General features: G+C 71.4%; 53 protein-coding genes, 1 tRNA gene and 2 pseudogenes (2 of these 56 running past the window's edge). 23 read left to right on the top strand and 33 right to left on the bottom strand.

All coding sequences use genetic code 11. The features are described 5' to 3' along the window. Both ACFC51_RS15915 and ACFC51_RS15910 read right to left on the bottom strand, forming a co-directional pair. Positions 1–505 carry the 5' portion of a hypothetical protein gene (locus ACFC51_RS15915; RefSeq protein ID WP_376529152.1) on the bottom strand. Its footprint begins 191 nt before the window's first position, so the window shows 505 of its 696 coding nt (coding positions 1–505); its start codon is at positions 503–505; the stop codon falls past the left edge of the window. Positions 506–607: 102 nt separating this feature from the next. Then, a complete protein-coding gene (locus ACFC51_RS15910) occupies positions 608–1,234 on the bottom strand; it encodes a proteophosphoglycan 5 (RefSeq protein ID WP_376529149.1) in 627 nt (208 codons plus the stop codon). Between the two features lie 147 nt (positions 1,235–1,381). On the opposite strand from ACFC51_RS15910, the gene ACFC51_RS15905 reads away from it, so the two are divergent. The 3 genes from ACFC51_RS15905 (at position 1,382) to ACFC51_RS15895 (ending at position 3,003) form a co-directional block, all read left to right on the top strand. Then, positions 1,382–1,651 (top strand): hypothetical protein, encoded by a 270-nt coding sequence (locus ACFC51_RS15905; protein WP_376370114.1) that lies wholly within the window; start codon positions 1,382–1,384, stop codon positions 1,649–1,651. A 123-nt stretch (positions 1,652–1,774) separates the two neighbouring features. After that, a complete protein-coding gene (locus ACFC51_RS15900; RefSeq protein ID WP_376529147.1) occupies positions 1,775–2,683 on the top strand; it encodes a hypothetical protein in 909 nt (302 codons plus the stop codon). A gap of 92 nt (positions 2,684–2,775) precedes the next feature. After that, positions 2,776–3,003: a hypothetical protein gene (locus ACFC51_RS15895; protein ID WP_376370111.1), complete on the top strand. Its 228-nt coding sequence runs from the start codon at positions 2,776–2,778 to the stop codon at positions 3,001–3,003. Positions 3,004–3,196: 193 nt separating this feature from the next. Here ACFC51_RS15895 and ACFC51_RS15890 read toward each other — a convergent pair whose 3' ends face one another. Next, a complete protein-coding gene (locus ACFC51_RS15890) occupies positions 3,197–3,577 on the bottom strand; it encodes a hypothetical protein (RefSeq protein ID WP_376370109.1) in 381 nt (126 codons plus the stop codon). Between the two features lie 85 nt (positions 3,578–3,662). Here ACFC51_RS15890 and ACFC51_RS15885 point away from each other — a divergent pair, with 85 nt between their 5' ends. The 4 genes from ACFC51_RS15885 to ACFC51_RS15870 all read left to right on the top strand — a co-directional run bounded on the left by ACFC51_RS15885 (position 3,663) and on the right by ACFC51_RS15870 (position 5,429). Continuing rightward, a complete protein-coding gene (locus ACFC51_RS15885; RefSeq protein WP_376370107.1) occupies positions 3,663–4,103 on the top strand; it encodes a helix-turn-helix domain-containing protein in 441 nt (146 codons plus the stop codon). Between the two features lie 34 nt (positions 4,104–4,137). Further along, positions 4,138–4,548, top strand: coding sequence for a VOC family protein (locus ACFC51_RS15880; protein WP_376370106.1), 411 nt, complete (start codon positions 4,138–4,140; stop codon positions 4,546–4,548). A 174-nt stretch (positions 4,549–4,722) separates the two neighbouring features. Then, the gene (locus ACFC51_RS15875) at positions 4,723–5,208 is read left to right on the top strand and encodes a DUF2975 domain-containing protein (protein WP_376529144.1); all 486 of its coding nucleotides are present in this window, start codon (positions 4,723–4,725) and stop codon (positions 5,206–5,208) included. Next, positions 5,208–5,429, top strand: coding sequence for a helix-turn-helix domain-containing protein (locus tag ACFC51_RS15870; protein ID WP_376370102.1), 222 nt, complete (start codon positions 5,208–5,210; stop codon positions 5,427–5,429). The genes ACFC51_RS15875 and ACFC51_RS15870 overlap by 1 nt, the downstream gene beginning before the upstream one ends. A gap of 76 nt (positions 5,430–5,505) precedes the next feature. On the opposite strand, the gene asnB is transcribed toward ACFC51_RS15870, so the two are convergent. Then, positions 5,506–7,080, bottom strand: a complete 1,575-nt coding sequence (asnB, locus tag ACFC51_RS15865; protein ID WP_376529142.1) for an asparagine synthase (glutamine-hydrolyzing) — start codon at positions 7,078–7,080, stop codon at positions 5,506–5,508. 82 nt (positions 7,081–7,162) lie between these two features. On the opposite strand from asnB, the gene ACFC51_RS15860 reads away from it, so the two are divergent. Both ACFC51_RS15860 and ACFC51_RS15855 read left to right on the top strand, forming a co-directional pair. Further along, positions 7,163–7,924, top strand: coding sequence for an IclR family transcriptional regulator (locus ACFC51_RS15860; RefSeq protein WP_376529140.1), 762 nt, complete (start codon positions 7,163–7,165; stop codon positions 7,922–7,924). 183 nt (positions 7,925–8,107) lie between these two features. Then, positions 8,108–8,764, top strand: a complete 657-nt coding sequence (locus ACFC51_RS15855) for a YceI family protein (protein WP_376529137.1) — start codon at positions 8,108–8,110, stop codon at positions 8,762–8,764. A 7-nt stretch (positions 8,765–8,771) separates the two neighbouring features. Here ACFC51_RS15855 and ACFC51_RS15850 read toward each other — a convergent pair whose 3' ends face one another. Continuing rightward, positions 8,772–9,749: a GlxA family transcriptional regulator gene (locus tag ACFC51_RS15850; protein WP_376529134.1), complete on the bottom strand. Its 978-nt coding sequence runs from the start codon at positions 9,747–9,749 to the stop codon at positions 8,772–8,774. Between the two features lie 71 nt (positions 9,750–9,820). Between ACFC51_RS15850 and ACFC51_RS15845 the strand changes: the two genes are divergently transcribed. Next, positions 9,821–11,125, top strand: a complete 1,305-nt coding sequence (locus ACFC51_RS15845; protein ID WP_376529132.1) for an MFS transporter — start codon at positions 9,821–9,823, stop codon at positions 11,123–11,125. A 45-nt stretch (positions 11,126–11,170) separates the two neighbouring features. Here the strand turns inward: ACFC51_RS15845 and ACFC51_RS15840 are convergent, their stop codons facing one another. From ACFC51_RS15840 to ACFC51_RS15830, 3 genes are all read right to left on the bottom strand, one after another. Beyond that, a complete protein-coding gene (locus ACFC51_RS15840; protein ID WP_376529129.1) occupies positions 11,171–12,475 on the bottom strand; it encodes a hypothetical protein in 1,305 nt (434 codons plus the stop codon). 90 nt (positions 12,476–12,565) lie between these two features. Further along, a complete protein-coding gene (locus ACFC51_RS15835; protein ID WP_376370092.1) occupies positions 12,566–12,856 on the bottom strand; it encodes a cupin domain-containing protein in 291 nt (96 codons plus the stop codon). A gap of 317 nt (positions 12,857–13,173) precedes the next feature. Then, complete coding sequence (locus tag ACFC51_RS15830; protein WP_376529127.1) at positions 13,174–14,664, bottom strand: RICIN domain-containing protein; 1,491 nt, start codon at positions 14,662–14,664, stop codon at positions 13,174–13,176. An 892-nt stretch (positions 14,665–15,556) separates the two neighbouring features. Between ACFC51_RS15830 and ACFC51_RS15825 the strand changes: the two genes are divergently transcribed. Then, complete coding sequence (locus tag ACFC51_RS15825; RefSeq protein ID WP_376529243.1) at positions 15,557–16,078, top strand: hypothetical protein; 522 nt, start codon at positions 15,557–15,559, stop codon at positions 16,076–16,078. A gap of 183 nt (positions 16,079–16,261) precedes the next feature. Here the strand turns inward: ACFC51_RS15825 and ACFC51_RS15820 are convergent. Next, positions 16,262–16,508: pseudogene (locus ACFC51_RS15820) on the bottom strand (IS5/IS1182 family transposase); the annotation flags it as partial. Positions 16,509–16,960: 452 nt separating this feature from the next. Further along, positions 16,961–17,113 (bottom strand): hypothetical protein, encoded by a 153-nt coding sequence (locus tag ACFC51_RS15815; protein WP_376529124.1) that lies wholly within the window; start codon positions 17,111–17,113, stop codon positions 16,961–16,963. A 239-nt stretch (positions 17,114–17,352) separates the two neighbouring features. Between ACFC51_RS15815 and ACFC51_RS15810 the strand changes: the two genes are divergently transcribed. Together ACFC51_RS15810 and ACFC51_RS15805 are read left to right on the top strand one after the other, a co-directional pair. Then, complete coding sequence (locus ACFC51_RS15810; protein ID WP_376529118.1) at positions 17,353–17,937, top strand: S1 RNA-binding domain-containing protein; 585 nt, start codon at positions 17,353–17,355, stop codon at positions 17,935–17,937. Positions 17,938–17,968: 31 nt separating this feature from the next. After that, positions 17,969–18,900 (top strand): annotated as a pseudogene (locus tag ACFC51_RS15805) (IS5 family transposase). Between the two features lie 15 nt (positions 18,901–18,915). On the opposite strand, the gene ACFC51_RS15800 reads toward ACFC51_RS15805, so the two are convergent. Beyond that, positions 18,916–20,235, bottom strand: coding sequence for an aminotransferase class I/II-fold pyridoxal phosphate-dependent enzyme (locus ACFC51_RS15800; RefSeq protein ID WP_376529116.1), 1,320 nt, complete (start codon positions 20,233–20,235; stop codon positions 18,916–18,918). Positions 20,236–20,282: 47 nt separating this feature from the next. On the opposite strand from ACFC51_RS15800, the gene ACFC51_RS15795 reads away from it, so the two are divergent. Continuing rightward, entirely contained in the window at positions 20,283–21,626 is a 1,344-nt protein-coding gene (locus ACFC51_RS15795) for an MFS transporter (protein WP_376529113.1), read from the top strand. Between the two features lie 47 nt (positions 21,627–21,673). Here ACFC51_RS15795 and ACFC51_RS15790 read toward each other — a convergent pair whose 3' ends face one another. Next, positions 21,674–22,327 carry a hypothetical protein gene (locus tag ACFC51_RS15790; protein WP_376529110.1) on the bottom strand — a complete coding sequence of 218 codons (654 nt, stop codon included), beginning with the start codon at positions 22,325–22,327 and terminating at the stop codon, positions 21,674–21,676. Positions 22,328–22,630: 303 nt separating this feature from the next. Here ACFC51_RS15790 and ACFC51_RS15785 point away from each other — a divergent pair, with 303 nt between their 5' ends. Further along, positions 22,631–23,431, top strand: a complete 801-nt coding sequence (locus ACFC51_RS15785) for an SAM-dependent methyltransferase (protein ID WP_376370082.1) — start codon at positions 22,631–22,633, stop codon at positions 23,429–23,431. Positions 23,432–23,536: 105 nt separating this feature from the next. On the opposite strand, the gene ACFC51_RS15780 is transcribed toward ACFC51_RS15785, so the two are convergent. Next, positions 23,537–24,556, bottom strand: coding sequence for an alpha/beta fold hydrolase (locus ACFC51_RS15780; RefSeq protein ID WP_376370081.1), 1,020 nt, complete (start codon positions 24,554–24,556; stop codon positions 23,537–23,539). Between the two features lie 346 nt (positions 24,557–24,902). Between ACFC51_RS15780 and ACFC51_RS15775 the strand changes: the two genes are divergently transcribed. Together ACFC51_RS15775 and ACFC51_RS15770 are read left to right on the top strand one after the other, a co-directional pair. Continuing rightward, the gene (locus ACFC51_RS15775) at positions 24,903–25,379 is read left to right on the top strand and encodes a hemerythrin domain-containing protein (protein ID WP_376370079.1); all 477 of its coding nucleotides are present in this window, start codon (positions 24,903–24,905) and stop codon (positions 25,377–25,379) included. Positions 25,380–25,647: 268 nt separating this feature from the next. Beyond that, complete coding sequence (locus ACFC51_RS15770; RefSeq protein ID WP_376370078.1) at positions 25,648–26,127, top strand: hypothetical protein; 480 nt, start codon at positions 25,648–25,650, stop codon at positions 26,125–26,127. Positions 26,128–26,154: 27 nt separating this feature from the next. Here ACFC51_RS15770 and ACFC51_RS15765 read toward each other — a convergent pair whose 3' ends face one another. Continuing rightward, positions 26,155–26,667 carry a DUF1772 domain-containing protein gene (locus ACFC51_RS15765; protein WP_376529108.1) on the bottom strand — a complete coding sequence of 171 codons (513 nt, stop codon included), beginning with the start codon at positions 26,665–26,667 and terminating at the stop codon, positions 26,155–26,157. A 389-nt stretch (positions 26,668–27,056) separates the two neighbouring features. On the opposite strand from ACFC51_RS15765, the gene ACFC51_RS15760 reads away from it, so the two are divergent. Further along, on the top strand, positions 27,057–27,935 hold the full coding sequence (locus ACFC51_RS15760; protein WP_376370075.1) for a septum formation family protein: 879 nt from the start codon (positions 27,057–27,059) through the stop codon (positions 27,933–27,935). A 251-nt stretch (positions 27,936–28,186) separates the two neighbouring features. After that, positions 28,187–28,987, top strand: coding sequence for an N-formylglutamate amidohydrolase (locus ACFC51_RS15755; RefSeq protein ID WP_376529106.1), 801 nt, complete (start codon positions 28,187–28,189; stop codon positions 28,985–28,987). Positions 28,988–28,994: 7 nt separating this feature from the next. On the opposite strand, the gene ACFC51_RS15750 is transcribed toward ACFC51_RS15755, so the two are convergent. After that, positions 28,995–29,429: a VOC family protein gene (locus ACFC51_RS15750; RefSeq protein ID WP_376370185.1), complete on the bottom strand. Its 435-nt coding sequence runs from the start codon at positions 29,427–29,429 to the stop codon at positions 28,995–28,997. Between the two features lie 233 nt (positions 29,430–29,662). On the opposite strand from ACFC51_RS15750, the gene ACFC51_RS15745 reads away from it, so the two are divergent. Together ACFC51_RS15745 and ACFC51_RS15740 are read left to right on the top strand one after the other, a co-directional pair. After that, a complete protein-coding gene (locus tag ACFC51_RS15745; protein ID WP_376529104.1) occupies positions 29,663–29,839 on the top strand; it encodes a hypothetical protein in 177 nt (58 codons plus the stop codon). 15 nt (positions 29,840–29,854) lie between these two features. Continuing rightward, entirely contained in the window at positions 29,855–30,052 is a 198-nt protein-coding gene (locus ACFC51_RS15740; protein WP_376529101.1) for a hypothetical protein, read from the top strand. A gap of 73 nt (positions 30,053–30,125) precedes the next feature. Here the strand turns inward: ACFC51_RS15740 and rbsD are convergent, their stop codons facing one another. The 5 genes from rbsD to ACFC51_RS15715 are packed head-to-tail and all read right to left on the bottom strand — an operon-like array spanning position 30,126 to position 35,996. After that, positions 30,126–30,515, bottom strand: coding sequence for a D-ribose pyranase (gene rbsD / locus ACFC51_RS15735; RefSeq protein WP_376370069.1), 390 nt, complete (start codon positions 30,513–30,515; stop codon positions 30,126–30,128). Then, complete coding sequence (locus tag ACFC51_RS15730) at positions 30,512–31,450, bottom strand: ribokinase (protein WP_376370068.1); 939 nt, start codon at positions 31,448–31,450, stop codon at positions 30,512–30,514. Before ACFC51_RS15730 ends, rbsD begins: the two co-directional genes overlap by 4 nt. 20 nt (positions 31,451–31,470) lie before the next feature. Then, positions 31,471–33,435 carry a substrate-binding domain-containing protein gene (locus ACFC51_RS15725; protein ID WP_376370067.1) on the bottom strand — a complete coding sequence of 655 codons (1,965 nt, stop codon included), beginning with the start codon at positions 33,433–33,435 and terminating at the stop codon, positions 31,471–31,473. Continuing rightward, complete coding sequence (locus ACFC51_RS15720) at positions 33,425–34,984, bottom strand: sugar ABC transporter ATP-binding protein (protein ID WP_376529099.1); 1,560 nt, start codon at positions 34,982–34,984, stop codon at positions 33,425–33,427. The genes ACFC51_RS15725 and ACFC51_RS15720 overlap by 11 nt, the downstream gene beginning before the upstream one ends. Further along, positions 34,977–35,996 carry a LacI family DNA-binding transcriptional regulator gene (locus ACFC51_RS15715; protein WP_376529097.1) on the bottom strand — a complete coding sequence of 340 codons (1,020 nt, stop codon included), beginning with the start codon at positions 35,994–35,996 and terminating at the stop codon, positions 34,977–34,979. The genes ACFC51_RS15720 and ACFC51_RS15715 overlap by 8 nt, the downstream gene beginning before the upstream one ends. Positions 35,997–36,281: 285 nt before the next feature. Between ACFC51_RS15715 and ACFC51_RS15710 the strand changes: the two genes are divergently transcribed. Next, entirely contained in the window at positions 36,282–38,033 is a 1,752-nt protein-coding gene (locus tag ACFC51_RS15710; protein WP_376370062.1) for a hypothetical protein, read from the top strand. A gap of 130 nt (positions 38,034–38,163) precedes the next feature. Here ACFC51_RS15710 and ACFC51_RS15705 read toward each other — a convergent pair. Continuing rightward, positions 38,164–38,251 (bottom strand) — tRNA-Leu (locus tag ACFC51_RS15705). A 179-nt stretch (positions 38,252–38,430) separates the two neighbouring features. Here ACFC51_RS15705 and ACFC51_RS15700 point away from each other — a divergent pair. Beyond that, the gene (locus ACFC51_RS15700) at positions 38,431–39,735 is read left to right on the top strand and encodes a DUF2254 domain-containing protein (protein ID WP_376370061.1); all 1,305 of its coding nucleotides are present in this window, start codon (positions 38,431–38,433) and stop codon (positions 39,733–39,735) included. A 74-nt stretch (positions 39,736–39,809) separates the two neighbouring features. Here ACFC51_RS15700 and ACFC51_RS15695 read toward each other — a convergent pair whose 3' ends face one another. The 12 genes from ACFC51_RS15695 to ACFC51_RS15640 form a co-directional block, all read right to left on the bottom strand. Continuing rightward, entirely contained in the window at positions 39,810–40,880 is a 1,071-nt protein-coding gene (locus tag ACFC51_RS15695) for a sugar phosphate isomerase/epimerase family protein (RefSeq protein ID WP_376370059.1), read from the bottom strand. 43 nt (positions 40,881–40,923) lie between these two features. Further along, positions 40,924–42,327: a nucleotide pyrophosphatase/phosphodiesterase family protein gene (locus tag ACFC51_RS15690; RefSeq protein WP_376529094.1), complete on the bottom strand. Its 1,404-nt coding sequence runs from the start codon at positions 42,325–42,327 to the stop codon at positions 40,924–40,926. After that, positions 42,324–43,499 (bottom strand): metabolite traffic protein EboE, encoded by a 1,176-nt coding sequence (eboE, locus tag ACFC51_RS15685; protein ID WP_376370055.1) that lies wholly within the window; start codon positions 43,497–43,499, stop codon positions 42,324–42,326. Before eboE ends, ACFC51_RS15690 begins: the two co-directional genes overlap by 4 nt. A 3-nt stretch (positions 43,500–43,502) precedes the next feature. Further along, complete coding sequence (locus ACFC51_RS15680) at positions 43,503–44,351, bottom strand: TatD family hydrolase (protein ID WP_376370053.1); 849 nt, start codon at positions 44,349–44,351, stop codon at positions 43,503–43,505. Beyond that, complete coding sequence (locus ACFC51_RS15675) at positions 44,348–44,986, bottom strand: EboA domain-containing protein (RefSeq protein ID WP_376529091.1); 639 nt, start codon at positions 44,984–44,986, stop codon at positions 44,348–44,350. Before ACFC51_RS15675 ends, ACFC51_RS15680 begins: the two co-directional genes overlap by 4 nt. Then, entirely contained in the window at positions 44,980–45,843 is an 864-nt protein-coding gene (locus tag ACFC51_RS15670) for a sugar phosphate isomerase/epimerase family protein (RefSeq protein WP_376529089.1), read from the bottom strand. Before ACFC51_RS15670 ends, ACFC51_RS15675 begins: the two co-directional genes overlap by 7 nt. After that, positions 45,840–46,937, bottom strand: coding sequence for an SCO3242 family prenyltransferase (locus ACFC51_RS15665; protein WP_376529087.1), 1,098 nt, complete (start codon positions 46,935–46,937; stop codon positions 45,840–45,842). Before ACFC51_RS15665 ends, ACFC51_RS15670 begins: the two co-directional genes overlap by 4 nt. After that, positions 46,934–48,052, bottom strand: coding sequence for an inositol-3-phosphate synthase (locus ACFC51_RS15660; protein ID WP_376529084.1), 1,119 nt, complete (start codon positions 48,050–48,052; stop codon positions 46,934–46,936). The genes ACFC51_RS15665 and ACFC51_RS15660 overlap by 4 nt, the downstream gene beginning before the upstream one ends. Before the next feature lie 271 nt (positions 48,053–48,323). After that, entirely contained in the window at positions 48,324–52,031 is a 3,708-nt protein-coding gene (locus ACFC51_RS15655; RefSeq protein ID WP_376529081.1) for a ThuA domain-containing protein, read from the bottom strand. Positions 52,032–52,517: 486 nt separating this feature from the next. Next, the gene (locus tag ACFC51_RS15650; protein WP_376370192.1) at positions 52,518–53,522 is read right to left on the bottom strand and encodes a sugar phosphate isomerase/epimerase family protein; all 1,005 of its coding nucleotides are present in this window, start codon (positions 53,520–53,522) and stop codon (positions 52,518–52,520) included. Between the two features lie 12 nt (positions 53,523–53,534). Next, on the bottom strand, positions 53,535–54,686 hold the full coding sequence (locus ACFC51_RS15645; RefSeq protein ID WP_376529239.1) for a Gfo/Idh/MocA family protein: 1,152 nt from the start codon (positions 54,684–54,686) through the stop codon (positions 53,535–53,537). A 116-nt stretch (positions 54,687–54,802) separates the two neighbouring features. Continuing rightward, a protein-coding gene (locus ACFC51_RS15640; RefSeq protein WP_376370194.1) for a substrate-binding domain-containing protein crosses the window boundary here: on the bottom strand, positions 54,803–55,287 show its 3' end. It continues 550 nt past the right edge of the window; 485 of the gene's 1,035 nt are visible here — the last part of the coding sequence; the start codon falls outside the window, past its right edge; the stop codon is at positions 54,803–54,805.

The raw sequence follows: 55,287 nt of genomic DNA, 5'->3' as shown, positions 1-55,287 counted from the left end.
ACCCGGTGCACCGCCACAGCACGATCCCGGCAGCGAGGACCACCAGCCCGGTGATGACTGCGGGCAGCGGGCCCACCGGTGACGGCGCGTCGTTCACATAGCGCAGCGAGCCCGCCCAGCGCTCCGCACGCAGCGACAGACCGAGGATGTCGTGGAGCACGCCCGCAGCGACCAGAAGGACCGTGAGGCCGACGGCCGTCACCCGCACCGACGGCCGCGCCGCCCAGCGCAGCCCCGCCCGGTCCACGGCGGACAACGACCACAGCACCAGGAAGGGCGTCAGCAGCGCATGCGCGACGAAGCGCGGGACGCTCATCGACTCCAGCAGCGGCCCGACTCCCGCCAGGCTCCCCACGGCGATCACCGCGTTGTCCCAGACCAGCGCGGAGCAGACCAGGGTCGGCACGGCCGTCAGCAGACAGGGTGTCGCCCGCCAGTACCGTCCCGTGGACACCGCCAGCCACAGCTGCGCGGCCGCGAGTACGGCGAACGCCGACGAGATCACCCGGGACTCCCCTCGCACGACTCAATGTATTTCAATAATCAAGATACTTGATGATGGTGAGCGCCCGAGTCAGGGGTGCTGCCTGGGCTCCGCCCCAGCCGCTCACCCGCCGAGGAACGCGCGGGCCGCCGCCGCCCCGGCATGCGTGTCCCAGCCGGAGGGAACGACGGCGGCGACCAGGGCGGGATCGATCTGCGCATCAGCGGCGATCAGCGCCTCGACAACCCCCTCGGCCGGTCCGGACGCGCCGGTTCCGGCCGCGGTCGGGAGGGAGGCCAGCACAGCTTCACGGGTCCGCTCCTCGCTGAGAGCCGGGAGCCCCACACTCGCGAACCCGTCATCGAGCCGGTACTCCGCACGCTGCCAGATGCCGCCGTCGAAGCCGTACACGAAGCCGAGGAAGAGTTCCTCGTCCCTGGCCCGGCGGACGGGCTGCTCCCACCAGCCGGGCGCACCGTCCAACAGGTCGGTCTCCTTCTCCTCGAAGAAGTCGGCGGCTTCGGCGTAGTACGTCTCCGAGTCGTTCCTGTCCTGGCCGAGCAGGACGGCACGTCCCTCGTCGACACGGTGCAGATCGGCCCAGCTGCCGTGTCCGTCGTCGTAGTGCCAGAGCGGGCCGAGCGCCCGGCACCGCTCACCGCGCCCTGCGGCGGCCCGTACGGCGGCGAGTGCCGCCCAGCGTCCTCGCAGGGCCGTCGGGTCGGGCAGATCGAGCTGTACCAGGGCCACGGTCGGCTCCTCACGGTGGTCGGTCGGCGGGTTACCCCTTCCGGTGCCCGGAATACGGCCGTCGCCACGTGCAAGGGCGCATCCGCTCGCGGCAGTTGTCCGACGAGCCGATGTCTCATCACTCCCGTAGGGGGTACGAAGGTGAGTATGGCTCTCGTGAAGCGTTTCGCTCTTGCTCCTCGTGCGGTGCGGCAGCTGCGGCGCATCCGCTCGGTGTATCTGGCGGGCATGCTGCTGTCCGCCCTCGGCCTGCTCTCCCTCGACGACGGGGCGGGCGGGGCCGGCCGGCAGACGGTGATCGCGGGCGTCTTCGTCCTGGTGTTCGCCGCGCTCCTCACTCTGACCGCGGTGCAGTTGTGGCGGCACGGGCGGACCGAGCACTGCAGTACGGCGAAGAAGCTCTCTCCGCTCATCTGACATCCGCCCGTGGGGCGGACCGCGGCTTCGGGCCCGGCACGTCGAGGCAGGGGCGGGCGCCGCCCCCTCGGCCGGCCCTCGCTGTCCCGATGCTCGATCCGCAGCGGTATACGCTGCCCGATCATGCGCATAACACCACGCGGACCGGTGGCAGGCGCCGCCGCTCTCGCCACGGTCCTTCTGGCTGCGGTCACCGGCTGTTCGTCCGGCTCCGGGGACGACGACCGTACGTCCACGCTGCTCACCGGGCTCGGAACGCTCGCACGTGACAGCGGTACGAAGCAGGTGACCTTTCTCGACGCCGCCGCCGTACGGAAGCTGAGCAAGGGCGGATCGAGGCGGTTCTCCTCCATCGCGGAGCCGGCCAGCTCCCTGCTGGGTCCTGACGGATCCCGTCTGTTCGGGCAGAGCTTCGACGTGAGCCAGGTCGACAGGGCGATCGACACGAGCGAGGTCGGTCACTGGGAAGGCTCGTTCGACTCATCGGCGATCACCAAGTCACTCACGTCCAACGGCTACACGCAGAGCGAGAAGGACGGCCGTAAGGTCTGGACTCCCGGGGACACGGGGCCCTCGCTCCAGGTCTCCGACGCCGAGATCTCCTACTCCGGCCGGGACTCCGAGCCGATGTCGGCCGTCATGCCGGAGAAGGGTTCCTCCCTGGCCGACGACAAGCGGTTCCGACGTGCGGCCGAGTGCCTGGGGGACGTCTACCGCGCGGACTTCAACCCAGCCGGCTCCTCCGCTCCGGTGCCCCTTGCCGCGTTGGGCCAGCAGGCGTCCTCGGCGGCCGAGAACACCGAGGTGCTCTGTTTCGTGGCCAGGGACGACGCGACGGCCCAGGACCTGGAGCGCAAGCTGCGGGCGGCGGTCGACGCCGGTGCGCCGAAGTTCGACGGCACGAAGGTCACGGTGGAGAAGGGCGACCAGCCCGTGGTGCGCGCCGAGGTCCCGGACACGGCGGAGCAGCGTCCGGGACGACTGATCATCTCGGACGTGGAGCTGTGGATGACTGCGGCCAAGGACGGTTGAGCACGCCGGGCCCGGTGACGCCCGAAGGCGTGGCGGACGGAGTGATCACGAAGCCGGTCTCGGGGTACCCGCCATGCAAGGAGGTCCTCACCATGAGTGCAACAGCCAAGAAGAAGACCAGGTCCAGGGTGTACCTGTCGCTCGGCACCACCGCTTTCAGTGCACTGGGCGTCGTGAAGCAGGCCAAGGCGGCCCGCGAGGAGAACGACGCCCTGCGGCTGGTCGACGCCGTGGTCTCAGCCGCCAAGGTCGCCACCGGTCTGGCCATCCTCTATCGCGAGCTCAAGCGTCTCGGCGATGACGACGTCCTGCTGGGGTGAAGACCCTCGTGGACGCGAGGCGGCGTGGACGACCGGATCGACCGGCCGAGCACGGTCGTCGACCGCGACCGGCCGGTGACCGGACCGCCGGATGTCCGCGGTGCGTTCCCGTGTGTCCCCGCCTGACGAAGGCGGGGACACACGGCGCACGGGCCCGGATCCGGTGTGAGCCGGCAGCGTGCCGGTGCAGGCCTCAGAAGCCGTCAGGCCCGGCTGCCGGACCCGCGTCCCGCATGCCGGGGAAGACGTAACCGTCGGTGTCGTCCCACGGAACGTCGAGGTCGTCCAGGTGTACGTGCCACTCCGCTCCTGGCAGGGCGCGGCGCAACTCGCTCACGGAGCCCAGCACATGGTCGAGCACCGGTATGACGTGGTCGGGCTCGAACGGCATCTTGGTGGATCCGGCCAGTATCCCTGACGGCTCGCTGCCACCGTCGTCGTACAGGTACAGGCTCTCCTCGTCCTCGTACGGGAAGGACGCCGTGCGGTCGGCGACGATGCGCTCGACGGCGGCCGTCTCGGCATCCGTCGGCGGCGCCGTCCGGCGCGCACTGTAGTACAGGGAAACGCTCATGTCCCCGAGCGTACGGAGGGGGTGTGACAATGCCCCGCGCCTGAGCACTGCGCCCGCCGACGGGCGCCGTGGTGGGATGGACGTCGTGAGCCGCACCGTGGAGGACGACAACCGCCGTATGCTCCGGGCGCGGGACGCTATGGACCGTGCGTACGCCCAGCCCCTGGACGTCCCGGCCCTGGCCCGGATCGCCCATGTGTCCCCGGCGCACTTCGCGCGCACCTTCCGGGCCACCTTCGGCGAGACACCGCACCGCTATCTGCAGCGGCGCCGTGTCGAGCGGGCGATGTTCCTGCTGCGGGAGAGCGACCACAGCGTCACGGACATCTGCCACGAGGTCGGCTTCGGCAGCACCGGCACCTTCAGCCGCACGTTCCGCGACATCGTGGGCCGGTCGCCGCGGACCTACCGCAAGGAGGCGGCGGTCGCGGACGTCCCCACCTGCTTCACGAAAGCCTGGACGCGACCGGGTGACCGACCCGCGGGCACCCGCCACGCCGGTGGCCGACCGAGCAGTTCTGGATAAGTTTCCGCCGGGCCGTCCGTCTAGCGTGAGACACATGTTCAACGCCATCACGCACTCACAGATCTACGTCCTCGACCAGGACGAAGCACTCGACTTCTACGTCGGCAAGCTCGGCCTGGAGGTCAACGCCGATGTCGACATGGGTTTCATGCGCTGGCTCACCGTCAGCGTCCCCGGCCACCCCGACCGCCAGGTCCTGCTGGAGAAGCCCGGCCCTCCGGCCCTGTCGGAGGAGACGGCGGAGCAGGTCCGCTCGCTGGTGACGAAGGGCGCGATGGGCGCCGCACTGATCCTCACCACGGACGACTGCCGCAGGACCTACGAGACGCTGAAGGCCCTGGGCGTCGAGTTCACGGACGAGCCGACGGAGCGCCCGTACGGCATCGACTGCGGCCTGCGCGACCCCTTCGGAAACCATCTCCGGTTCACCCAGCTGAAGGGCTGAAGGCCGGGGACGGAGACACCTGAGGACGGCGGCGGCAGGACACCGGCGCATACTCCCCGCCCGGGCGGTCCGCCACCGCCGCCGCCCTCCTCTCCTCCTCCTTTCCTTCCCGCGCCTTGCCTGGTCTATCGAGTTTCGATAGATTCATATCGTAAATCGATGGAAGGGTGAGTCGTGGGGAAACTGGCAGTGGGCGCGCTGCGCGCCGTTCTCGTGGTGGTGCTGACCGGCACCGTGTTCGTCCAGGCATCGATGGTGTGGGCGCTGGCCACCGACCCCGAACAGGGGTCCCTCCCGCTGACCCCGCTGCGCCTGGTCACGATCCTGGGCATGGTGTCGGTCCAGGTCGCCCTGGCCTGCGTGTGGCGGCTGGTGACGATGGTGCGGCGCGGAACCGTGTTCTCCCACGCCGCCTTCCGGTACGTGGACACCGTGATCGGCGCGATCGTGGCGGCCTCCCTCGTGTGGTTCACGGTCACGGCCCTGAACGCTCCGGGGCAGCGGGAGGACCCGGGCGTCACCGTCATCATGGGCGGGGTGGGCCTGGCCATTCTGGGTGTCGCGCTGCTCGTGCTCGTCATGCGGACGCTGCTGGTCCAGGCCGTCGCCCGCGACGTCGAGGCGTCCAGGATGCGGGCCGAGCTGGACGAGGTGATCTGATGCCGATCGCCGTCGACATCGACGTGATGCTGGCCAGGCGGAAGATGTCCGTGGGCGAGCTGGCCGACCGCGTCGGGATCACACCCGCCAACCTGGCGGTGCTCAAGAACGGCCGCGCCAAGGCGGTGCGCTTCGCGACGCTCGCCGCACTCTGCGAGGTGCTCGAGTGCCAGCCGGGCGACCTGCTGCGCTGGGAGTCCGAGGACGCCGTGGTCGGATGACGCACCCCGGGGCGGACGGCCACCCCCGGGGCGGACGGCCGCCCACGGGGCGTCGGCCCTCTCCCCCGGGACGCTCTCACACCGTCGCGAATCGTGTGAGCACAGCCTCGGGACGGACGCCGGGAAGGGCCTGCCGGAACGTACGGTAGTAGCCGAGCTCCTCCTTGCTGCGCAGTTCAGGTGCCCCGTCACCGCCCACGGCCGCGGCGAACTCCTCGTCCGTGATGCGACTGCTCCACAGCGGGCTGAGCAGGCTCTCCGCGCCGCTGCCCGTGCCGAACTGTTCCTTGCGGCGCCACAGCAGGTGTTCCGGCAGCCGCCCCGTGAAGGCGCGGCGCAGGTGTCCCTTCTCCATGCCGTCGTCCTCCAGCGCCTTCATGTGCGCGGGCAGGGACATGGCATGGGCCATGACGTCGTGGTCCAGGAAGGGCACGCGGGCCTCCAGGCCGTGGGCCATGGTCACCCGGTCGCACCGCTGGAGGTTGAGGCCGTGCAGCGCCGCCACCGTACGCCGGAGCTCCGTGTCCAGGTCCTCGGGCGCGGTGTGCCGCTCGTGGTAGTAGCCGTAGCCGGCGAAGAGTTCGTCCGCGCCCTCGCCGGTCAGCACCACCTTGACGTGCCGCGAGGCCAGTGCGGACAGGAACCAGTTGGGCACGGCGCTGCGAATGAGGCTGGCGTCGAAGGACTCCACGCAGGTGACCACGTCGTCGAGCACCTCGCGCGCCGCCTCGGCGTCCAGGACCGCCTCGTGGTGATCGGTCCCCAGGAAGGCGGCGGTCTCGCGCGCGGCGAGCAGATCCGGCGAGTCCGCGGTGCCGACGGAGAACGTCTTCAGCGTGCGCCCCTGCCGGGCGTACTCCTCGGCGGCGACGGCGGCGACGACGCCCGAGTCGAGGCCGCCCGAGAGGAAGACGCCGACCTCGACGTCGGCCATCAGGTGCCGGCGCACGGAGTCCGCGACGGACTCGAATGTCGCCTTCTCGGCTGCTTCCCGGGGCGCGGCGCTCCGGTACGTCGCCTCCGCCCTCCGTGCGGGCGCCGGCACCGCCTGGGCGAAGCGGTGGAGGCCGTCCTGCGGGGACCACCAGTGGCCGGGCGGGAAGATCTCGGCGCGCGGCTGCACCTCGGGCGGGAAGGCACGCAGTTCCGAGGCGAAGTACGAGGCGGTGTCCGTGCGCGCCCAGTACAGCGGCTTGATGCCGACGGCGTCGCGGGCGGCGACGAAGCGTCCGCCGGGCGTGGCGGCACACAGGGCCCACATGCCGCGGAGCCGGTGCAGGCCCTGGGGGCCGTCGGTGCGCAGGACGGCGAGGGCGGCGGCGGAGTCCGAGGAGGAACCGAAGGCGCCGGCGGGCATCTCGGCGCGCAGGGCCCGATAGTTGTAGATCTCGCCGTTGCAGACGAGTGACCAGTCGTCGCCGGCGTCCGCACCGCCCAGGGGCTGGTGCCCGCCGTCGAGGTCGACGATGGAGAGGCGGCGGTGCCCGAGCCAGGTGTGGTCCCCCACCGTGCGCGTCCCGCTGTCGTCGGGACCGCGATGGGCCAGCCGGGCGAGCATGTCTTCCACCACGGCAGGCACGTCGGCCGATGTACCGGCACGCTCGGTGCCGAGGTCCTGGTGGGGGCTGTGTACTGCTGCGATTCCGCACATGCCGACGACGGTAGAACGGGACCGTGCATGGTGGACAATCGGAGTTGCTGCATACGCACGTCACCGTGGCATCGTGGGGGGCATGACGAGCGAGAGCCTGAGCAGTGTGCACCGTGCGCTGGACGTCCTGCGCACCCTCGGAGAGGGCCCCATGGGCGTCCAGGAGGTGGCCCGGGCGGTGGGCCGGGAGAAGTCGCAGGTGTCCCGGACCCTGAAGGTCCTGGCGCAGGAGGGGTTCCTCGAACGGGATCCGGACAGCCTGCGCTATCGCATCGGCTGGCAGCTGCTGGCTCTGGCCGCGTCGGCGGGCGAGGAGCGCCTGCAGCGCGAGGCCCCGCATGTCCTGCGCGAACTGGTGCACCAGGTGGGCGAGCCCGCGTACCTGACGGTGCTGTCCGGGCACAGCGCGGTGACGGTGCTGACCGAGCGGACCTCACGGACGCTCCAGGCCCAGGAGTGGATCGGCCGCACCTCACCGCTGAACTGCACCTCCGCCGGACGCGCCCTGCTCTTCGGACTCCCCGACGACCAGGTCAGGACACTGCTGCCCACAGAGGAAGGGGCACGCCTGCCGGGCACGGATGCCGCGCCGCGGGACGTGCCGGCCCTGCTCGAGCGACTGCGTACGGAGCGGGCCCGCGGCTACGCGGTGGCGGCCGAGGAAAGGGAGCCGGGCCTGATCGCGGTGGCCGCCCCGGTGCACGGCCACAGGGGCGACGTCGTCGCGGCGCTCAACGTGTCGGCACCGGTCTTCCGGCTGCCACCGGGGGCGGTGCCCGGGGTGGTGGACGCGGTGGTGACCGCGTCGCACCGCCTGTCGGCCCGGCTCAACGGGGCGGAATGACGAGCATGTCGCCCCGTGTGCCTGGTTCCGGGCGGACGGGGCGCCCCGGCAGCGGCGCACTCGTTGTCTGCGTCACTACCGCCGCACCGCGCCTGTCTCATCTTGTGAAAGTCTGATCATGAATGTTCGGGTTCCTTGATCAGCTCTTGCGAGCGCGACTTACCTCAGAGTAACTAACTGTTCATGAACCTCTTCAGCCGCAGCTCCCTGCTCCGCCGTCCGGAGTCCCGTCCGGAGGACTCGATCCCCGCCCCGGCGGCCGCAGGTACCGCGGTTCTGCCTGATCCGCGCCTGGCGGCTCTCACCGGGGAGTGGATGATCGACCCCGCGCACAGCAGGATCGGCTTCTCCGTGCGGCACGCCATGGTGACGACGGTGCGCGGCGCGTTCCTGGAGTACGAGAGCCGTCTCTACTTCGACGGGCGGGACCCGGCACGCTCCCGGGCCGAGATCTCGCTCGCCTCGGGGAGTGTCGACACCGGCGTCGAGCAGCGTGACGCGCACGTGGTCGGCCGCGACTTCCTCAATGCCGCGAAGCACCCGCGCATCAGCTTCGTGAGCTCCGCCGTGCAGCTCATCGGCAAGGACGTCTACCGTATGACCGGCGGCCTCACCATCAGGGGCATCACCAACCCCGTGGTCCTGGACCTCACCTACATCGGCTACGTCACCGACCCGTTCGGCTACGAGCGCGTCGGGTTCGACGGGACCACCACCATCAACCGCTCCGACTGGGGCCTGACCTACAACGCCCGGCTGGCCGAGGGCGGCGCCATGGTGAGTGAGCGGCTCCGCCTCCAGTTCGACATCGCCGCCATCCGCACCCCCGGCTCCGTCTGACTTCACATCAGCCGGCCGCGCCCCTGAACGTGCGGCGGTACGCACGCGGTGAGACCCCCAGCGCCGCGTGGAAGTGCTGGCGCAGCGCCGTGCCGGTCCCGAAGCCTGAGTCGGCGGCGATCCTGTCCACCGGAAGGTCCGTACGCTCGAGCAACTGGCGTGCCCGGTCGACCCGTTGCTGGGCGATCCACTGCATGGGCGTGAGCCCGGCCTCCTGACGGAACCGCCGGTTGAACGTACGGACGCTCATCGACGCCCGGCCCGCCAACTCGGCCAGCTGAAGGGGCCGGTGCAGGTTCGAGAGGGCGAACTGCCGCGCCGGCCCGGTCGAGCACTGCCCCGGCGGGGTGACCGGGCGCTCGATGTACTGCGCCTGACCACCCTCCCTGTGCGGCGGCACCACCGTCCCGCGGGCGACCGTGTTGGCGATCTCCGCACCGTGGTCGGTGCGGATCATGTGGAGACAGAGGTCGATGCCCGAGGCCACCCCTGCTGAGGTGAGGACCCCTCGGTCGTCGGTGTACAGCACGTCGGCGTCCACCTCGACCTCGGGGTAGAGGGCGGCGAACTCCGCGCACGACTTCCAGTGCGTCGTGGCCCGTCGCCCGGTGAGCAGCCCCGCCGCCGCCAGGACGAACGAGCCGGTACAGATCGACGCGACACGTGCGGCCGCGGGGACACGGGCCAGCGCCTCGGACACGTCGGCGCCGATCCGCCCGCGTTCCTGCGGCCCGTAATCCTCCTGCGCGGCGGGCACGACGACGGTGTCCGCGCGGTCCAACGCCTCGGGGCCGAGTGCCACGTTGATGGTGAAGTCGGTGTCCGTCGGGACGACTCCGGGCCGCGGCGTGCAGGTGAGGACGTCGTACAAGGGATCACCGGACTCCGAGACCGCCTGCCCGAAGAGCCGGTGCACGATGCCCAGTTCCATGGGCAGCAGTCCCGGGCGCACGAGCAGGACCACCTGATGTCTGTCTTCCGCCATGGCCAGATTCTTGCAGAAGCAGTCCTTCTCGCCAGTGGTCGCCGTACGCGGACCCGCAGACGATCAGAGCCATGGATCTCGTACCTGTCGCACCGTCGCGTACCGACCGCTTCGGCCACCGCGCCTGGTGGGTCGCGGGAGCCGCGCTGCTCGCCGTCGTCGTGGCGGGAGCCTTCTCGACCCTCCCCGGCCTGCTCACCGGTCCCCTTCACGAGGAATTCGCCTGGTCCCGCGGATCGATCGGCCTCGCCGCCTCGGTCAACATGGTCCTCTACGGACTCACCGCCCCGTTCGCCGCCGCACTCATGGACCGCTTCGGGATACGGCGGGTCGTCGTGGCCGCGCTCCTGGTCATCGCGTCGGGGGCCGCCCTCACCACCGTCATGACCACGGCCTGGCAGTTCACCCTCTACTGGGGCCTGCTCGTCGGCCTCGGCACCGGCTCCATGGCCACGGCCTTCGGCGCCACCATCACCCAGCGCTGGTTCGTGCGCCGGCGCGGTCTGGTCACCGGCATCATCGCCTCCGGCAGCGTCTTCGGACAGATGGTGTTCCTTCCGGCCCTCTCCTGGACCGTGGACCACCACGGCTGGCGCCCGTCCCTCGTCAGCCTGGTCCTCGCCGCGTGTGCCACGGCGCCGCTCCTGTGGCTCGCACTGCGGGACCACCCCGCCGACGTCGGCCTCGAACCCTACGGTGCCGAGCGGCACGTGCCGAAGCCCCCGCCCGCCGAGGGCGCGGGCCGCAGGGCGGTGGCGGTGCTGCTCGCCTCGGCGCGCACCGGCCCGTTCCAGCTGACCGCCGGCGCGTTCGCCATCTGCGGGGCCTCCACCAACGGCATCATGTGGACCCACTTCACCCCGGCCGCCCATGATCACGGCATGCCCGCCACCACCGCGTCGTCCCTGCTCGCCGCGATCGGGTTCTTCAACGTGATCGGCACCGTCGTCTCGGGATGGGCCACCGACCGGACCGACCCCCGCCGGCTGCTCGCCGTGTTCTTCGCCCTGCGCGGACTGCTCCTGCTGTGCCTGCCCCTGCTGATGAGCGCCACGGTCCGGCCGCCGATGCTGGCCTTCGTCGTCGCTTTCGGCCTGCTCGACCTCGCCACCGTCCCACCGGTCATCGCGCTGTGCCGGGAGTTCTACGGGGAGGACGGCGCGATCGTCTTCGGCTGGGTCGGCGCGGCCCATCAGATCGGTGCCGCCCTGGCCGCGTACGGAGGGGGAGCCGCCCGGGACGCCTTCGGTACGTACACACCCGTCTGGACGGTGCTGGGCGCGCTGTGCGCGGCGGCGGCCATGCTGTCGCTGCTGGTACGGCGCTCGCGCTCCTCCCCCGACGAACGGTCCGCCGTTCCGGCCGGATCACGTTGAGGACATCCGGAAGTCCCCGAGGGCCGTGCGCCCGCCCTGCGGTCGTCAACGGGTGTGGGCCGGTCGAGGACCTCCGCCGAAGGCCACCAGAGCCGCGCGTGCCGCAGGGTGGACGCCTGGCGGAAAGCACCGGTCGGACGACAGCGCCGCTTCGAGTAGAGGCGCCGCGGCGCGGGCCGGGGCGCCGATCCGGGCGATGTACCTGACCGCTGCACGGCAGGCATCGTCGGCGTCACCCGACCTCAGAGGTTCCAGGGCCGCCAGCAGGACCGGGACAGCCGCGTGCGCGTCGCCGGTGATCCGCCACCAGGCATGAGCGGCCTGGACCCGGGTCCACGGGCCGGGCGAGTCCAGCAACGGCCGTACGGCGGTCGCGTACCGCATCGCCTGCGGCCCGAGCTCCGCCAGCCGGCCGAGGTCGGCGTACCCGAGGCGGCCCCGGGGCGTCACGTCGTCCAGGAAGGCCAGGAAGACCTTCGGTTCACCGGTGATCCGCCAATGGGCCCACGCCGCGTTCTGGGCACCGTGCCATTGCCGTCTGCCCTTCGGTGCCCGGGTGCCGCCGTCGTGGCGCGGCGGCTGCCTGACGCCGCGGACGAAGCTTTCGAGGGTGCTCGCCGCAGGTTCTGCCGCCGCGCCGATGCTGCCGAGCACGTCGCAGACCCATCGCACGTTGCGGGTGGCGAGGCCCGGCACCAGCTCGGGAACCGCCGCGCTCGCGGCGGGGCCCCACGCGGCCAGTGCGGTGAGGACCGGACGCAGTCCCTCGTCATCCGCCGAGTCGACGAGCGTGCGGCGGATCCCGGGGAGCAGCTCGTCGGATCGTTTCACCAGCGGCTGAAGGACCTCCCCGAGCGAAGTCACCTGGAAATAGGGGAGGTCGCCGCTCGACGCCAGCCACCGGTGCACCGGCTCCAGAACTCCCGGGTGATCGAGGCGGGCAAGAGCGAGGGCCGCCGGTCCGGCGACCGGGTCGCAGGACTCGCCGGCGGCCACGACGAGTGCAGGAACAGCCGAGGTGATGTCCTGCGTGGAGTCTGCCGACACGAGCCGTGCCAGCGCCATCGCCGCGTCGCCTCCGCCATGGGGTTCCCGGGACTCCAGGCACCGCGCCAGGCCCGCCACCAACTCCGGCCGGGGCGTACGCCATCGCCGCAGAATGTCCGAGGCTACCGAGACCGCTCCCTCGATCGGCCCGGAACGCCCCGAGTCGAAGCCTCGCAGGGCGAGCGCGATCGCGTGGTCCACGTGCTCGTGCAGGTCCAGCCGCAGATCCTTCGGACCCACACCGGCATCCGCGAGCAGTCGGCGCACCCCGACGCTGTGTACTGTCCCCACCCCGAGCGTCACGATCGGCAGGCTACAGGCGGCGGTCTTCCCGCCAGCACCACGGGTCGGGCGCAGGACTGACGGCTACGGGAGCTTGAACTCGGCTGACGGCTAAGGGAGCTTGAACTCGATCTCGACGAAGGCGAGCGGCGCAGTTCCGGCGTTGACGACTTCGTGCGCGCCACCGGCCGGGCGTGCGTAGGACTCCCCGGCGCGGAGGTGCGAGGAGGTGACCGTTCCGTCCGGAGTGATCACGTCGGTGCGGCCGTCGGTGACCGGGACGACCACGTAGGCGTATGCGTGGACGTGATGGCCGGTGCTGTCCCCGGGCTCGAAGTCCCAGCGCGTGACGCGCACCCGCTCGTCCTCGATCTGCTTGCTCGCCCGCGCCGTGGTCGTCATGGCTTTCCTCTCGTGTCGGTCGCCGCTCCCGCAGCGACAACGTCCCAGGTCGAAGGCTAGTGGTACTCCGTGCGTTTCTGCGTCCGGGGCTGCGGTGCGGCCGGCTCCCCGATGCATTCCGTTCACCCGGCGTGACGGAGACGGCGCAGGGGGCCGGCCCGGCGGCGAAGCCAGCGGCGTGGTCCGTGGCCCGTACTGCCGTCCTCGCCCTGCTGTCCTCGCCCGAGGTGATCGAGCCGCGCAGCGACAGGCCGTGCGGTGGGGAGGCGGCCAGGAGGAAGCAGCTCCCCGGCCCGGTCCGGGGGCGGTCCTGCTCCTCACCAGCTTGCCGGCAGACTGCCGAGGAACGGGGCGAGCCGGTCGGCGATCAGCCGGTCGTCCTGAGCCGAGGTGTGCATCTCACATCCGAGGAAGTCCAGGCCCGCCTGATCGAGATGCCAGTAGTGGACCCCGCTGTCGCCGGCGTCGTTGCACGCCTCGACCACCTGACGCACATGCTCGGCGTCTCCGTCGAAGCCGACGGCAACGAGGGCGGCGTCCGCACCGTAGCGCGTCCGCAGTGTCCGGAGGAACTCGCCGTAGGCGGTGCGGTAGGCGGTCGCGAGACTGCCGGGCGTCCACGGTTCACCGGGGGTGAGATCGGAGAAGTCGTTGGCCCCGAGGTTGACCACCACGATCTGGGGGCGCCAGGTCCCCGGGTTCTGCCAGACGTCGCCGTCCACGTTCAGCAGTGCGCGATCGTAGTAGGTCCGGTACGTGAGCTCCGGGCAGATACCTGCGACGTTGCGCACCATGCCGAGGCCGGAGAGTCCGTTGATCTGGTAGTCGGCGCCCAACTGCCGCGCGGCGAGGGCGCTGTAGCTCACGTCGGTGTTGGTGTTCCGCTTGACCTGCTCAGGATCGCAGTCGCGGGTGCCCGAGACATTGCCGTAGCCCACGGTGAGGGAATCCCCGATGAACTCGATCTGCCGGGCCCGGGGCTCCGGCTTGCTCAGTACGGCGCCTCCCGGCGCGGCGACGAAGCCTCCGAACGTGCTGGTGTCCCCCGGCGTCTCGTTCCGCTTGACGACCCGGACCGTGTGCTCGCCGTCCCCCAGCCCGTTGATCCAGTGCGTGGTGTCACCTGGTGTGACCAGGGTGGCGATGGTGGCCCCGTCGACCTGGACGTCGTAGTCGGCGGCCGCGCAGTCGAGCACCACCCCGAGGCCGGTCCCGCGGAAGCGTCCCTCGAAGTACACCCCGGGCCAGCTGAACTGCAGCGTCGCGCCGAGGTCCTTGACCCTCCCCGCGGTGTGGACCTGCTCCGACACGCTCGACACGGGGACCAGTCGCCACTGCTGGCCGACCCCGCCCCTGTCGGTGGACTGCACCACCTTGGCACCGTCCGTGGTGGCGGCGTTCCGGACCTCGACGGCCTTGCCGCTGTTGCGGTTGATCAGACGGACGCGGCCGTCCGCCGAACCCTCCAGCCGGAACTGCTGGTTCGAGCCGCTGGTGTCACCCCACTGCACGATGTCCGCGTGGTCGGCGTCGGACCAGCCGTGGACGTCGAGCACCTTGCCCGAGTGCTGGGCCTTGAGCCGGTAGTAGCCATCGCCCGAATCGACGAACTGGAACCGCTGATGGGCGCCACCGTTGCGGGTCCACTGCTGAACGGCGCCGCCCTCGGCCGTACTTGCCCCGGATATGTCCAGCGCCTTGCCGCTGCCCTGGTTGATCAGCTCGTACCACGAACCCACGTCCACCGCGTCGAGCGCCGCCGGGCGCCCCGCTCGCACCGGCTTCGTGTTCCTGTCTCTGCAAGTCATCGGCGTGCCATCTCTCCGGCTCTGTGGCCCCTCCATCAGAGGTCACGGCCGAAAGTCCGACACCGCACCCCCGAGTGTCAATCGGTTAAGAGAACGCCGCAGCTCAACAGACCATCATCGGGCTCGACTTGTGGAGCCCTCACGAGTCACGGCACACATCAGCCCGCCTCGAACGGTTCCGGCGCCGCCGCCACCCGCTTCGACGAACTCGGCGGCCGCTGCCGCGCCGGCCTTCCGCTCACGTCGCTCATCCTCTGGCTCCGCGCGTGCGACTCGGCGCTTCGGTTGACGGGGTACGCCAGCCGAAGCGCTGAGCCGGATACGCCACGAGCTGTGGTGCAGGTGGCCGGTGTCGGTCCCGACGGCATCGACCAGTGTGCGCTGCCCCATTCCTCCAGCGTGGTCAGGGAGGTGTGTGTGGCATGCAGTGCGAGGACGTCCGCGCGGCACCCGATCGTGTTGAACCAGTCGAACACTGCGGCCATTTCCTGGCCGTGAGCGCGGATGTACTCCACCGGTCGAGACGCGAAGCGCACCAGGCGTCCGGCGGCGCGGGCGAAGACCTCGGCGATCTGCGGGCCGGTGAGTTCGTCCCTGGCAATCGCGATGGTTCGGCCCAGGTGGTCTGCCGGGGGCGTCGAAGGCGTCGGCCGCCAGGGTCGCGATGCCGTACGGGGTGATCATCTGCAGTCGGGTCCGCCGAGCGCCATGCTGAGCACGAGCTCTCCATCGACCCACTGCGGGCCAAGGTGCTCGACGTTGGTGCTGCAGCGAAGCCCGCGGGGGAGGCCTACTTGTGGGCTCCAGTGCCACAGCCGAGACTGAATCCGCCTTTTGCAGGCCGTCAGGGATGGGGGGTGAAGCCGTGACGAGTGGCGTTCAACTCTCGGCATTGATCGGTGTACTGGTCGGTGCTGCGGCCTCGTACGTGGTAACGGCGCTGGCTGAACGGACCCGTTGGAGACGTCAGACAGCTGCACGTTGGGACGAACGCAGGCTGATCGCATACGCCGACTACGCCCAGTCGATCAAGGCGATCGTAACGCTGGCGCACCGCCTCGCAGCGTTTCGGGGACTCAATCCGGACGCGAAGCCCCTCCCGCCCACGGAGGCCAATCTCGCACTACTCGATGAAGCGGAGGAGCGACGCAGTTCGTGTCTGGAGGGGGTTCGCCTTCTGACCGACTCGGCCACCCTCACCGCAGTGCGGGAACTCAACCACTGCGTGTGGCATCTGGTGGCCGTGTCGGGCAGTCAGGACGCCCTCCCACGGGACTGGGATGCTGCCTTCGTCCAGTACAGGCGAGCCCGTGACGAGTATCACCGCAATGCTCGACGCATGCTGGGTATTGCTGGGGTCGCGGTGTCACATGATCAGACGTGGCCGCCCCGCTGGCGGCAAGGCCCCGCATGACAAACAGCCTCGTCGCTGAAGAAGGCTCATTCGGCTGAATGAGAAGTCGCCGATGACAGTGCGGGCGACGCTGAGGAAGGCGAGATAGCGGTCGGTCTTGCGCTCACACCGTCGGCCCCAACGCCACGGTTCCCCAGCCGTCGGTCGTGCCAGTGCTCGGCCTGCACCTCTATGGCCCCGATCACGTCGACGGAGGTAGGCCCGGATCGCGCGGAGCGATTGGGCCTTGTCGGCCGGGACCACGTCCGGTGGGATCCGAGGTCGGCCGATCGGCCCGTAACCGGGCCATGAACCGACGGAACGCGGATGCGCCCCCGGTCTGGCCGGGCGTGAGCACGAACGCCACGGGGCGGCAGCGGCTGTCGGCGGCGAGGTGGATCTTCGTGGTCAGTCCGCCGCGGGACCGTCCGAGGGCACGGTCGTGAGGCTCGCCGGCGTGCGGGCACATCAGCACGCGGCCGGCGCCCGCACCGATCCGCTGCCTCCAGGATCAAAGGGGCTGCGGGGATGGAACACCAGGACGAGACGCCGTGACAAGGTCTCATCGCCCGCCTGCTGGAGGCGAGGGCCTGGGCCGCCCGTGCGGCGGGTTCACCAGCAAGCTCCACCTGAGCGGATGACCGCCGCCGACCGCTGTCTCTGATCGTCACTCCAGGTCAGCGGGCAGACTATACCCGGTTCAAGCTGGCCTCGGAGAAGATCCGGGTGCCCAGATCCGGCCTGGGCAGGCCGCGCAAAAGGCGCAACACCGTCGAGCAGGCGATCAGATCAACCGTCTGACGCAGTCCCGCGCGGTCGCGACTCGCTAGGGCAAGCGCGGTCACGACGTCCTCGGCACTGCCACCGCCGCGGCCGTCGCGATCCGGCTCCGAACAGGAACCGTTACGCGACCCAGCAGTAGACGCTCTGGTTCCGGCGCCGGGCGCTGCTGACGAGAGCAGCCGGATCACCCACGATCGCGTCGGCAATCTCCGTGTCGATGATCTCGGCGTCCTCCGCACGCAGCTGGGTCCACGATGCGGCGACAACGCTCAAACTGGAGGGCGTGGCGTCCGCGGGTGCAGCGGACAGGCACGGTGAGAGCGCGAAGACGACGCAACCGTCGTTGTCCTGGCCGGCGACGATGCGAGGCTCACCGGCTTCGACAAGGTCCCCGAAGCTGACACCGGCTAGGACTTGTCCGGCCGATCATGGTTCCGGTTGCTGGGGCACGGCAAGGCTTCCGTCTGTCGAGGTCATGGTCGGCCGGCGAAGTCGTGTGCCAGGGTGACGGTATGGACTGGCAGTCAGAGAGCCCGGAGCTCTGGGCATTTTTGGAGACCTTGCACCGCGGCGACATCCTGTCTGGCACCGTTGCGGCGATCGAGCGGTTCGGGGTCTTCGTGGCCCTGGACGACGGGCCTGCCCACCCGCTCTTCCCCGGTGTCGGGTTCATCGTCATCCCCGAACTGTCCTGGCGGTACATCGACGCCCCCACTGATGTCGTTCACGTAGGCCAGCGTGTCTCGTGCGAGTTCCTCCAGTTCGACACCTACAACGCGGAGGCCAGACTGTCCTTGAAGGCGCTGGAGCCCGACCCCCTGCGGACTTTCGCCGACTGTACGCCGGTGGGTCAGGAAATGCGCGGGACAGTGAAGAAGACAGTTCCCATCGGCGTCTTCGTCGAGCTCGGAGACGGGGTCGTCGGGCTGATCCCCTCCAAAGAGATCGACGGTCGGCCCGCGGTGAGTCCGGTGGAAGACTTCGAGGCCGGAGAGGAGATCACCGTCATCGTCAGGGAAATCGACCTGCCGACCCGCCGAATCTTCCTTTCCAGGCCGAAGAACGCCCAGCACGAAGCTGTCGTGCCGGCCAGGTGACGGCCAGCGTGCTCCAGCCGTTGATGCGGGCATGGGGCGGGGTGATCTGAGTGATGCCGAGTGGGAACTGCTACGGCCGTTCCTGCCGGTCAGCAACGGGCGTTGCGGCAGGTGGCGAGATCACCGGCAGGTGATCGATGGGATCCTGCACCGGGTGCGGACTTGAGTGCAGTGGCGTGACCTGCCCGAACGGTTCGGTCCATGGAAGACCGTCTATGAACGCCACCGCCTGTGGTCGGCGGACGGTACCTGGGAACGCCTCCTCCAGCAGGTCCAGGCCGCGGCCGACGCCGCAGGCGAGATCGACTGGGACATCTCGGTCGACTCCACCATCGTGCGGGCGCATCAGCATGCGGCGGGCGCTCGCACCGACCCACCGCCGGCGCCCGGCTCAAAGGGGGCCGAAGAGACAGAACATCAGGGCGAAGCGCCGTGGCGGAGTCTGCACACCCGCCTGGTGGAGGTGGTGCTGTAGGCGAGGGCCTGGGCCGCTCGCGCGGCGGGTTCACCAGCAAGCTTCACCTGAGCGCGGACGGCCGCTGCCGTCCGCTGTCCCTGATCGTCACACCAGGTCAGCGAGCTGACTGCACCCAGTTCATCGTGGTGCTGGAGAAGATCCGAGTGCCCAGACCGGGCCTGGGGCGACCGCGCAAGAAGCCCGACAGCCTTGCGGCCGACAGGGCCTACAGCAACGGCCCCGTCCGCGAGTACCTGCGACGGCGGGGCATCCGCCACACGATTCCGGGGAAGAGTGACAGCCAGGCCGCCCGCCTGCGCAAAGGCGCACGCGGTGGACGGCCGCCCAGCTTTGACGAGGAACGCTACAAGAAGCGCAACACCGTCGAGCGGGCGATCAACCGCATGAAGCAGTTCCGGGCGGTCGCCACTCGCTATGACAAGCGCGGTTACGTCTTCCTCGGCACCGCCACCGCGGCGACCGTCGCGATTTGGCTCCGCACATGACCGGCCGGACAAGCCCTAGCCGCCGTAGACCGCCTGCGAGTCGGCCAGCACGTCCGCGAAGTCCCGGGCGAACCGGACGGCCTCGGCCGGTGTGAGGGTCGCGGTGGTGATGCGTACCGCGGAGGGGGAGGCGATGCGGAAGCGCGTTCCGGCCGCGATCCACCAGCCCCTGGTGCGCAGTCCGTTGACGACCGTCGACTCGTCCCGGACGGGCACCCACAGGTTGAGGCCGCTCACCCCGCAGGAGGGGATGCCGTGCCCCTCCAGCGCCGCGCCGAGGGCTTCGCGGCGGATGGTGTACGTACGGGAGGCACCGGCCACCAGCCGGGTCACCGCCGGGTCGGTCAGGAGGTCCGCGACGGTCGCCTGGAGGATGTGGCTCACCCACCCCGACGTCAGCAGCATCCGCCCGTCGTGGCGCGCGAGGGTGGCGGGGTCGCAGGCGAGGGCGGCCCAGCGCAGGTCGATCCCGAGGTGCTTGGACACCGTACGCACATGGGCCCAGCGGGCCAGTCCGCCGGACGCGAGGCTCACCGCGTCCGCGCCGGCGATGTCCGCGTTGTGGTCGTCCTCCACGACCAGGACTTCGGGGAAGTCGCGGAGCACCGAGAGGAGTTGGTCCCTGCGTCCGGGGGTGAACCGGGCGCCGAACGGGCTCTGGCCGCGCGGGCTGCACACCAGGGCCCGGGCCCCCGCGCGCAGTGCGGTGCGCAGCGCCTCCGGGCGGATGCCGTCGTCGTCGACCGTCACGGGAAGCATGCGCAGGCCCAGCGCCGGCACCAGGTCGAGCAGATGGTGGAAGCCGGGGTCCTCCACGGCCACGGCGTCGCCGGGCCTGAGTTCGGTGGACAGCAGTCTGGCGATGCAGTCCAGGGCACCGTGGGCGAAGGTCACCGACCCGGTCGGTACGCCGTCACGGGCGAACCAGGCGCGGGCTGCGTCCTCCAGCCGGCCCAGCCTCGGCGAGGCACGGTGCGATCCGGGCACGGGTTCCACCCGGGCGGGCGGGGCCAGCACCGGGAGGCAGGCAGGGTCGGGGTGACCGCCCGCCAGGTCGCGCAGCCCCGAGGGCACCCGGGGAGGGCGTCGTGAGGTGACGGCGGGAGCGGACGCCACCACCGTGCCGCCGCGGCCCAGGGTCACCACCACACCCCGCCCACGGAGCTCCTTGTACGCCGCCGCGACCGTCCCGGCACTGACCCCCAGCCCCTCGGCGAGCCGCCTCACCGGGGGCAGCGAGGCGCCCGGCCCCAACGTGCCGTCGGCCACGCGGCTTTCGACGGACGCGGAAATCTCCCTGGCCGTGCCGCCCGCGATCCCATATTGTTCTGCCACAGATCAAAGTTTGTACCGATACAAAAGACCTGTCAAGGGGGAATCCGATGGAACCGACTCCGAGCCGCCTGCCCTTCGTCCGGCGCCTTGCCGTCCCGGGAGGCCGCGACGGGCGGCGCATGCTGGTCGTCGCCGTCATCGACAAGGTGGGCACCGGACTCTGGAGCGGGGCGGCGACGCTCTACTTCCACTACGTCGCCCACCTGTCCATCGGTCAGATCGGGTTGCTCATGGGGCTGTCGGGCATTCTCGGCATAGCCGGGCCCCCGCTGGCGGGGCGGCTCGCCGACCGTTTCCCCGTGACCCGCGTCCTGGTCGCCGCGCAACTGGCGCGCGGCGCGGCCCTCCTGGCCCTGCTCACGACGAACGACTACGTCCTGCTCGTGCTGTTCTCCGCCCTGGCATCACTTCCGGACCGGGCTTCGAGCGTGCTGACCAAGCTGTTCGCCGCACGCGTCGCGGGCCCGCACCGCATCCGCTACCAGGCGATCCAGCGTACGGCGGTGAACATCGGCTGGGCGGTGGGCGCGGCCGGAGCCGCTGCCGCGCTCACCGTGGGGACCACGGCCTCCTACCAGGTCCTCCTGCTCGCCAACGTGGCCTCCTACCTGGTCATCGGGGTCCTGACCCTGCGGTGCGCCGAGCCGCCGTCCCCCAGCAGGATCGTCACCGGCCCCGGCGTCCCCCCGCCCCGCGCAGGGGCGGCGACCCCGTGGCGGGACCGTCGCTACCTCGCGTTCACGGGGTCGGAGATCTGGCTGTTCCTGGACGACAGCATCCTCCAGGTCGGCATCCCCCTGTGGATCGTCCATGCCACCGCCGCACCGGTCGGGCTGGCACCGCTGGTCCTCGTCCTCAACAGCGTGCTGGTGGTCGCGCTCCAAGTCCCCCTGTCCCGGTTCGCGGCGACGACGGCGGCCGCGCGACGTCTGCTCGTCCCGATCGGTGCCGCCTTCCTGACGGGAGGGATGGCACTCGCGGCCTCGGCCGGCGGCGGCCCGTGGTTCGCCACCGCCGCGGTCCTGCTCGCGGCCGTCGCCTTCACGCTCGCCGAGATCCTGCACTCCCTGTCGTCCTGGGAGCTCTCCATCGCCCTCGCTCCCGCTGAGGCCCAGGGTGCCTACGTCGGTGTGCACGGCCTCGCCCAGTCGGCGCAGCGCAGCCTCGGCCCCGTCGTCGTGGGCATCGCCGTGAGCGCCGGACCGTTCGCCTGGCCGGTGCTCGGCGCCGCGCTGGTTGCGGCCTGCCTGGCGCAGCACCGACTGGTCGGGCCGGCGGACGCGCGGCCGGCGCCCGCGCCCGGGGGCACGGGTACGCCGAAGCCCCCGCCCGCGGCCCGACCCGGCCGGCCTCCCGCCCCGTCGCCGCCGAACCGTGCGCAGGGAAGCTGATGCCGGCCGGGCCACGGCAAGGACACCAGCCCGCCACAGCGAGCGGCTCAGTCGGCGTAGGCGGACTCCAGGATGTCCTCCGCCGCCGGGGCCCGCAGGCCCAACGGCTCGTCGAACGCACTGAACGTGGTGGTGCTCCGGAAGTCGGTTCCCTTGTAGACGACCCGGAGGAGGTACGGCTTGCCCTCCGTGGCGACGTAGAAGGTGTACATGCCCTTCGTCTCGCCCTTGCCGGCCTCGTCGGCCACCTTCAGGGCGAGAGCCGGGCGGCCCTCGACCTCGGTCCTCTCACCCTTCTTCGCCGTCCCGAACGCGGTGAACGGCCAGGTGCAGTCGACCAGCCCGTCTCCCGGCTCCGCTTGGTCCGCCGAGGTCTTGATCCAGCGATGCTGGTCCTCGGTGGCCTTGTGGCCCGACCACCGCTGGAGGTATACGCGGTCCGGGCGCACGTAGTCGGTGCGGTCGATCCGGATCTGCTCGAGGCTGCCCCCGGCGGTCCAGGTGATCTTGTTGGTGCACCGGCCCTTGAGATCGGTGGTCAGCCTGCTGGAGAAGCTGCCGCCGGCGGTCCCGGTGGTCGACGCCGCGACGGTCACCGTCTTCAGCGTGCCCATCGCCTCGTGCGCCTCGTCCAGCAACTCATCCGCGGAGAATGCCCGCTCCTGCCCTCCACCCGTGCACCCGGTGACAGCCGTTCCCATCAACAGGCTTGCCAGTATCGCCGTCGCGGCAGTCGATATCGCGCGCACATCGCCCCCAGATCATCAGCGGTTCAGAGTACGGCACCCACGCCACGCAGGCCGGGGCACCCGGCCAGCACACCGGCCGCCGTCCACCGTCCACCGAGGCTCGTGACCGGCGGCCTCGGTACCGGTTCCGTGGCCGGGCGCACCAAGTGGTACACGGACAGGGGCCACTGATAGACGATCAGCGGCAGATCACCGGGGTAACGTGGCCGAACACGAGTCCGACCGGGCCGTCTTGGCCGCACGAGGTGACGAACCATGAACGCATACCCGCTGCCCACACCCCATCCCGCGACTGCGCATCCCGCCCGCGTCTACAACGTCTGGCTGGGCGGCAAGGACCACTACCCGGTGGACCAGGAGGCGGCTGAGCTCGCCGCCAAGGCGAACCCGACCATCGTGCCGTCGGTCCGGGCCAACCGGGCCTTCCTCGGCCGGGCGGTGCGTCATCTCGCGGCGGCCGGGATCCGCCAGTTCCTCGACATCGGCACGGGCATCCCCGCTGCGGACAACACGCACGAGGTGGCACAGCAGGCGGCACCCGAGTCGCGCGTCGTGTACGTCGACAACGACCCCATCGTGCTCACCCACGCCCGTGCCCTGCTGGTCAGCGGACCCGAGGGGCAGACCGACTACGTACAGGCCGACGCCCGGGACGTGGACGCGATTCTGGACGCGGCGTCGCGCACGCTGGACCTGAGCAGGCCGGTCGGCCTGATGCTCGTGGCGATCCTCCAGTACATCAAGGACGCCGAGGACCCGTGGGACATCACCCGCCGCCTGCTGGACCGCCTCGCGCCGGGCAGCTACCTCGTCCTGTCCCACCCGGCCGCCGACGTCACCGCTCCCGAGGTCGCGGAGTCGATGCGGATCTACAACGAGCGGGCCGCCAGCAACGCCTCGGCGACCCCGCGCACGCAGAAGGAGGTCGAGCGCTTCTGCGAGGGCCTGGAGATCCTGGAACCGGGCGTGGTCACCCTGACGCGCTGGCACCCCGGCCCGTCCGACGCCCCGGACGACACCCTGCCCATGTGGTGCGCGGTCGCCCGTAAGGCGTAGCCGGCACCTCCGGTCGGGACGCACGCCCGAGCGGGATCCCGGCGAGTGGGACGCCCCCTCCAGGGAGGGCGCCTGCTCGCCGAGTATCCCGCCTTCCCTCACCCCTCACGTCGCGCTGCGCTCGCTCGCCTCTCTCAGGTCGCGGTCCACCGCCCGGTCGAACGCCGGGTCCGGTGTGCCGTCCTTGCTTCCCGGGCGGCCGGCGCGGAGGAATTCGCGCCACCGTTCCTGGCTCCAGTCGGCGGGGGCCGTGGTGCTCATGAAGTCCTCGACCAGGTCGCGGAAGCGCACGGGGTCGGTGTGGAAGGGGAAGTGGCCGGCGCCTTCGAAGATCTCCAGGCGGCTGCCGGGCATGGCCGCGTGGGCGCCGTAGGCGTGGTCCACGGGGACGACACTGTCCCGTGAACCCCAGAGCAGGAGGGTGGGCATGCCCTGCGCCAGGTAGCAGCGGTCCAGCATCGTGACGACCTGGCCGCGCCAGTCGACCACCGCCCTCAGCGTGCTGATGAAGGCGCTGCGGGAGGTGGCGTCGGGCAGGGCGTCCACGAGGTCGATCAGTTCACCCGCGTCCTGGCCGAGGTCGGTGTCCAGAAGTCTGATCAGCCGGGTGAAGAGGCCGACCTGGCTGCGCATGCCGGGCAGGCGCAGTGCGGAGAGCATCAGATCCGCGCCGGGCAGGGACACCGCCCGCAGCACGGGGTTCACCTCCCTGCCCACGCCTCCCGCGCTGACGAGGATCAGCCGGTCGGTGCGCTCGGGGTACTGATACGCGAACTGCATGGCCACGCCGCCACCGAGCGAGTGGCCGACCAGGGTGGCGCGTTCGATACCCAGGACGCCCAGCAGGTCGCGGATGCCGTTCGCGTACGCGGCAACCGAGTAGTCGGCGCGGGGCTTGTCCGACGCGCCGTGTCCGAGGAGGTCCGGGGCGATCACGGTGTGGTGGCGGGCCAGCTCGGGGATGAGCTCGGTCCACGTCGCCGAGGAGTCACCGATGCCGTGGATGAGCAGGATGACGGGCCCCTTCCCCGCCATCCGGTAGGCACGGCGATAGCCGTGGATGATCCGGTGGGAGAGCCCCACGCTGTGCTCGGCCTGTCGTCCGCGTACAGGTGCGCCGGCCACGGCACCGCCTCCGTCTGCTGCTCCGACGATTCCCGAGCGAGGGTAGGAAGCTCCCGCGCCGAGCGGATTACCGGGACGTTTCAGGCGGCGCCCGGGTGAGATCCGAGGTGGCCATCCGCTGCCCCGGCATTCGTAGCACGCGTGTGACGGTCCCTCCGGCAGACGCGCCCGGTGAGCGCTGCGGCACCACCTGGGCGGGCAACGCCCCCTCGTCCGGGACGTTTTCGTGCACGCCCGTCACCGCCTCCGCGGTGCGTCGACCGGCTCGGGCGCCCTGCTTCCGCATCCCTGCGGCACGATCACCGCTTCTCGATGGATATGCCGCGTATCCGGTTACGGTGGCGCCATGTGCCATTACTGCGGCTGCCGCGAGATCCCACTGATCAGGGAGTTCATCGCCGAGCACGAGGCCGTGACGGACACCGCGGGGGACGCTCTGCGGGCCCTCGACCACGGTGATCCCGGGCTCGGCGCACAGTTGGTCGCGCGGATGGGGCGGGACCTCCTCTCCCACTGGCGGGGCGAGGAGGAAGGGCTCTTCGCGGTGATGGGCGGAGACCCGGAGTACGCCGGGTACATCGCCGCCCTGGTACGGGAGCACCGCGAGCTCGCCGCGTTCCTCGACCGGGTCGATCTGGGCCGCGCCGAGGACGCCGCACGGTTCCGGGAGGCCGTGGACGAACTGCACCGGCACATCGCCAAGGAGGAGGACGGCCTCTTCCCCGCCTCGCTCACCGCGCTCTCCGGGGACGAATGGGACCGCTCGATGGCGGCGTGGCGGTCAGCGCATCCGGATACGCCCGGCGGCCCGGGCATCCCGTGAGGTGGTGCGGCGGGACGCACGAGCACCGGGGGCCATCCGTTCCGTACGGGCGGCACGCTTCCGTTCCGAACGGGCGGCTCGTCCCCTCCGTACGGTGGAGGCCCCCGGTGTGCACGCCCACCCGCCACGACCCTGCTGACCCCCAGGGGCCCCTGGGGGAAACCCCCCAGACAAGTGGGGGCCCGACTGCATCGTTCGGGGGACGCGCCGCCCTCAGGTGGTGAGGTGGAATCGGAACACCGCTGCACACCCCTTCCGGAGGCTCCCCGTGACCGCCCCAGCGCACCCGTCGACGCAGCGCACCACCCGTCCGCTCGTCTCGGTATTCGTGCGCTTCGTCGTGTGCGGCGGGGGTGTCGGGCTGGCGGCCGGTGGCGCGCTGGTGCTCATCGGCGAGCGGGTGCCGCTGGTCCTCGCCAACGCCGTGATCACCGTCGTCTCCACGGTGATCGCGACGGAGCTGCACGGCCGGATCTCCTTCCGGAGCGCACGCGGGGGCTGGCAGGTCCATCTGCGGTCGGGGCTGACGGTGGCGGTGAGTTACGCGTTCACCACCTGCGCCCTGCTCGTGCTGCACGCCGTGCAGCAGGCACCGTCCGCGCTCGTGGAACAGGCCGTGTACCTGTCGGCGTCCGCGGTGGCGGGGGTCGGACGCTTCGCGTTGCTGCGGCTGGTGGTCTTCGCGCCGCCCGCCGCGCCGTCGCCCGCCCCCGCCCTCGCGGGGCGGGACATGGCCGTCGCGGCCTGACCCGCCACGACCGGGCGTGCCCCCTCCCTACGCGCCCGCCTCCCCGGCGGACGTGCCATGGAGGTGGACCGCCCAGAGAAGCGCACCGAGGGACGCGGTGTGGAGGACGGCGCGGACGGTGTTCCATCGGACCCAGCGGTCCTCGAACGCGGCCCGCGCCTCCCGGAGGAGGTCGGTGCCCGCGTCGAGCGGGACCTTGTCGAGCGCGTCGTTGAGCGGGACGTTCTGTGTGCCGGTGACGAGAAACGCCGCCGCGTACAGCGCCAGCGCCGCGACGATCCACGGCAGGGCGCCCGGGCTGTGCCCCTTCGCCGCGAGGACCGTCGCCAGCACGAGGAGCGGCAGGGGCAGCAGGAAGGGGAGGAGGAACCAGCCGTTGATGATGGCCCTGTTGATGTGCTGCATGCTCTGGACGAAGGCGCGGTCCTCGCCGCGGGACAAGCCGGGCATGACGGCGTAGGCGAAGGCGCAGAACAGCCCTGCCATCAGGGCGGCACCCATCGCCGAGGCGAGGAGTGCCGTGGTCTGCAGTGCTCTCATGCGTGCTCCCGATCCGGCCGTGCGGCCCGGTCGACGAACTGGACTGCGGCCCCGTCGGGGCCGGTGATCGTGCGGGGCCCGCGCCGGGGTCGCCTCGGCTCCCCCTGCCTGCCCAGCCCTCCGGTGCACTGCGGCACAGCACTTCGAGTGGGCGCGCGCACAGTGCTGAATACCTATCAGATTGACTGGTCACAGGCCGAGTTGATAGCGAGATCGATCGATCGGCCCGTTCCCCGCGACTCGCGCCCGTCCCCCGCGGCAGAGCGTTCCGGAAGGGGTCCGGAGGGCAGAGGTTCCGTTCCGAGATCGCCTGCACACAGCACCGTCACACTTATGCCATACGATGCGCACACCTGTTCGCAGTTCTTCCGTTTGAGGATGCCCACGTCATGTTTTCCGGAGTCACGTCCCGCCCTGCACGCCACATCTCCGCCGCCGTAGCCCTTCTCGCGATCGGCGCGGTGGGCTGTGCCGACGTCATCGACAGCGCCAAGGACGGCGCCAAGAAGGTCGTGCGTCAGCGGTCGGTCTTCTCGCTCGCCCCCGGCGACTGCTACAACCCGAATGCCGGGGTGACCGACAGCCAGGAGGTCAGCGTCGAGGTCGTGCCGTGCACGGAGGCGCACAAGGGCCAGGTCGTCGGCGAGTTCTCCGTCGACGGGAAGTCGGAGTACCCGGGCGACGAGGAGCTGTCGAAGACCGCCGACACGGGCTGCCCGTCGGAGACGCAGAAGTTCGTCTCCGACCCCTGGGCGGTCCCCGAAGGGGTCGGCCTCTTCATCTACTACCCCACCAAGGAGAGCTGGGCGACCGGCGACCGGGGCGTGACCTGCACGTACGCCAAGGAGACGGGCACGTTCACGGGGTCGCTCAAGAACACGTCGCTCGACGCCGACCAGCTCGCCTACCTGAAGGGCGCGGACGCCGTGTACCAGGCGTTCTGGAACAACCAGCCCGAGGCCGACCAGATCGAGAAGGACCTGCCCGGCTACAAGAAGCAGGCCAAGGCCGTGTCCAAGGCGCTGGACGCGCATCTGGCGTCCCTGAAGAGCGTGGACCAGCCGGAGACGGTCAAGCTCCGCACCCAGCTCGGGGATGCTGCGGACGCGTGGAAGGACGCCGCCTCCGCCGGCAGCACCGACGACTTCTACATCGCGTACGACATGGCGTTCACGGGCATCGACCCGCAGAAGTCGGTCGCCGCCCGCAAGGAGCTGAAGCTCGCCACCACCGTCCCGGCCGACGACGCCGAGGTCTGGGCGAACTGACCCCGTCGGCCGTCCCCTCGCCGGGCCGGGCAGATGCTGCCCGGCCCGCGCGGGAGCATGTGCGAGCCGCCCAGGGGGATCCCCGGGTTGCGCAGAGGATCCCTGGCCCGCGTGCGGGAGTCCCTGGCCCCGCCCGGGGGACCCCCGGCCCGCGCGGGATCCACGGGTGGCCCAGGAGGATCCACGGGTGGCGCGGGAGGATGTGCAGACAGGGCGGACCCCGTCCGCCTTCCCGACGGACAAGGACCCATGTGAGCCCCGCCCCCACCCCCTTCCAGCTCCTGCCCGGGGCCGCCGGATCGCCGGTGGTGCTCCACGTCCCGCACTCCTCCCGGACGATCCCGGACCACGTACTCCACGGAATCGTGCTGGACGGCGAAGCGCTCGAAGCCGAACTCGACCACATCACCGACTCCCACACCGCCGAACTGGCCGCCGGTGCGTCCGCCGTCTGCGCGGTGACGCCCTGGCGTTTCGTCAACGGCCTGTCCCGGCTGGTCGTCGATCCCGAGCGCTTTCCCGACGACCGGGAGGAGATGCGGGCCGTCGGCATGGGTGCCGTCTACACCCGCACCACGCACGGGGCGCCGCTCCGGCCGTCCGGCGACGCTCAGGAGTCCCTGCTCGACCGCTACTTCCACCCGTATGCCGGGGCGTTGACGGCGGCGGTGGACGAACGGCTCGCCGCCACGGGACGCGCGGTGGTCATCGACGTCCACTCCTATCCGTCCACCGCGCTCCCGTACGAACTGCACGGCGCGGGTCCTCGTCCTCCGGTCTGCCTGGGTACCGACGGCTTCCACACCCCGCCCGGGCTGCTGGCCCGGGCGGAGGCGGCGTTCGCCGGGTTCGGGGGGACGGGGCTCGACAGCCCCTTCGCCGGCACGTACGTGCCCTTGAAGCACTACGGAACGGACCGCCGGGTCTCCGCACTGATGATCGAGGTCCGGCGCGACCTCTACATGACCGAGCCGGGCGGCCCGGCCGGGCCGGGGCTCGGCGCCCTGGCGTCGGCACTGGCCCGGCTGGTGGACAGCCTCGCGGACCTCTGACCCGGCGCTACCTGGGCCGGGTGTAGGGACGGGTCATGATCTCCATGTTGTGGCCGTCCGGGTCCTCGAAATAGGCACCTCGGCCACCGAAGAGGCGGTTGATCCGCCCGGGTTCGGTGTGCCGGGGGTCGGCGTAGTAGGTGACCTCCAGCGTCCGGAGCCGGGCGATCATGGTGTCGAACTGCGCGTCGGGGACGAGGAAGGCGTAGTGCTGCGACTGCACGGGCTCGTCCCGCAGTTCGTAGTAGTCGAGCGTCACGCCGTTCCCCAGGTCGACAGGGAGGAACGGCCCGAACGGGGCGCCGACCTCCAGTCCCAGGACCGTGGCGATGAATTCGGCCGACAGGCTTCGGTCACGGGCGTACACGGCGTGGTGGTCCAGTTGGACGACGGCCACGCCGCCTCGGCCGCTGTCCGCGTCCTGCTGCTGTGTGCGGGTCATGTCTGCCATGTCTGTGATGTCTCCGTGTCGTGGATTCCGCTGGGAGGGGCGCCACACAGGGGCGCCGGGCGGGGGAACACGGCAGGGCGGCGGGGCTCGGGCCCGCCGCGCACTCACGCAGGGGCCGGGCAGCTCTCTCGTACACGGCCCATGGCCGACCCGGCAGTCACGAGAGCGATCCTAGGGGAAGAACGGGTTGTGCCGGCGCGGAAGCCGGGCTCGGGTGCACACCTGTGACCACACCGGACGACCTCGTCCCCCGCCTGACGCGGTTCCTGCGCCCGGGCGGCCGCCTCGGCATCGCGACGCCCGCCCTGACGCGCGAGGTCCACGGTCTCGGAGCGGTCCCGCCGCACATCGAACGGAGTATCGGCGGGGAGGCAGCCCCCTGGCACACCGCCGAGTGGTGACGCTTCCACCGGGCGGTGACCGAACGGGTGGAGGTCACCTCCGCCCGTCGGCAGGAGGACGCCTGGCGGGACCGGCTGCTGTGGTCCGAGGCGTGCGGTGCGTACACGACGGAGGGCCCGGCGGCGTGCCGGCCGGTCATCGGCACGCTCACCGAGGACGCAGGACGCGGGAGGTTCCTCTCGTTCGCCCTGGTGAGCGCCCGGAAGCACTGAACGGCGACCCGGAGCCCGCCCGCGCCGTCGCGGGACGGACCGGCCGGACCGCCGCTCCTGTGGCCGGGGTGCGTCAGAAGAAGACGCCGCACCTCAGCAGCACGTTCGCGTACGGCCGTGCCTCCCCCGTGCGGACCACCAGGCGGGCGGACGCGGTGAGTTCCTTCAGCCGCTCGTGGGGGACGTGGGTCAGGTCCGGGAGACGGGCGGCCAGGAGACGGGCGGCCTCGGGGTTGGCCTCGCGGATCTCCTCGGCCGCCGTCGCGCCTTCCACGACCAGTTCGTCCAGCAGACCGTCCAGGACCTCGGCGAACGACGGGACCCCGGCCCGGAAGGCGAGATCGACGACGCGCGGCCCCTGCGGGACGGGCATGCCGGCATCGCATACCAGGACGCCGTCGCCGTGGCCGAGTTCGGCCAGTGCCCCCGCGAGGTGGCGGTTCAGGATGCCTGACTTCTTCACAGGGCCGAGACCTCCTCCGCGGTCGGGAAGGACGCCTGCGCGCCCTGTCCGGTGACAGCTGCCGCGCCGACCCGTACGGCGAAGGCGGCGGCCTCGGCGAGGTCCTCGCCCAGGCCGAGCCGCCAGGCGAGCGCCGCGGTGAACGCGTCGCCGGCACCCGTGGTGTCCACGGCCTCGACCCGGGGGCTCGGGACGTGGACGGTGTCGCCGGCACGCGTGTCGGAGACCAGCGCCCCCTCCGCGCCCAGGGTGATCACCACCGACCGGGGGCCGAGCGCGGTGAGCGCCCGCGCCCAGGACTCCGGTGAGCTGCCCGCGCCCTCCCCCAGGATGAAGCGCGCCTCGTGCTCGTTGACGACCAGTGGGTCGCAGGCGGCCAGCACCGCGTCGGGGAGCGGCGCGGGGGGCGAGGGGTTGAGGACCAGGCGCGCGCCCGGGGCGAGGGCACGCGCCGTTTCCGCGACGGTCTCCAGCGGGATCTCCAGCTGTACGGAGACGACCGGGGCGGCGGCGAACAGGGGCCCCGCGGCCCTGATGTCCTCAGGGGTCAGCCGGGCGTTGGCACCCGGGGACACGACGATGCTGTTGTCGCCGGAGGGGTCGACGGTGATGAGGGCGACGCCGGTGGGCGCCCCTCCGACCAGGACTCCGCGGGTGTCGACGCCCGCCTCCTGCTGGGATGCGCGCAGCAGCCGTCCGTGGGAGTCGTCGCCGACCCGGGCCAGCAGCGCCGTACGGGCGCCGAGGCGTGCGGCGGCCACCGCCTGGTTGGCGCCCTTGCCGCCGGGGTGGACGACGAGGTCGGAGCCGAGCACCGTCTCCCCCGGCCCGGGGCGGCGGTCGACACCGACGACCAGGTCGGCGTTGGCCGAGCCGACGACCAGCAGGTCGTACCGGGGGGCCTCGGTGGGCCCGGAACCATCGTTCCCGTACATCTGGATCGTGCCTTCCGTGATCAGGAGAAGTCGGCGACGTTCTGCCGGGTGACGACCTTGACCGGCACCTTCACCGTGCTGTCGACCTTTTTGCCGTCGGCCGCCCGGATCGCGTTCCGCACGGCGATCTTCCCGAGCTCCTTGGGCTGCTGCGCCACGGACGCGTAGAGGGTGCCCGCCTCGACGGCCTTCAGCCCGTCGGGGGTTCCGTCGAAGCCGACGACCGGGACGGACTTCCCGGCCTTGCTGCCCAGGGCCTTGACCGCGCCGAGCGCCATCTCGTCGTTCTCGGCGAAGACGCCGTTGATGCCGGGGTGCGACTGGAGCAGGTTGGTCATGACGTCCAGACCCTTGGTGCGGTCGAAGTCGGCCGGCTGGGTCGCCACGACCTTGATGTCCGGGTAGGCCTTGATGCCTGCGGCGAAGCCCGCCCCGCGCTCACGGCTGGCGGACGTGCCGGCCGTGCCCTGGAGGACGATGATGCTGCCCTTGCCGCCGAGGCGGTCGGCGAGCGTCTTCGCGGCGAGCTTGCCGCCCGCGACGTTGTCGGAGGCCACGAGCGTGGCGGTCTCCGCCTTGTTGACTCCCCGGTCGGCGGCGACCACCGGGATGTCGGCCTCGTTGGCACCGCGGACGCCGGGTCCGACGGCGTCGGAGTCGACCGGGTTGACGATGACGGAGTCCACCCCGGAACTGGTGAAGTTCTCCAGCTGGTTGGCCTGTTGCGAGGCGTCGTTCTGGGCGTCGGTGACGGTGAGGTCGACCCCGGCCTTCTTCGCCTCCTCCTGCGCGCCTTCCTTCATCTGCACGAAGAAGGGGTTGTTCAGGGTGGAGAGCGACATGCCCATCCTGGTGGTGGTGCCGGTGGAACCGGACTTGAAGAAGGTCACCGCGGCGATCACGGCGGCCACGCAGACCACCGCGATGCCGACCTGCATCGCTCCCTTCCGGCCCTTCCCGGGTGCTCCCGGCGCCGCGGACGAGCCACTGGCGGACGCCGCACCGGATCCTGCCTTGCGGCGCAGCGTGTCGAGCAGCACCGCGAGGGCGATGACGACACCGATGACGACCTGCTGCCAGAAGGCGGACACGGACAGGAGGTTGAGGCCGTTGCGGAGCACGGCGAGGATCAGCGCGCCGATCAGGGTGCCGGACGCCTTGCCGACGCCGCCCGCGAGGCTGGCGCCGCCGATGACGACCGCGGCGATCGCGTCGAGTTCGTACCCCTGCGCGGCCTGCGGCTGCGCGGAGACCAGACGGGAGGCCAGGACGATGCCGGCGACGGCCGCGAAGAGGCCGGACAGGGCGTAGATGGCCAGCTTCTGCTTCTTGACGCGCAGTCCGGAGAGGCGGGCCGCCTCCTCGTTGCCGCCGATCGCGTACATGGACCGGCCGATGTAGGTGCGGGCCAGGATCAGTGCCGCTATCAGGCCCATGGCGATCATCACGAGGACCGGGACGGGCAGCCAGCCGCCGAGCGTGTCGCCGAGGACGGAGACGGAGTCGGGGAAGGGGATCGGCCTGCCCTGGGAGATGACCAGGGAGAGTCCCCGCGCCACCGAGAGCATCGCCAGGGTCGCGATGAAGGAGGGCAGTTTGCCGTACGCGACGAGCGCTCCGCTGACGAAGCCGCAGGCGATGCCGGTCGCGACGGCGAGGAGGACGGCCAGCCAGACGGGCACTCCGGCGGAGGTCGCGGACCAGGCGAGCACGGTCGCGGAGAGCGCGGCGACGGATCCGACAGAGAGGTCGATGCCCGCCGAGACGATGACGAAGGTGACCCCGAACGCGAGGATCGCGGTCACGGCGGCCTGGACACCGACGTTCAGGAGGTTCTGGGTGGTGAGGAAGTCGCCGGAGAGGAGCGACATCGCCACCAGGAGGACGACCAGGGCGCTGAGCGCGCCGTTGTCGAGCAGGAGGCGGCGGAGGGTGTGTCCGGCGCCGCCCGCGCCCGCCTTGCCCGGATGCGTGTCAGTGGCCACGGGGGCTCTCCTCTTCGTTCTCGGTGTGCTCGTCGTCCGCGGTGGACGGTGCTGTTACGGGGGCGCCGCTGACGGCGAGTGCCATCACGGCGTCCTGGGTGGCTTCGTGGGCGGGGAGTTCGCCGGCGATGCGGCCCTGGGCCATGACGAGGACCCGGTCGCTCATGCCGAGGACCTCGGGGAGGTCGCTGGAGATCATCAGTACGGCGTGCCCGGACGCCGTCAGCTCGTTGATCAGCTGGTAGATCTCGACCTTGGCGCCGACGTCGATGCCGCGGGTGGGCTCGTCGAGGATCAGGACCCTGGTGTCGGCCAGGAGCCACTTGCCGATGACGACCTTCTGCTGGTTGCCGCCGGACAGGGTCCGGACGTGCTGGCCGAGGCCCGACATCCGTACGCCGAGCTGCTCGGCGATGCGGGCGGCGGCGATGCGCTGTCCCTTGACGTCGACGAGCCCTGAGCGGGTCGCCGAGCGGAGGGTGACCAGGCCGAGGTTCTCCTGCACGGAGGCGTCGAGGACGAGGCCCTGGCCCTTGCGGTCCTCGGGGACGAGCCCGATCCCGGCGCCCATGGCGGCGGTCACGTCGTGCTTGCCGAGGCGCTCGCCGCTCACGTCGACGGTACCGCTGTCGTACGGGTCGGCGCCGAAGACGGCGCGGGCGACCTCGGTGCGGCCCGCTCCGACGAGTCCGGCGAGGCCGACGACCTCACCGGCCCTCACGTCGAAGCTGATGTCGTGGAACACCCCGTCGCGGGTGAGCCCCCGGACGGAGAGCAACGGCGCCCCGGTCTCCGGGCGTTCGCGCGGGTACTGCTGGTCGATGCTGCGTCCCACCATGAGCTGGACGAGCTCCGCCTCGGGGGTCGAGGCGGGCACCTGGTCGATGCTGCGTCCGTCCCGCAGGACGGTGACGCGGTCGCCGAGGGCGGCGATCTCGTCGAGGTGGTGGGTGATGAAGACGATGCCGACGCCGTCCGCGCGGAGCTGCCGCACGATGCCGAAGAGCTTGTCGACCTCCTCGGAGGTCAGGACCGCCGTCGGTTCGTCCATGATCAGGACGCGTGCGTCCAGGCTGAGGGCCTTCGCGATCTCGACCATCTGGAGCCGGGCGATGCCCAGTTCGCGCACCCGGACCCGGGGCGAGAGGTGCAGACCGACGCGGCGCAGGAGCACCTCGGCGTCGGCCTCCATCCGGCGGCGGTCGATCATGCCGAAGCGGCGCGGCTGGCGGCCGAGGAAGATGTTCTCGGCGACCGTCAGATCGGGGACCAGGTTGAACTCCTGGTAGATCGTGGCGATTCCGAGGTTCTCGGCGTCCTGGGCACCGTGGATGCGCACCTCCCGGCCGCCGGCGAAGATCCGTCCGGCGTCCGGGCGGTAGGCACCGGAGAGCATCTTGATGAGGGTGCTCTTGCCGGCGCCGTTCTCGCCGAGCAGGACGTGCACCTCACCGCTGCGCAGGTCGAAGTCGACACTGTCCAGGGCGACGACACCGGGGAAGGTCTTGCGTACGCCTTCGATGCGCAGCAACTCGGTTGATTCACGCACTCGTTGCTCCCGGGTCGGGGGTGTTCTCGCCGCACGAGCTGCGTATGACGAGACCGGCGGGCAGGGTGACGGACTGCGGAGGGCGGCCCTCGACGATGTCGACCAGGGCGCGTACGGCCGCGCGGCCGAGTTCGCCCGTCGGCTGGGCGATCGCGGTGATCGGCGGACCGGTGTGGACGAACCACGGGATGTCGTCGAAGGCCGCGATCCCGATGTCCTCGGGGACACGCAGGCCGCGGGCGCGGATGGCGTCCAGGGCGCCGAGCGCCATGAGGTTGTCGGCGGCGAACACGATCTCGGGCGGGTCGGGGAGCGACAGGAAGTGCTCGGTCGCGCGTCGGCCGCTGTCGGCCTGGAAGTCGCCCTGCCCGATGTAGGCGTCGGGCAGGGCGAGCCCGTGGGCGCGCATCGCTTCCCGGAAGGCCTCGACACGCTCGTTGCCCGTGGTCGTGGCCGCCGGGCCCGCGATGATGGCGAGCCTGCGGTGCCCGAGGGCGTACAGGTGGGCGACGAGGTCCTGGATGGCGCGGTGACCGTCCGCGCGGACGACGGGGACGTCCACCCCGGGCACCCAGCGGTCCACGAAGACCATCGGGGTGCCGGCGCGGGCGACGTCCCGCAGCAGGGAGGACTCGCCGTCGGCGGGCGAGACCAGCAGGCCGTCGATCCGGCGGTCCAGGAGCGTGCGGACGTGGTCGTCCTGCTGCTCGGTCCGCTCGTCGGCGTTGCCGATGATCACGCTGTAGCCGAGGGCGCGGGCCTCCTCCTCCACGGAGCGGGCGAGCGCGGTGAAATACGGGTTGAGCACGTCGCTGATGACGAGCCCGAGGGTGCGCGTCTGGTCGGTGCGCAGTGAGCGGGCCACCGCGTTGGGCCGGTAGCCGAGGGCCTCGACGGCGGCGAGGACGCGTCTGCGCGCGTCCGGGCTGACGGAGGGATGGCTGTTGAGGACGCGGGAGACCGTGGCGACAGAGACTCCTGCCTGGGCCGCGACATCCTTGATGCTCGCCATTTCCGGACCACCTCCTTGTGGTTTCCGTGAGCCTCGAAACCAGCGGAACGGGCCGTGGAATCGATTACACGGATGATTGGAATCGATTACATGGCGGAAATCAACCCCCTGGGCGACGCCCGAGGCCGGATTGTGATGCACCACTCCCCGCGCGCGCCTCGCCTGCGGCTGGCCGTAATCGGAGCCCCGAGACACGGCCGAGACGATCCGGAGAGGTGCCGCCGGTTCCATCGCCCCGGGCCCATCCGGCCCGGCACGGTGGTGACACGACGCACTGGAGGTGCGATGGACGGCGGGGCAGGTAGAGGCTCGGCGATCGGGCGCGGGCCCGGCAACGGCAGCCGGGCGGCAACGAGTGTGCGGCGGTGGTGGTCCCGCTGCGCCGTCCTGGCCGCGGCCGCCGTGGGCGCCGCTCTGCTGACGGCACCCACGGCCCAGGCCGCGCCCGCCGCCGCGCAGGCAGCGCCCTGTCCCCAACTCCCCTGTGAGGGAGCGGATCCGGGGCAGGTGACCGCGTGGCAGTCCGGCGGGGCGCCGAAGGTCCTGAAGCAGACGACCCTCGCCTCGGGGACCAAGATCATCCAGTACACCGGCAAGCCGTCCTGGGGAACCGGCCAGATCTACACCTGGGCGGAGGTCCGCTTCGGAGCCGGGGTCTCCAAGGGCCGGCTGTGGCTGCGCGCCACGGAGAACGTGGGCGACAGCATGTACATCACCACGACCGTGGAGCACCCACGCGCCTACCGTGACACCACCGGCACCACCGGCATGTTCCTCTACTCGAACACCGCACCCATCGGCACGTACGCGAACGGCGCCTGTGCCACCGACAACGTCGAACGCGGCTGCGTGGACCAGTACGCGGCCGAGGTCGTACCCGTAGGGCCGTGCGAGGGCTGGTGCGGCGAGGTCACCGACCCCGGGGCGGTGCCGACGACCGACTGGTCGTACGTCGAGCGCTCCACCTACGACCGTGTCGAGCTGCCGTCGGGAGCCTCGGTGCAGCAGGTCGCCGGGCGCCTGAAGCAGGGCAGTTACCTGGGCTGGGCAGAGGGGGTGCTGCCTGCGGGCGGCCGCTTCTGGCTGGAGGCGTGGCAGGGTCAGGGCCGTTGGGGGCAGGTGTACTCGGAGTTCACCCACGCCGGCGCCTCCCGCACGACGACGGGCTCGACCCGCGCCTTCTCCTGGCTGCCGGAGCTTCGGGCCTGCGTCAGCGACGCGACCGGCACGAAGTGCTCCCGGGACGACGACGCCCCGGCCACGGCCCCGACCCAGGCCCCCTGCGCGACACTGCCGTGCACGGGGATAGACCCGGCGAGTGTCACGGAGTGGATGCCGAACTACGACGGCGACGTCATCGAGGACGCCAACATCTACCTCGGGGGACGCCTCAAGATCCACGAAGGCCGCCCGGCCTGGGATCCCTACCACCTCTACTACTGGGCCGAGGCGGAGCTCCCGCCGGGCCGCCCCGACGTCTCGGCCACGCTCATGACCCAGGCGTCCAGCGGCCACGACAACCGGCCCGCACGACCCGTACCGCTCGCCGGCGGCCGGCTGACCGCGTCCGGCACGACGAAGATGATCGCGCTGGACCCGCTGTCCGCCGACAAGATCGCCGGACTGGTGGTGGACGGCAAGAAGTGGGCGTTCGCCACCCGCCAGGGAGCCAACCTCTACCAGACGTCCGTCCAGGGCACGGTCGGCACCTGCGCCCCCGGACAGACGTGTGAGGGGATCTCCCCGAGCGCAGTCACCACTTGGTCGTCCAAGGCGACGGAGTGGGCGGCGGCGACCCTGCCCAGCGGCGCCCGGGTCACCCTGTCCGGCGGCCGCCCCGACTGGTCCGTGACCGACCATTACGCCTGGGCCCACTCGGACACGGCGGGCGTCACGGTGTGGCTGGAGGACAAGCAGTCCGGCGGGACGTACGCGAAGGTCGCCGACGCCGACAAGCTGAAGGCGACCGACGGCCGCTCGGTGCGGGCCTGCCTGAGCGACGGAACGACGACGAAGTGCACGGCGCCCACGTCGTGACCCGCACCGCGTGACCCACGCGGTGCGATCCCCGGGAGGGCGCACCGCGTGGGTCACGGGAGCGGTGCGGGCAGCCACAGCCCCGCACAACGCGAAGAACCCCAGCAGAGCTGGGGTTCTTCGTCATACATGGTGTCCGAGGGGGGACTTGAACCCCCACGCCCGATAAAGGGCACTAGCACCTCAAGCTAGCGCGTCTGCCATTCCGCCACCCGGACAAGGTGTCTGTCGTTCCGGGGTGTTCCCCGTGGCGACAAAGAAAACAATACCAGGGGTTTGGGGTGCCTCTCACCTGCGTTTTCGATGGTCAGTGCGGTGCGGCCGACCACCGGGCGGGAATCCTCACGTTCCGTGGCGTGACGCGTACGCGGTGTCGTTCCGGGCTACCTTCGCCGTCATGAGTGGCAAGAGTGTGCGGGCCGGCCGGCATCTGCGGGAGGGGTTGCGCGACACCTTCTGGTTCGCGCCGGCCATGGGGCTCGTGGGCAGCTTCGTCGTGTGGTGGGTCCTCTCCGAGCTCGACACCAGGATCGTCGCCCACCTCCAGGAGGAAGGGGCCTACGCGGAGCTGAAGGATCTCCTCGCCTTCACCGCTGACGCGCGGACGGTCGTCACCACGGTCAGCGCGGCGATGATGACCTTCATCGGTGTCGTGTTCAGCATCTCGCTGGTCGCCGTCCAGATGGCGAGCGGGCAGCTCACGCCGCGCGTGGTCCGGATCTTCGTTCGGAGCAGGATCAGCAAGCTGACGCTGACGGTGTTCCTCGCGACCTTCGCGTTCTCGCTGCTGGTGCTGACCTCGTACGAGGGCGGAACCGATCCGGATCCACGGCGGGTGACGTCGGCGCCGCTGCTGCAGAGTCTGCTGACCCTGGGGCTGGTGGGCCTGAGCCTCCTGCTGTTCGTCGCGTACGTCTCCTCCACCCTGCGGCTCATGCAGGTCGGGCCTGTCCTGGACCACATCGCCCGGGAGTCCTTGCGGGCGCTGGAGCAGCAGCCGCGGGACCCGGCAGGGGCGCTGCTGCCGGCAGGGCCGGGGACGGCGCACGTCGAGCACCGCGGGCGTGCGGGGGTGCTGCGGAGCGTGCGGGTGGCACGGCTGGTGCGGGCCGCCGGACGGCAGGGGGTCGTGCTGCGGCTGGTGCCGAGGATCGGGGACTTCCTGGTGCCGGGCACACCGGTCCTGACCGTGTACGGCGGAGCCGCCCCGCCTCCGCGCGCGCTGAGCCGCACCGTCCTCGTCGGGGTCGAGCGCACGCTGCACCAGGACCCGGCCTTCGGCCTGCGTCAGCTGTCGGACATCGCGCTGCGCGCCCTGTCGCCCTCCGTGCACGATCCGACCACCGCGGTGCAGTGCCTGGACCGGATCGTGCAGCTGCTCTCGGTCGCCGTACGTCTCCCGCTGGCCCCCCTGCACCATCGTGACCGGCGGGGGGACGTGCGCCTGGTCCAGGAGGTGGCGGGGTGGACGGATCTCGTGGACCTGGCGTTCGAGGAGATCCGCCGGTGCGCGGCCGGAAGTCCGCAGGTCACCCGGAGGCTGCTGGCGGCCTTCGACGATCTGCTGCTGCTCGCGGCCGAGGAGCGCAGGACGCCCCTGCTCAGGCACCGTGCGCTCCTGGTGGAAGCGGTGGAGCGCACGGTGCCCGAGGCGGCCGGGCGGGCGTTCGCGCTGCGCCCGGACCGTCAGGGGATCGGCTGACCTGCGCCGGGGTGTCCCTGCGTGGGGCCCGGGACGTACCGGAACCGGGCCCCACGCGTGTGCGCCGTCGGGCGTCAGTACCCGCAGCGGCTCTCGCGCAGCGAGTGCAGGTGCTCGCTGGACTTGCGGGCGAAGGCGAAGGACTCGACCGGGTTGTCGTGCTCGGTCTGCCAGTGGTGGTAGGTGCGGCCCCGGTCGGTGCGCGTGGTGACCCGGCTCAGGAAGTTCTTGTAGTCGATGTCGCCGTCGCCGACGTCCGTCATGTCGTAGCCGTCGACGGCGGAGTCGTTCCGGGTGCCGTCCTTGACGTGGAAGAGGGGGTAGCGGTCGGGCTGCTTGAGCACGTAGTCGATGGGGTTGAAGGGTGCGGGTGTCCCGTCCGCCCGCTTGCCGAAGCGGAACTGGGCGCAGAACGCCCAGTAGATGTCCATCTCGAGGTAGACCAGGTCGGGGTCGGTCTCGGCGAGCAGGACGTCGTAGAGCCGCACCTTCGGCTTGTCGGTGGCGAAGGAGAACTCCTCCGCGTGGTTGTGCTGGTAGAACTTCATGCCGCGCGCGCGGGCGGCGGCACCGTACGTGTTGAAGTCCTCCGCCGCGCGCTTCCAGCCGTCCACGGTGGAGCCGTAGCGGAAGGGGCCGGAGGCGGTGCCGATGTGCTTGAGGCCGAGGGCCTCCGCCTCGTCGAGGACCTTGGTGAGGTTCTGCGCGAAGGTGTAGGCGCCCGGGTTGTTGTCGTCGTAGTAGCCGACGTGACTGCCGATGGGGTTGAGGCCGTGGTCCTTGGCCAGCTTCTTGAGCTGGGGCAGGGTGATGGCCCCGGCCGACCCCTGGGTGTACCCGGCGAACTCGATCTCGTCGTAGCCGTACGCCTCCAGCTCGGCGAAGACGGGCGCGAAGCCGAGGGTGGAGACCTTGTCACGCAGGCTGTAGAGCTGGATCCCGAGGCGGCCCGGAGGCAGGACGGGACGCCCCTTGCCGTGGCCGTGGCCCTTCCCGCGGTCCTCTCCCCGGTCTGACTGCGGACCCGCCGCCCGGGCGGAGGCACCGCTGAGGAGGGTCGCGGCCGTGGCTCCCGCGGCGACGCCCAGGACGTTGCGGCGGCTCAGTCTGCGCGCGAGCTCGGGGTCCTTCGGAGTGCGGCTCATGATCACAAATCTCCCTGTGGAGGTGCGGGTGGGGGGCGGACTGTCAGTGCAGTCCGGCGAGTTGGAGGAGCAGGGACTTCACTTCGGTGGCCCGGACTCGGCCGCCGAACGCCTGGGGGGAGGAGCAGAGGATGAGCGGACCTTCGTCGTCGCTCGCGGGAAGGCGGCCGTGGCTGCCTCGGATGGGTGAGGGGTCCAGGGGGACGACCGCCATGCGGTAGCGCATCCCGAGCTTCTTCCGGGCCACCGCGGAGACGGCCTTGACCCGGACGTAGGGATCCTGGGGGTCCATGAAGAGCTCGACGGGGTCGTAGCCGGGTTTGCGGTGGATCTCGACGAGCTGGGCGAAGTCGGGGGCCCGGTCGTCGTCGAGCCAGTAGTAGTACGTGAACCAGGCGTCCTTCTCCGCGACGGCGACGAGCTCTCCGGAGCGGGGATGGTCCAGGTGGTGGGCCTTCTTGCCCTCGTCGTCCAGGAGCTGTTCGATGCCGGGCAGATCCGCGAGGGCCGCCCGGGTGGCTTCGAGGTCCTCGGGCCGGCGGACGTAGACGTGGGCGAGCTGGTGGTCGGCGACCGCGAAGGCGCGTGAGGCCATCGGGTCGAGGTACTCCATGCCGTCCTGGGTGTGCACCTCCAGCAGACCGGCCCGGCGCAGGGCCCGGTTGATGTCCACGGGCCGCTCGACCCGGGTGATGCCGTACTCGGACAGCGCCACGACGGTGCGGCCCTGGGCCCTCGCGTCGTCGAGCAGGGGGGCCACGGCACGGTCGAGATCGGCCGCCGCCCGGTGGGAGCGCGGGTCGTCGGGCCCGAAGCGCTGGAGGTCGTAGTCGAGGTGGGGCAGGTAGCACAGGGCCAGGTCGGGGGTGCGGGTGGCCATGATGTGACGGGTGGCGTCGATGATCCACTGCGAGGAGACGAGGTCGGCCCCCGGCCCCCAGAAGTGGAAGAGGGGGAAGGTGCCCAGTTTCCCGGTCAGTTCGTCGTGCAGGGCGGGCGGCCGGGTGTAGCAGTCGGGCTCCTTGCGCCCGTCGGCGTAGTAGACCGGGCGGGGCGTGACCGTCCAGTCGGTGTCGGCGCCCATCGCGTACCACCAGCAGATGTTCGCGACGGTGTAGCCGGGATACGCCCGCCGGGCGGCGTCCCAGAGCTTGTCGCCCTCGACGAGCCCGTTGTGCTGCCGCCACAGCAGGACGTCGCCGAGCTCGCGGAAGTACCACCCGTTGGCGACGATCCCGTGCTCGGCGGGGGTCGTTCCGGTGAGGAACGTCGACTGCGCGGCACACGTCACCGCCGGCAGGACCGTGGACAGAGGCGCCTTCGATCCGGCCATGGCGCGGAGGTTCGGCATGTGCTGGAGCAGCTGCGGCGTCAGGCCGACTACGTCGAGGACGAGCAGTGGAGTGGGGCGGGTGCCGGGTTCCGTGCCGGTGTCGGGGGTGGTCATGGGAGCTCCTTCAGTCCGAGGTCGGCGAGGAGGTCGCGGGCGAGGGTGAGCTCGGCGGCGATTCCGTCGGCGAGCTGCGTGCGGGTACGGGGCCGGAGTTCGGCGGGGAGCGCCTGCCAGGTGTACGTCTCGACCTCCAGATGCCGGGTCAGCGGCACCGGCCCGCCGACGAGCCGGGTCAGCACCGACTGCAGCACGGGGAGGGTCGAGGTGAGCGGGGGCGCGGGCGGCGCGTGAAGCGGGACGTGGAAGTGCGAGCGCCACGGGGTGCTGTCCGGAAGCACCCCGCCGGACACCGCCTCGTCCAGGTCGTCGGTGCCCCGGAGACCGGCGGAGGTGAGGGTGCGTGTCTGGTGCAGGAAGCGGGGCTCGGCGAAGGCGCCCAGGGCGGCGCGCACCTCGGGCAGGTGCGGTTGTTCCGCGTGCAGGGCCGCCGACAGCTGGGCCTTGGCCACCGTCACCCCGGCGGTGCGCAGGGCGTCGAGAGCGGTGTCGGGGTCCTCGAAGGAGGTGGCGAGGTGGCAGGTGTCGACGCAGATCCCGATGCGGTCGTGGCCGACCGCGGTGAGGGGCCCGATGGCGTCGGCGGTGGTCTCCACCGTACAGCCCGGTTCGGGCTCCAGACCGATCCTGATGGACTTTCCGGTCAGCTCGGCCAGGGCGTCCAGCCGCTGCGCGAGCGTGAGCAGCGCCTTCTGCGCGGTGACGGCCGCCGTGGGGTCCGTGTCGTACGGGGTGCGCCAGGCGATCGGCAGCGTCGAGACGGTGCCGTCGCTGACGTCGTCGGGCAGCAGGGCGGCGAGCAGCCGGGCCAGGTCGGTGGTGTGGGTGAGGCGTTCGGGGTCGGTCCAGTCTGGTGTGTAGACGCGGTACTTGACCTCCTGGGCCCCGAAGCCCTCGTACGGGAAGCCGTTGAGGGTGACGACTTCCAGGCCCCGCTGTTCGAGCTCGCCGCGCAGGGAGCGCAGCGCGGCGGGGTCGTTGACCAGGACGCGGGCGGCGTCCCTGGCGAGCCAGAGGCCGATGCCCAGGCGGTCCCGCCCGAGCCGTCTGCGTACGGGCTCACAGTGGTCGCGCAGTTGGGCACGCACCCCTTCGAGGGTTTCGGCCGGGTGCACGTTCGTGCAGTACGCGAGGTGGACGGTGGAACCGTCGGGGTGGCGGAAGCGCACGGCTCACTCCCCGCCGCGCAGGATGGAGTTCCCCTCGTGCAGCGGGCCCGGGGCTGCGGTGTCCAGCTGGAGCCGGCCGCTCTGCCCGTAGAAGGCGACAGGATTGCGCCAGAGCACCGTGTCGACGTCGTCCTCGTCGAAGCCCGCCTTCAGCATGGTGTCGGCGACCTTCCGGGTCTTCAGCGGATCGCTCTTCCCCCAGTCCGCGGCCGAGTTGACCAGGATCCTGTCCGTCCCGTAGGTGTGCAGGACCGTGATCATGCGGTCCTCGTCCATCTTCGTGTCGGGGTAGATGGAGAACCCGGCCCAGCAGCCGCTGTCGAGGGCGGCCTTCACCGTCGTCTCGTTGAGGTGGTCCAGCAGGACCAGCTCCGGAGCCAGGGCCGACTCGCGGATCACGTCGATCGTGCGGTGCAGGCCGGCGAGTTTGTCCCGGTGCGGGGTGTGGACCAGCGCGGGAAGGCCGTGGTCGGCGGCGAGCTGGAGCTGGGCCGCCAGGGCGTGGTCCTCGGCCGGCGTCATCGAGTCGTAGCCGATCTCCCCCACGGCCACCACGGAGTCCTTGACCAGGTACCGGGGAAGGGCGTCCAGGACCGGGGTGCAGCGCGGGTCGTTCGCCTCCTTCGGATTCAGGGCGAGCGTGCAGTGGTGCGCGATGCCGTACTGCGACGCACGGAACGGCTCCCAGCCGAGCAACGCGTCGAAGTAGTCGAAGAAGCTCGCGGGCGAGGTGCGCGGCTGTCCCAGCCAGAAGGAGGGTTCGACCAGCGCACGGACCCCGGCGTCGTACATCGCCTGGTAGTCGTCCGTGGTGCGGGAGGTCATGTGGATGTGGGGGTCGAAGATCCTCATCGGGATTCCTCCGTGGACGTGGGGGCGGGGACGGGCGCCGGGGCCGTGAGGGCGAGGACGGTGCGCAGCCCGGCGGGGACGGCTCGGCCCGCGGCGCTGCGCTCTGCCGCGAAGTCGCCCAGCATGCGAGCCAGTTCGGCGTCCCCGTGGGCCCGCTCGGCGAGCCGGTCGAGCGCCTCGACGGGGACCTCGGTGAAGAGGCATTTGAGGACGGCGTGGCGCCAGCCGTGCGTGTCGAGGTGGACCGCGCCGTACGGGCCCACGGCTGCGGCGACCAGCCGGGTGTCGTTGGTGCGCAGGGCGTCCTCGACGAGCGGGAGTGCGCCGGCGCCGAGCTCCAGCCGGTGCAGGGTCAGCAGGACCGCCCGGCGTTCGGCGGCGGTCCCCTGCTCGTAGAGCCGGGTGACGGCGGGCAGGCCGGCGTGTGCCTCGACCAGCAGCAGGGCGCGCACGGAGTCGGCGTGTTCGAGCCCGCAGTGCCGTCCCGCCGAGGCGAACCGCAGCTCCCAGGGCGGATTTCCGCCGACCGCCTCGGGGTGGGCAGCTGCGTGCGCGGCCTCGGCGAGCGCTTCGTCGAGCCAGGCTCTGGCGGCTCCCCGGAGCCGGTCGTCGAGTTCCTTGCGGTCGATCAGCACGGTGCGGCTCCGTTCGTCGTCCCGGTGGCGCGGCGCAGGAAGTCGATCGACGTACGGGCCATGTCGGGACCCGCGTGGGAGTGCCGGGGCAGTTCCACGACGGTGAGCCCGGCGTAGCCGGTCGCGGCGAGCGCCTCCAGAACCGGCGGGAAGTCGATCTCACCGTCGCCGAACGGAAGGTGCTCGTGGACCCCGCGCCGCATGTCCTCGATCTGCACGTGGCGCAGCCAGGGCGCGGCTTCCTTCACGCAGTCGGCCGGCGGGGCGGGCTCCAGGCACTGGCAGTGCCCGATGTCCAGGGTGAGCCCGAGGGGCTCCGGGTCCCCGAGCAGGGTGCGCAGATGGTGGAAATCGGCGAGGGTGGCGAGGAGATGGCCGGGCTCCGGTTCGAGGGCGAGCGGTACGCCCGCCCCGGCGGCCGCGTCCAGTACCGGGCCGAGCGCGTCGGTCAGCCGCTGCCACGCGATGTCCCTGCCGGTGTCCGGCGGGACGACGCCGCTGAAGCAGTGGACCGCGTGGGCACCCAGTTCGGCGGCGACGCGTACGGCGGTGAGCAGCAGGCCGGTGCGGGCCGCGCGGGCGTCCGGGTCGGGGTCGAGGAGCGAAGGACCGTGCTTCCTGCGGGCGTCCAGGACGTACCGCGCGCCCGTCTCGACCGTGACGCCGAGGCCGAGACCGATGAGCCGGCGGGCCACCCGGCGGGTGCGCGCGGACAGGTCCGGGGCGAGCGGATCGAGGTGCATGTGATCGAGGGTCAGACCCACGCCGTCGTAACCGAGGTCGGCGAGCAGTCCTAGGGCGTCGTCGAGCCGGAGGTCCGTCAGCCCGTTGGTGCCGTATCCGAGGCGGAGGGTCATGTGGGGCTCACCTTCCGTGCGAGGGCGCGGGCGAGGGGGACGAGCCCCATGACCGCCAGCCCGTCGAGTGGGGACCCGGCCCTGGCCGCGAGGGCGGCCTGAAGCGGGATCATCGCCCGGATCCCCCCGCCGACGGCGCGTCGGGTGAGGGGCGGGGAGGGATTCAGTGCCGCGTGGACGAGGGGGATCGCGGAGGTCCGGAGGTAGGCGCCGGTGAAGGTGGTGAGCAGCAGTCCTCCGGCGGCGGCGCGTGGTCGGGGTGGTTCCCCCTGCGCCGGCCGCCCCCGCAGCAGGGCGGCCCCGAGGGCGGCGGCACCGCCCAGCGCGGCCAGCGGTGCCGCGGTGGATCCGCCCTGCACCTCGTGCCGGGAGACGGCGGTGACGGCGTAGGTGTGCGCACCGAGCGCGAGGGCGGCGGGGAGCGCGGCGGCCGGGGCCCGGACACCGGCCGGCCGGGCGGCCGCGCGGGGTGCGGGCGTCGCCGGTGCGGCCGTGCCGGCCGTCGCCGTGGCGCCGAGCAGCAGGTCCAGGGTGCGGGCGGCGGCCATCGCGGCGGGTCCCAGCTTCGTGTGCTTGAGGTGCAGGTCGTAGGCCCAGACGGTGGCCGCCAGGCCCGATGCCACGGCCAGGGCGGGGCGGCCGGCCCGGGCGGCGAGGGCCAGACCCGCCGCTGTCAGGGCGCCCGCGGCGGTCAGGGCAGCCCCGGGTGCGACGCGGCCGGACGGGATCGGCCGGTGCGGGCGGTCGACGGCGTCCTCGTCGCGGTCCGCCCAGTCGTTGAGGGCCATGCCCGCCTCGTACAGGCACAGGGAGGCCCCGACGGCCAGTGCCGTGCCACGGCCCGGCCGGAGCCCCGCGGACGCGGCCCCGGCGATTGCGTCACCGGGCACGGTGAACAGCGCGGAGATCCTGAGCAGTTCCGCCCAGGCCCGTAGACGTGCCCGGGGTCCGGGCCTGTCCGGTGCGAGCGCAGTCCCGCCCGTACCGGACAGGCTGACCGGGGGGACCCGCACGGGTGCGGCGGGCGCCTGCGGCCCTGCTCCGAGCAGGCGCGGGGAGCCGGTCACCGCGGCGAGCAGCCGGAGGGGATTCACCGGGCGGCCCGCAGGCGTCCGGCGAAGTCCAGCAGTGCCGCGTACTGCTCGGGCAGCGCCGCCGGTCCGCCGTCCGGGTCCTTGAAGTAGAAGCCCAGCTCGGGCCGCGGACCGGTGAGGCCCGCCTCGTGCGAGCGGGCCAGCAGCCGTGCCAGGTCCAGGACCAGCGGTGCGGCCAGGGCGGAGTCGCAGCCCTGCCAGATCGTCTGGAGGATCATCCGCGAGCCGAGGAACCCGTCGAAGGCGATGTGGTCCCACGCCGTCTTCCAGTCCCCCATCGCCGGTACGTCGTCGATGTGGACCTCGCCCTCGGGGGCGGCTCCCAGGGTGTCGGCGAGTACGCGTTCCTTGCCCGCGTTCTTCGCCGCGGCCGCCGCCGGGTCGGCCAGTGCCGCTCCGTCCCCGCCGCCCAGCAGGTTCGTACCCGACCACGCACGCACCGGAAGGGCGCGCTGCACGAACATCGGTGCGAGCACGGAGCGGAGCAGCGTCTGGCCCGTCTTGCCGTCGCGTCCCGCGTGGGGAAGTGCGCAGGAGGCGACGGCGTCCTGGAGGCGCGGGCTGCGCAGCCCCGTGGACGGGGTGAAGTTGGCGTACGGGCAGCCGGCCCGGAGGGCCGCCGCCGCGTAGAGGGAGCTGGCGGGGAGCCGGGAGTCGTCCTCGCCGGGGGCGGGTTCGGTCGAGGCGACGTTGATGACGACGGTGCGCGCCAGCTGGTTCCGGAGGGTGAAGTCCTCGATGTCGGCGGCGAAAGCCGCGATGAGCTCCTCGTCGGTCCGGTGGTCGCCGGGGAGCGGTCCGCCCGGCCGTATCTCCGCGTCGGCGGCGCCGAGTTCGGCGGCGACGGCCGAGGGCAGGCCGTGCGGGAGGACTCCTCCGGCCGCCAGCGCCTCGGCCCGTTTCGGCAGGGGGCAGTCGAGGGTGTCGTGGCCGCCGAAGACCAGGGAGGTCAGTGGCGGCAGCCCGGCACCGGTGAAGGGTGGTGTCTCGGTGACCATGCCGGTCGGCGGGTGGAGCCCTGCCGCGATGGCCGCGCACCCCGCGGTGGCGGTGGTGGCGACGGAGCCGCGTGCTCCGATGAACCAGATTCCGGTACGAACGGCATGTGCGGTCACGGGCTGCCTCCCTGGGGGGATGTAGAGGGGGTGGTGGGCGGTGGGGGGGGGGGTGATGGGGGTGACCCCCCCCCCCCCCCCGCCGGCCGGGGGGCCCCCACGATAAGGCGGCGGCAGACGAGAGTGTGGAGGGGTGGTACACAGGGGCGGCCCCGGCCCGGGGGGGGGGGGGGGGGGGGGGGGGGGGGGGGGTGGGGGGGGGGGGGGGGGGGGGGGGGGGGCCCCCGGGGGGGCCCCCCCCCCCCCCCCGCCGGCGCAGGAGGTGGCCGCCCTACGTCGAGGGCAGCTCCTTCAGCTGGATGTCGCGGAAGGACACCTGGTCGTCGGCTCCGTGGTTCTGGAGGCCGATGTAGCCGTTCTTGAGGCTGCGGACCGGGTCGGTGTTGGTGAAGTCGTTGATCTTCACCCCGTTGAGGAAGATCTGGAGCCGCTCGCCCTGGACCTTGATCTCGTAGCTGTTCCACTGGCCGGGCGGCCGCAGGACCCGGTCACGGGCCTTGAGGTCGGCCGACTTGAAGGTGTAGACGGCTCCGGTGGTGCGGTCCGCCGCGTCGGTGGCGTCGATCTGGACCTCGTAGCCGTTGTTGACCGCGGACCAGGGGTCGTCCGACGCGGGGAACCCGACGAAGACACCGGAGTTGTCGTCACCCGCCATCTTCCAGTCGAGCTTCAGCGAGTAGGACTTCAGCTCCTTGGCCTGGTAGGTCAGCAGGCCCATGCCCCCCTCGGAGCGCAGTTCACCGTCGGCCACGGTGAACTTCCCGGGGCCGGCCTGCTTCCATCCTTCGAGCGTCTTGCCGTTGAAGATCGACCGGTAGCCGGTGTCCGGCTTGCAGTCGGCCTTCACCTGCCCGGCGGCGTAGCGCAGACCGCCCAGCAGGTGCTGCCGGAAGGCGGGTTCGGCGTACGACTCCTTGGTGTGGCCGAGGCCGGTGTAGAAGGAGCGGCCGCCCTGGTACGCCTGGCACCAGGAGATCGGGTGGTCGCCCTTCATGGTGCCGCCGGTGTAGGTGGTCTCGTCCAGGGTGGCGAGGACCTGGGCCTTGTCCCGGGGGTTGGTGCGGTAGTTGTACCACTCGTCGGTGCGGTCCCAGGCCTCGTCCAGGTGGGCGGTCGCCGGGTGGTCGTGGTTCTCCACCCGGACGGTCGCGGGCTGGATCTGCGGGTGCGAGTCGAAGTAGGCGCCCACGAGACCACCGTAGAACTCCCAGTCGTACTCGGTGTCGGCCGCGGCGTGGACACCCATGTAACCGCCGCCGGTCGCCACGTAGTTCTCGAACGCCTTCTGCTGGCCGGCGTCGAGGACGTCACCCGTCGTCGAGAGGAAGACGACGGCGTCGTAGCGCGCCAGGTTGCTCGTGGTGAACTGGCCCGCCTCCTCGGTGGAGTCGACGGTGATGTTGGTGTCCTTGCCGAGCTCCTTCAGCGCGGCGATGCCCTCGGGGATCGAGTCGTGGCGGAAGCCACCGGTCTTGGAGAAGACGAGGACGCGCTTGGCCGTCCGGTCCACGGGGCTGTTCGACAGCTCGAAGTCGTCCACGTCGTACAGCGCTCCCGCTCCGCCCTTGAACACGAGGAAGAGTTCCGTGGCCTTCTTCGGCGCGCCGCGCAGCGGCACGTCGACGTCCTGGAAGGAGTCCCAGCTGCCGGTCACCGGGATGGGGGCCGAGCCGAGGATCTTGCCGGCGGGTGAGCCTGCCCGTACTTCGAGGAAGCCCCCGGCTCCCGCCGACGACGTGCGGGCGGTGAGCTTCGTGGAGCCGTCGAGGATGTACGGGGTGAAGGAGATCCAGTCGCCGTTGTCGATGTCCCCGACGGTCCTGCCGCCGTGGGCGCTCGTCTTGCTCGGGGTGGAGATGCCGGAGGAGTCGTCGAAGTGCTCCGCCTGGCGGTGCCGCGGCTGGAGCTTGGCCGCGTCACGGCCGGTCAGTGCGGCCTGGCCGCCGCCCCCGCCGTCCGTGTAGGACGCCGAGATGCCGCCGTAGATGTTGGCGTTCGGGTCGTGGCCGCCTTCCATGGCGGTCTTGATGGTGCCTTCGCAGCCGTGCTCGGTGGTGATGTCGTGGCCGTGGCTGTCATGGCCCAGGGTGAACTTGACCTCGACCTTCGAGCAGTCGATCGTGCCGTCCTCCGGGTCGGTGACGGTCACCTTGAAGGGCACCGCGTCGCCGAACTCGAAGGGGCGGCCGTCCAGGGGCGCCTCCATCACGACGGTGGGCGCCGTGTTGCCGACGGTCACGTGCACGCTCGCCGAACCGGTGCGGCCGGTCGGGTCCTTCGCCGTCACGGTGGCGGTGTAGGTGCCGTTCTTCTTGTACGTGTAGGTGGGGTTCGCCGCTGTGGAGGTGCCGCCGTCACCGAAGTCCCAGGCGTACGTGAGGGCGTCGCCGTCGCCGTCCGTGGTTCCGGCCGAGGAGAACTTCACCTTGAGCGGTGCGGGTCCGGAGGTCTTGTCGGAGGACGCCTCGGCGACGGGCGAGCGGCCGCCGGTGGCGTTCTCGATCCGGTAGAGCGCCGAGTGCTCGTCGCCGCCGAACCAGGAGAGACCGTAGTCCAGGACGTACAGCGCGCCGTCGGGGCCGAAGGCCATGTCCATGATCTGTGTCCCGGTCCACGGGACGTCGTTGACGGATCGTACGGTGCCGTCGGCGTCCTGCTCGATGCGCTTGATCCACTGCCGGCCGAACTCTCCGGCGAAGAAGTCCCCGTCGTACTCCTCGGGGAACTTCACCGGCGAGTCGAGGCCGGCGTCGTAGTGGTAGACCGGCCCGCCCATGGGCGACTCGGACCCGGTGCCGAACTCGGGGACGGAGGCGCCGTCGTACGGGATCCAGGCGGCCTGCGCGGGCGGCAGGTCGACCAGGCCGGTGTTGTACCGCGACTCGTTCTTCGGAGCGGCGCAGTCGAAGCGGGCACCGGAGGTACCGGTCGCGAAGTCGTAGTCGTTGAAGGCGTCGTTGTCGCCGGTGCAGAAGGGCCAGCCGAAGTTGGCCGGCTTCGTCACCCGGGCGAACTCGACCTGCCCCGCCGGGCCCCGGTTCGGGTCCGCGGCGCCCGCGTCGGGCCCGTAGTCGCCGACGTAGAGGATGCCGGTGGCACGGTCGACGCTGAAGCGGAACGGGTTGCGGAAGCCCATCGCGTAGATCTCGGGGCGCGTCTTGTCGGTCCCCGGGGCGAAGAGGTTGCCCTCGGGCACGGTGTACGAGCCGTCGTCGCCGACCTTGATGCGGAGGATCTTGCCGCGGAGGTCGTTCGTGTTGCCCGCGGTGCGGCGGGCGTCGAAGGCGGGGTTGCGGTCGGCGCGGTCGTCCAGCGGGGAGAAGCCGTCGGACGCGAACGGGTTGGAGTCGTCGCCCGTCGAGAGGTAGAGGTTGCCCTGCGCGTCGAAGTCGATGTCGCCGCCCACGTGACAGCACATGCCGCGGGTGGTCGGGATGTCGAGGACCTTCTTCTCGCTCGCCGTGTCCAGCGTGCCGTCCTCGTCGAGCACGAAGCGGGAGAGCCGGTTCACTCCGTCGAACTTCGCGAAGTCGGCCGCTGTGCCGTTCTCCGGGGCGTCGCCGGCCGGAGTGTCCAGCGGGGGCGCGTAGTAGAGGTAGATCGCGCGGTTCTCCGCGAAGTCCGGGTCGACCCCGACGCCCTGGAGTCCTTCCTCGTCGTGCGAGTAGACGGGGAGGGTGCCGGAGACGCGGGTGTTGCCCGCGCTGTCCGTGATCCGCAGCTCGCCGCTGCGCGAGGTGTGGAGCACGCTGCGGTCGGGGAGCACGGCCAGCGAGATGGGCTCGCCGGTCTCGGCTGCGCCCTTGGCGAGCGTGACCTGCTGGAAGTCCTCGGCAGCCTCCTGCGCGACCGCCTCACGCGGGGCGTCGGCGGTGGCTGCGGGCGAGGAGCCCAGGGTGAGGGTGGCGGCGGCGAGCAGTCCGCCGGTGACGAGGGCGAGTGTTTTTCGGGCGCTGAGCCGTCTGCTGCTTCGGTGCACGTGCGTCCTCCGGAGTGGGCCGGTTGTTCGGGCGGGTGCGTTCTGCCGTTCCGCGCGGGGACTGCCGCGCTCGCCACCGGGGCTGCCGAGCCCCCGGTGACGCGAGTCATGTCGTGTACACGGAAGGGACGGTAGCCCTCTTCGTCCGGTACGGAAAGCCCTTGCGCAGCAGATGAGTCGACCTTTTGCTCAGGGCAGGACAAAGGAGTTTCGGGGCAGGCCGAACCGCCCCCGGGGTGCACCTCCCGCCTCTCCGGGCGGGCTTGAGCCGGCTGGGACGCCGAAGCCGCGGGACGGCCGGGGTGCGGGAAGGTGCCGGGGGGTGCGGGGAGGTGCCGGAGTGCGGGAAGGTGCCGGGGTGCGGGGAGGTGCCGGAGTGGGTGCCGGGGTGTGGAGCGGCGGGGGTGCGGGCGGGACGGGCCCCGCACCCCCGGATGGTCCGCGGCGAGCCACGCGGTCCATGACGATCCGTCCGGACGAAGTTGGCTAGTCGCCTCCGCCGAACGCCGCGTCGAAGGAGGCGCTCGGCGGGTCGAAGTCGAAGCGCTTGAGTGATGCCAGCGCTTCCGGCGCGCCCGTCAGCCGGTCCATGCCGGCGTCCTCCCACTCCACGGACACCGGGCCGCGGTAGTCGATGGACCGCAGCATCCGGAAGACGTCCTCCCAGGGCACGTCGCCGTGCCCTGCGGAGACGAAGTCCCAGCCGCGCCGCGGATCGCCCCACGGCAGGTGGGAGCCGAGACGCCCGTTGCGGCCGTCGAGGCGTTTGCGGGCCTCCTTGCAGTCCACGTGGTAGATCCGGTCCCGGAAGTCGTACAGGAAGCCGACCGGGTCGAGGTCCTGCCACACGAAGTGGCTCGGATCGAAGTTCAGCCCGAACGCGGGCCGGTGGTCCACGGCCTCCAGGGCACGGTGCGTGGTCCAGTAGTCGTAGGCGATCTCGCTCGGGTGCACCTCGTGGGCGAAGCGCACACCCTCGGCGTCGAAGACGTCCAGGATCGGGTTCCAGCGCTCCGCGAAGTCCTCGTAGCCGCGTTCGATCATGTGCGGCGGGACCGGCGGGAACATGGCGACCAGATGCCAGATGGACGATCCGGTGAAGCCGATGACGGTGTCGACCCCGAACGCGGCCGCCGCACGTGCGGTGTTCCGGATCTCCTCGGCCGCCCGGCGGCGAACGCCCTCGGGCTCCCCGTCCCCCCAGATCCGGGCGGGCAGGATCCCCTGATGGCGCTCGTCGATCGGACTGTCGCAGACGGCCTGCCCGACCAGGTGGTTGGAGACCGCCCAGCACTTGAGGCCGTACTTGTCGAGCAGCTGTCGTCGGCCGTCGAGGTACCCGGGGTCCGACAGAGCCTTGTCGACCTCGAAGTGATCACCCCAGCAGGCCAGTTCGAGCCCGTCGTAACCGAAGTCCCGGGCCAGCCGGCAGACCTCCTCCAACGGCAGGTCGGCCCACTGGCCGGTGAAGAGAGTGAAGGGACGGGGCATACGGAGAACCTCCTAGAGGGCGACCGGGGTGTGGACGGAGTTCTTGGCGGCGCTCTCCTCGACCGCGGCGAGCACCCGCTGGACCTGGAGTCCGTCCGCGAACGACGGCACGGGGGCCAGCCCCTCGACGATCGTGCGCACCACGTCCCTGGCCTGGTGGACGAAGGTGTGCTCGTAGCCCAGGCCGTGGCCCGGCGGCCACCATGCCTCCAGGTACGGGTGCTGGGGCTCGGTCACGAGGATGCGGCGGAAGCCCGCGCTGGTGGCGGGTTCGGTGTGGTCGTGGAAGGAGAGCTCGTTGAGCCGCTCCAGGTCGAAGGCGATCGACCCCAGCTCCCCGTTGATCTCCAGGCGCAGGGCGTTCTTGCGGCCCGCCGCCATCCTGGTCGCCTCGAAGGAGGCGAGGGCTCCCGACGTCATCCGCCCGGTGAACAGCGCGGCGTCGTCGACAGTGACCGCCCCCCGTGCGGCACTGTCGGCGGCACCCGAGAGGCCTGCGGCCGCCCCGGCGAGCACGGGCCTCTCCCGTACGAAGGTCTCGCTCACCGCCGAGACCCCGACCAGCGGCTCTCCGGCCAGGTACTGGGCGAGGTCGACGATGTGCGCCCCGAGGTCCCCCAGTGCGCCCGACCCGGCACGCTCCCGCTGCAGGCGCCAGGTCAGCGGCGACTGCGGGTCCACGAGCCAGTCCTGGAGGTAGGTGGCCCGCACGTGCCGCAGGGCGCCCAGCCTGCCCTCCTCGATCATCGTGCGGGCGTAGGTGAGGGCGGGCACCTTGCGGTAGTTGAAGCCCACGACGGCCACCTGGCCGCGGGCCGCGGCGCGCTCCGCGGCCTCGACCATGGCCTCCGCCTCCTCCACCGTGTTGGCGAGCGGCTTCTCGCACAGCACGTGCTTGCCCGCCTCCAGCGCGGCGATCGCGATCTCCGCATGGCTGTCGCCCGGTGTGCAGATGTCCACCAGCTGCACGTCGTCCCGGGCGATCAGGGCGCGCCAGTCGGTCTCAGCCGCCGCCCACCCGTGCCGGGCGGCGGCGGCCTCGACGGCCGTACGGTCGCGTCCGCAGATCGCGGCGAGAGCGGGTCTCACCGGCAGGTCGAAGACGTGTCCCGCGGTGCGCCACCCCTGCGAGTGGGCGGCGCCCATGAACGCGTATCCGACCATGCCGACGCCGAGCGTCGCCGTCGGCGGCGGTGCCTCGGTCCCCTGCTCCGACTCTTCCCTACGGGCCATGCGGACTTCCTCCTCATCGGTGGTTCGGTGGCGGCGGCGGTGCGGGATCAGCTGAAGCCCGTCGGCAGGTACTGGTCGATGTTCTCCTTGGTGACCACGGCCGAGTACAGCGTCAGCGAGGTCGGGATCTCCATCTCGGAGAGCCCCGCGACGCCCTTGTTCTGGCCGAGGGCGCGCGCCAGGTCGATGGCGGAGGCCGCCATCGTGGGCGGGTAGAGCACGGTCGCCTTCAGGACGCTGTCGTCGGCCTTGATGGCGTCCATCGCGGACTTGGCGCCCGCACCGCCGACCATGATGAACTCGTCGCGGCCGGCCTGCTGGATGGCCCGCAGCGCGCCGACGCCCTGGTCGTCGTCGTGGTTCCAGAGGGCGTCGAACTGCTTCTGGGCCTGGAGCAACTGCGCCATCTTGGCCTGGCCCGACTCCACCGTGAAGTCCGCGGCCTGACGGGCCACCAGCTTGATGTTGGAGTAGTTCTTGAGGGCGTCGGCGAAGCCCTGGCTGCGCTGCTTGGTGAGTTCCAGGTTGTCCA

Origin of the sequence: Streptomyces sp. NPDC055962 (assembly GCF_042270185.1) — a bacterium.
Taxonomy (GTDB): domain Bacteria; phylum Actinomycetota; class Actinomycetes; order Streptomycetales; family Streptomycetaceae; genus Streptomyces.
Note: the sequence above shows the minus strand (reverse complement) of the source record. Positions and strands in the feature narration are given on the sequence as shown.

Excerpts from the sequence above, each read along its gene's own strand:
- ACFC51_RS15905 (WP_376370114.1), top strand. The coding sequence starts at position 1,382 with ATGGCTCTCGTGAAGCGTTTCGCTCTTGCTCCTCGTGCGGTGCGGCAG.
- ACFC51_RS15900 (WP_376529147.1), top strand. The coding sequence starts at position 1,775 with ATGCGCATAACACCACGCGGACCGGTGGCAGGCGCCGCCGCTCTCGCC.
- ACFC51_RS15895 (WP_376370111.1), top strand. The coding sequence starts at position 2,776 with ATGAGTGCAACAGCCAAGAAGAAGACCAGGTCCAGGGTGTACCTGTCG.
- ACFC51_RS15890 (WP_376370109.1), bottom strand. The coding sequence starts at position 3,577 with ATGAGCGTTTCCCTGTACTACAGTGCGCGCCGGACGGCGCCGCCGACG.
- ACFC51_RS15880 (WP_376370106.1), top strand. The coding sequence starts at position 4,138 with ATGTTCAACGCCATCACGCACTCACAGATCTACGTCCTCGACCAGGAC.
- ACFC51_RS15870 (WP_376370102.1), top strand. The coding sequence starts at position 5,208 with ATGCCGATCGCCGTCGACATCGACGTGATGCTGGCCAGGCGGAAGATG.
- asnB (WP_376529142.1), bottom strand. The coding sequence starts at position 7,080 with ATGTGCGGAATCGCAGCAGTACACAGCCCCCACCAGGACCTCGGCACC.
- ACFC51_RS15860 (WP_376529140.1), top strand. The coding sequence starts at position 7,163 with ATGACGAGCGAGAGCCTGAGCAGTGTGCACCGTGCGCTGGACGTCCTG.
- ACFC51_RS15855 (WP_376529137.1), top strand. The coding sequence starts at position 8,108 with ATGAACCTCTTCAGCCGCAGCTCCCTGCTCCGCCGTCCGGAGTCCCGT.
- ACFC51_RS15850 (WP_376529134.1), bottom strand. The coding sequence starts at position 9,749 with ATGGCGGAAGACAGACATCAGGTGGTCCTGCTCGTGCGCCCGGGACTG.
- ACFC51_RS15845 (WP_376529132.1), top strand. The coding sequence starts at position 9,821 with ATGGATCTCGTACCTGTCGCACCGTCGCGTACCGACCGCTTCGGCCAC.
- ACFC51_RS15835 (WP_376370092.1), bottom strand. The coding sequence starts at position 12,856 with ATGACGACCACGGCGCGGGCGAGCAAGCAGATCGAGGACGAGCGGGTG.
- ACFC51_RS15830 (WP_376529127.1), bottom strand. The coding sequence starts at position 14,664 with ATGACTTGCAGAGACAGGAACACGAAGCCGGTGCGAGCGGGGCGCCCG.
- ACFC51_RS15810 (WP_376529118.1), top strand. The coding sequence starts at position 17,353 with ATGGACTGGCAGTCAGAGAGCCCGGAGCTCTGGGCATTTTTGGAGACC.
- ACFC51_RS15795 (WP_376529113.1), top strand. The coding sequence starts at position 20,283 with ATGGAACCGACTCCGAGCCGCCTGCCCTTCGTCCGGCGCCTTGCCGTC.
- ACFC51_RS15790 (WP_376529110.1), bottom strand. The coding sequence starts at position 22,327 with ATGGGAACGGCTGTCACCGGGTGCACGGGTGGAGGGCAGGAGCGGGCA.
- ACFC51_RS15785 (WP_376370082.1), top strand. The coding sequence starts at position 22,631 with ATGAACGCATACCCGCTGCCCACACCCCATCCCGCGACTGCGCATCCC.
- ACFC51_RS15775 (WP_376370079.1), top strand. The coding sequence starts at position 24,903 with ATGTGCCATTACTGCGGCTGCCGCGAGATCCCACTGATCAGGGAGTTC.
- ACFC51_RS15765 (WP_376529108.1), bottom strand. The coding sequence starts at position 26,667 with ATGAGAGCACTGCAGACCACGGCACTCCTCGCCTCGGCGATGGGTGCC.
- ACFC51_RS15760 (WP_376370075.1), top strand. The coding sequence starts at position 27,057 with ATGTTTTCCGGAGTCACGTCCCGCCCTGCACGCCACATCTCCGCCGCC.
- ACFC51_RS15750 (WP_376370185.1), bottom strand. The coding sequence starts at position 29,429 with ATGACCCGCACACAGCAGCAGGACGCGGACAGCGGCCGAGGCGGCGTG.
- ACFC51_RS15730 (WP_376370068.1), bottom strand. The coding sequence starts at position 31,450 with ATGTACGGGAACGATGGTTCCGGGCCCACCGAGGCCCCCCGGTACGAC.
- ACFC51_RS15715 (WP_376529097.1), bottom strand. The coding sequence starts at position 35,996 with ATGGCGAGCATCAAGGATGTCGCGGCCCAGGCAGGAGTCTCTGTCGCC.
- ACFC51_RS15710 (WP_376370062.1), top strand. The coding sequence starts at position 36,282 with ATGGACGGCGGGGCAGGTAGAGGCTCGGCGATCGGGCGCGGGCCCGGC.
- ACFC51_RS15700 (WP_376370061.1), top strand. The coding sequence starts at position 38,431 with ATGAGTGGCAAGAGTGTGCGGGCCGGCCGGCATCTGCGGGAGGGGTTG.
- ACFC51_RS15695 (WP_376370059.1), bottom strand. The coding sequence starts at position 40,880 with ATGAGCCGCACTCCGAAGGACCCCGAGCTCGCGCGCAGACTGAGCCGC.
- ACFC51_RS15690 (WP_376529094.1), bottom strand. The coding sequence starts at position 42,327 with ATGACCACCCCCGACACCGGCACGGAACCCGGCACCCGCCCCACTCCA.
- ACFC51_RS15680 (WP_376370053.1), bottom strand. The coding sequence starts at position 44,351 with ATGAGGATCTTCGACCCCCACATCCACATGACCTCCCGCACCACGGAC.
- ACFC51_RS15670 (WP_376529089.1), bottom strand. The coding sequence starts at position 45,843 with ATGACCCTCCGCCTCGGATACGGCACCAACGGGCTGACGGACCTCCGG.
- ACFC51_RS15650 (WP_376370192.1), bottom strand. The coding sequence starts at position 53,522 with ATGCCCCGTCCCTTCACTCTCTTCACCGGCCAGTGGGCCGACCTGCCG.
- ACFC51_RS15645 (WP_376529239.1), bottom strand. The coding sequence starts at position 54,686 with ATGGTCGGATACGCGTTCATGGGCGCCGCCCACTCGCAGGGGTGGCGC.